At 46.5% G+C, this 56,140-nt stretch carries 66 protein-coding genes, 1 pseudogene and 1 riboswitch (1 of these 68 cut by a window edge); of the genes and pseudogenes, 58 read left to right on the top strand and 9 right to left on the bottom strand.

What is annotated here, in order from left to right:
* Positions 1–135: 135 nt before the first annotated feature.
* The 9 genes and pseudogenes from IEY34_RS25220 to IEY34_RS25260 all read left to right on the top strand — a co-directional run.
* A pseudogene (locus IEY34_RS25220) lies at positions 136–315 on the top strand (beta-galactosidase); the annotation flags it as partial.
* A 684-nt stretch (positions 316–999) separates the two neighbouring features.
* Complete coding sequence (locus IEY34_RS25225; RefSeq protein WP_189016686.1) at positions 1,000–1,638, top strand: transposase; 639 nt, start codon at positions 1,000–1,002, stop codon at positions 1,636–1,638.
* 92 nt (positions 1,639–1,730) lie between these two features.
* Positions 1,731–1,979, top strand: a complete 249-nt coding sequence (gene yidD / locus IEY34_RS25230; RefSeq protein WP_189016689.1) for a membrane protein insertion efficiency factor YidD — start codon at positions 1,731–1,733, stop codon at positions 1,977–1,979.
* A gap of 356 nt (positions 1,980–2,335) precedes the next feature.
* Positions 2,336–4,342 (top strand): methionine--tRNA ligase, encoded by a 2,007-nt coding sequence (metG, locus tag IEY34_RS25235; protein WP_189016692.1) that lies wholly within the window; start codon positions 2,336–2,338, stop codon positions 4,340–4,342.
* 114 nt (positions 4,343–4,456) lie between these two features.
* Positions 4,457–4,750 carry a hypothetical protein gene (locus IEY34_RS25240; RefSeq protein WP_189016695.1) on the top strand — a complete coding sequence of 98 codons (294 nt, stop codon included), beginning with the start codon at positions 4,457–4,459 and terminating at the stop codon, positions 4,748–4,750.
* A 143-nt stretch (positions 4,751–4,893) separates the two neighbouring features.
* Complete coding sequence (locus IEY34_RS25245; RefSeq protein WP_189016697.1) at positions 4,894–5,811, top strand: metal ABC transporter substrate-binding protein; 918 nt, start codon at positions 4,894–4,896, stop codon at positions 5,809–5,811.
* A 19-nt stretch (positions 5,812–5,830) separates the two neighbouring features.
* On the top strand, positions 5,831–6,610 hold the full coding sequence (locus IEY34_RS25250) for a metal ABC transporter ATP-binding protein (RefSeq protein WP_189016699.1): 780 nt from the start codon (positions 5,831–5,833) through the stop codon (positions 6,608–6,610).
* 12 nt (positions 6,611–6,622) lie between these two features.
* Positions 6,623–7,423 carry a metal ABC transporter permease gene (locus tag IEY34_RS25255; RefSeq protein ID WP_189016702.1) on the top strand — a complete coding sequence of 267 codons (801 nt, stop codon included), beginning with the start codon at positions 6,623–6,625 and terminating at the stop codon, positions 7,421–7,423.
* 1 nt (position 7,424) lies between these two features.
* Positions 7,425–8,138, top strand: a complete 714-nt coding sequence (locus IEY34_RS25260) for a cytochrome c biogenesis CcdA family protein (protein WP_189016705.1) — start codon at positions 7,425–7,427, stop codon at positions 8,136–8,138.
* Between the two features lie 15 nt (positions 8,139–8,153).
* Here IEY34_RS25260 and splB read toward each other — a convergent pair whose 3' ends face one another.
* Positions 8,154–9,215, bottom strand: a complete 1,062-nt coding sequence (gene splB / locus IEY34_RS25265) for a spore photoproduct lyase (protein WP_189016708.1) — start codon at positions 9,213–9,215, stop codon at positions 8,154–8,156.
* 165 nt (positions 9,216–9,380) lie between these two features.
* Here splB and mntR point away from each other — a divergent pair, with 165 nt between their 5' ends.
* Both mntR and IEY34_RS25275 read left to right on the top strand, forming a co-directional pair.
* A complete protein-coding gene (gene mntR, locus IEY34_RS25270; RefSeq protein ID WP_189016711.1) occupies positions 9,381–9,806 on the top strand; it encodes a transcriptional regulator MntR in 426 nt (141 codons plus the stop codon).
* Between the two features lie 111 nt (positions 9,807–9,917).
* Positions 9,918–10,877: a patatin-like phospholipase family protein gene (locus IEY34_RS25275; protein WP_189016715.1), complete on the top strand. Its 960-nt coding sequence runs from the start codon at positions 9,918–9,920 to the stop codon at positions 10,875–10,877.
* A 21-nt stretch (positions 10,878–10,898) separates the two neighbouring features.
* On the opposite strand, the gene IEY34_RS25280 is transcribed toward IEY34_RS25275, so the two are convergent.
* Positions 10,899–11,156, bottom strand: coding sequence for a hypothetical protein (locus IEY34_RS25280; protein WP_189016718.1), 258 nt, complete (start codon positions 11,154–11,156; stop codon positions 10,899–10,901).
* On the bottom strand, positions 11,153–12,097 hold the full coding sequence (locus IEY34_RS25285; protein WP_189016721.1) for a DUF1385 domain-containing protein: 945 nt from the start codon (positions 12,095–12,097) through the stop codon (positions 11,153–11,155). The genes IEY34_RS25280 and IEY34_RS25285 overlap by 4 nt, the downstream gene beginning before the upstream one ends.
* Before the next feature lie 152 nt (positions 12,098–12,249).
* On the opposite strand from IEY34_RS25285, the gene IEY34_RS25290 reads away from it, so the two are divergent.
* The 5 genes from IEY34_RS25290 to IEY34_RS25310 all read left to right on the top strand — a co-directional run bounded on the left by IEY34_RS25290 (position 12,250) and on the right by IEY34_RS25310 (position 16,318).
* Entirely contained in the window at positions 12,250–12,738 is a 489-nt protein-coding gene (locus tag IEY34_RS25290) for a YqhR family membrane protein (protein WP_189016724.1), read from the top strand.
* 78 nt (positions 12,739–12,816) lie between these two features.
* Complete coding sequence (gene aroQ / locus IEY34_RS25295) at positions 12,817–13,248, top strand: type II 3-dehydroquinate dehydratase (protein ID WP_189016726.1); 432 nt, start codon at positions 12,817–12,819, stop codon at positions 13,246–13,248.
* An 18-nt stretch (positions 13,249–13,266) separates the two neighbouring features.
* On the top strand, positions 13,267–14,340 hold the full coding sequence (locus tag IEY34_RS25300) for a M24 family metallopeptidase (RefSeq protein WP_189016729.1): 1,074 nt from the start codon (positions 13,267–13,269) through the stop codon (positions 14,338–14,340).
* 15 nt (positions 14,341–14,355) lie between these two features.
* Complete coding sequence (gene efp / locus IEY34_RS25305) at positions 14,356–14,919, top strand: elongation factor P (protein WP_189016732.1); 564 nt, start codon at positions 14,356–14,358, stop codon at positions 14,917–14,919.
* 136 nt (positions 14,920–15,055) lie between these two features.
* Positions 15,056–16,318 carry an aspartate kinase gene (locus IEY34_RS25310; RefSeq protein ID WP_189016735.1) on the top strand — a complete coding sequence of 421 codons (1,263 nt, stop codon included), beginning with the start codon at positions 15,056–15,058 and terminating at the stop codon, positions 16,316–16,318.
* Positions 16,319–16,325: 7 nt separating this feature from the next.
* On the opposite strand, the gene IEY34_RS25315 is transcribed toward IEY34_RS25310, so the two are convergent.
* The 3 genes from IEY34_RS25315 to comA are packed head-to-tail and all read right to left on the bottom strand — an operon-like array spanning position 16,326 to position 18,393.
* A complete protein-coding gene (locus tag IEY34_RS25315) occupies positions 16,326–16,790 on the bottom strand; it encodes a DUF441 domain-containing protein (protein ID WP_189016739.1) in 465 nt (154 codons plus the stop codon).
* Positions 16,791–16,845: 55 nt separating this feature from the next.
* Complete coding sequence (locus IEY34_RS25320; protein WP_189016743.1) at positions 16,846–17,586, bottom strand: 2-phosphosulfolactate phosphatase; 741 nt, start codon at positions 17,584–17,586, stop codon at positions 16,846–16,848.
* A 3-nt stretch (positions 17,587–17,589) separates the two neighbouring features.
* The gene (gene comA, locus IEY34_RS25325) at positions 17,590–18,393 is read right to left on the bottom strand and encodes a phosphosulfolactate synthase (protein WP_189016746.1); all 804 of its coding nucleotides are present in this window, start codon (positions 18,391–18,393) and stop codon (positions 17,590–17,592) included.
* A 213-nt stretch (positions 18,394–18,606) separates the two neighbouring features.
* On the opposite strand from comA, the gene IEY34_RS25330 reads away from it, so the two are divergent.
* The 27 genes from IEY34_RS25330 to IEY34_RS25460 all read left to right on the top strand — a co-directional run bounded on the left by IEY34_RS25330 (position 18,607) and on the right by IEY34_RS25460 (position 41,800).
* Complete coding sequence (locus tag IEY34_RS25330) at positions 18,607–18,870, top strand: YqhV family protein (protein WP_189016748.1); 264 nt, start codon at positions 18,607–18,609, stop codon at positions 18,868–18,870.
* Positions 18,871–18,942: 72 nt separating this feature from the next.
* Positions 18,943–19,926, top strand: a complete 984-nt coding sequence (gene spoIIIAA / locus IEY34_RS25335) for a stage III sporulation protein AA (RefSeq protein ID WP_189016751.1) — start codon at positions 18,943–18,945, stop codon at positions 19,924–19,926.
* A 6-nt stretch (positions 19,927–19,932) separates the two neighbouring features.
* Complete coding sequence (gene spoIIIAB, locus IEY34_RS25340) at positions 19,933–20,451, top strand: stage III sporulation protein SpoIIIAB (RefSeq protein WP_189016753.1); 519 nt, start codon at positions 19,933–19,935, stop codon at positions 20,449–20,451.
* A 62-nt stretch (positions 20,452–20,513) separates the two neighbouring features.
* The gene (gene spoIIIAC / locus IEY34_RS25345; protein WP_029197158.1) at positions 20,514–20,717 is read left to right on the top strand and encodes a stage III sporulation protein AC; all 204 of its coding nucleotides are present in this window, start codon (positions 20,514–20,516) and stop codon (positions 20,715–20,717) included.
* Between the two features lie 10 nt (positions 20,718–20,727).
* Positions 20,728–21,117: a stage III sporulation protein AD gene (gene spoIIIAD / locus IEY34_RS25350; protein ID WP_090822608.1), complete on the top strand. Its 390-nt coding sequence runs from the start codon at positions 20,728–20,730 to the stop codon at positions 21,115–21,117.
* A gap of 66 nt (positions 21,118–21,183) precedes the next feature.
* Positions 21,184–22,341, top strand: coding sequence for a stage III sporulation protein AE (spoIIIAE, locus tag IEY34_RS25355; RefSeq protein WP_268240177.1), 1,158 nt, complete (start codon positions 21,184–21,186; stop codon positions 22,339–22,341).
* Between the two features lie 13 nt (positions 22,342–22,354).
* On the top strand, positions 22,355–23,101 hold the full coding sequence (spoIIIAF, locus tag IEY34_RS25360) for a stage III sporulation protein AF (RefSeq protein WP_189016759.1): 747 nt from the start codon (positions 22,355–22,357) through the stop codon (positions 23,099–23,101).
* A gap of 4 nt (positions 23,102–23,105) precedes the next feature.
* Entirely contained in the window at positions 23,106–23,744 is a 639-nt protein-coding gene (gene spoIIIAG, locus IEY34_RS25365) for a stage III sporulation protein AG (protein WP_189016762.1), read from the top strand.
* A gap of 38 nt (positions 23,745–23,782) precedes the next feature.
* Positions 23,783–24,592, top strand: a complete 810-nt coding sequence (locus tag IEY34_RS25370) for a SpoIIIAH-like family protein (RefSeq protein ID WP_189016765.1) — start codon at positions 23,783–23,785, stop codon at positions 24,590–24,592.
* A 157-nt stretch (positions 24,593–24,749) separates the two neighbouring features.
* A complete protein-coding gene (accB, locus tag IEY34_RS25375) occupies positions 24,750–25,244 on the top strand; it encodes an acetyl-CoA carboxylase biotin carboxyl carrier protein (RefSeq protein WP_189016768.1) in 495 nt (164 codons plus the stop codon).
* 65 nt (positions 25,245–25,309) lie between these two features.
* A complete protein-coding gene (accC, locus tag IEY34_RS25380; protein ID WP_189016771.1) occupies positions 25,310–26,668 on the top strand; it encodes an acetyl-CoA carboxylase biotin carboxylase subunit in 1,359 nt (452 codons plus the stop codon).
* A 145-nt stretch (positions 26,669–26,813) separates the two neighbouring features.
* Positions 26,814–27,227 (top strand): Asp23/Gls24 family envelope stress response protein, encoded by a 414-nt coding sequence (locus IEY34_RS25385; protein ID WP_189016774.1) that lies wholly within the window; start codon positions 26,814–26,816, stop codon positions 27,225–27,227.
* A gap of 87 nt (positions 27,228–27,314) precedes the next feature.
* Positions 27,315–27,875 carry an alkaline shock response membrane anchor protein AmaP gene (amaP, locus tag IEY34_RS25390; RefSeq protein WP_189016777.1) on the top strand — a complete coding sequence of 187 codons (561 nt, stop codon included), beginning with the start codon at positions 27,315–27,317 and terminating at the stop codon, positions 27,873–27,875.
* 14 nt (positions 27,876–27,889) lie between these two features.
* Positions 27,890–28,117 (top strand): DUF2273 domain-containing protein, encoded by a 228-nt coding sequence (locus IEY34_RS25395; RefSeq protein ID WP_189016780.1) that lies wholly within the window; start codon positions 27,890–27,892, stop codon positions 28,115–28,117.
* A gap of 128 nt (positions 28,118–28,245) precedes the next feature.
* Entirely contained in the window at positions 28,246–28,704 is a 459-nt protein-coding gene (gene nusB, locus IEY34_RS25400) for a transcription antitermination factor NusB (RefSeq protein WP_189016783.1), read from the top strand.
* 103 nt (positions 28,705–28,807) lie between these two features.
* Positions 28,808–29,674, top strand: a complete 867-nt coding sequence (gene folD / locus IEY34_RS25405; RefSeq protein ID WP_189016787.1) for a bifunctional methylenetetrahydrofolate dehydrogenase/methenyltetrahydrofolate cyclohydrolase FolD — start codon at positions 28,808–28,810, stop codon at positions 29,672–29,674.
* Positions 29,675–29,682: 8 nt separating this feature from the next.
* Positions 29,683–31,053, top strand: coding sequence for an exodeoxyribonuclease VII large subunit (gene xseA, locus IEY34_RS25410; protein WP_189016790.1), 1,371 nt, complete (start codon positions 29,683–29,685; stop codon positions 31,051–31,053).
* On the top strand, positions 31,040–31,294 hold the full coding sequence (gene xseB, locus IEY34_RS25415; protein WP_189016793.1) for an exodeoxyribonuclease VII small subunit: 255 nt from the start codon (positions 31,040–31,042) through the stop codon (positions 31,292–31,294). Before xseA ends, xseB begins: the two co-directional genes overlap by 14 nt.
* A gap of 49 nt (positions 31,295–31,343) precedes the next feature.
* Positions 31,344–32,201: a polyprenyl synthetase family protein gene (locus tag IEY34_RS25420; protein WP_189016962.1), complete on the top strand. Its 858-nt coding sequence runs from the start codon at positions 31,344–31,346 to the stop codon at positions 32,199–32,201.
* A gap of 109 nt (positions 32,202–32,310) precedes the next feature.
* A complete protein-coding gene (dxs, locus tag IEY34_RS25425) occupies positions 32,311–34,197 on the top strand; it encodes a 1-deoxy-D-xylulose-5-phosphate synthase (RefSeq protein WP_189016796.1) in 1,887 nt (628 codons plus the stop codon).
* Positions 34,198–34,234: 37 nt separating this feature from the next.
* On the top strand, positions 34,235–35,071 hold the full coding sequence (locus tag IEY34_RS25430) for a TlyA family RNA methyltransferase (RefSeq protein ID WP_189016799.1): 837 nt from the start codon (positions 34,235–34,237) through the stop codon (positions 35,069–35,071).
* Between the two features lie 141 nt (positions 35,072–35,212).
* Complete coding sequence (gene ahrC / locus IEY34_RS25435) at positions 35,213–35,662, top strand: transcriptional regulator AhrC/ArgR (RefSeq protein ID WP_189016802.1); 450 nt, start codon at positions 35,213–35,215, stop codon at positions 35,660–35,662.
* Between the two features lie 15 nt (positions 35,663–35,677).
* Positions 35,678–37,408, top strand: coding sequence for a DNA repair protein RecN (gene recN, locus IEY34_RS25440; RefSeq protein WP_189016805.1), 1,731 nt, complete (start codon positions 35,678–35,680; stop codon positions 37,406–37,408).
* Between the two features lie 118 nt (positions 37,409–37,526).
* Entirely contained in the window at positions 37,527–38,867 is a 1,341-nt protein-coding gene (gene spoIVB / locus IEY34_RS25445; protein ID WP_189016966.1) for a SpoIVB peptidase, read from the top strand.
* 233 nt (positions 38,868–39,100) lie between these two features.
* Positions 39,101–39,895, top strand: a complete 795-nt coding sequence (gene spo0A, locus IEY34_RS25450; RefSeq protein WP_189016808.1) for a sporulation transcription factor Spo0A — start codon at positions 39,101–39,103, stop codon at positions 39,893–39,895.
* A gap of 600 nt (positions 39,896–40,495) precedes the next feature.
* Positions 40,496–40,951, top strand: coding sequence for a DinB family protein (locus IEY34_RS25455; RefSeq protein ID WP_189016811.1), 456 nt, complete (start codon positions 40,496–40,498; stop codon positions 40,949–40,951).
* Between the two features lie 333 nt (positions 40,952–41,284).
* A complete protein-coding gene (locus IEY34_RS25460) occupies positions 41,285–41,800 on the top strand; it encodes a DUF402 domain-containing protein (RefSeq protein WP_189016814.1) in 516 nt (171 codons plus the stop codon).
* 75 nt (positions 41,801–41,875) lie between these two features.
* Here the strand turns inward: IEY34_RS25460 and IEY34_RS25465 are convergent, their stop codons facing one another.
* Positions 41,876–41,989, bottom strand: coding sequence for a YjcZ family sporulation protein (locus IEY34_RS25465; protein ID WP_189016832.1), 114 nt, complete (start codon positions 41,987–41,989; stop codon positions 41,876–41,878).
* A 341-nt stretch (positions 41,990–42,330) separates the two neighbouring features.
* On the opposite strand from IEY34_RS25465, the gene IEY34_RS25470 reads away from it, so the two are divergent.
* On the top strand, positions 42,331–42,537 hold the full coding sequence (locus IEY34_RS25470) for an XRE family transcriptional regulator (protein ID WP_189016835.1): 207 nt from the start codon (positions 42,331–42,333) through the stop codon (positions 42,535–42,537).
* A 122-nt stretch (positions 42,538–42,659) separates the two neighbouring features.
* Here IEY34_RS25470 and IEY34_RS25475 read toward each other — a convergent pair whose 3' ends face one another.
* On the bottom strand, positions 42,660–42,752 hold the full coding sequence (locus tag IEY34_RS25475) for a YjcZ family sporulation protein (protein WP_145655433.1): 93 nt from the start codon (positions 42,750–42,752) through the stop codon (positions 42,660–42,662).
* Between the two features lie 361 nt (positions 42,753–43,113).
* Here IEY34_RS25475 and IEY34_RS25480 point away from each other — a divergent pair, with 361 nt between their 5' ends.
* The 3 genes from IEY34_RS25480 to IEY34_RS25490 all read left to right on the top strand — a co-directional run bounded on the left by IEY34_RS25480 (position 43,114) and on the right by IEY34_RS25490 (position 45,050).
* Positions 43,114–44,070 carry an MBL fold metallo-hydrolase gene (locus IEY34_RS25480; protein ID WP_373291337.1) on the top strand — a complete coding sequence of 319 codons (957 nt, stop codon included), beginning with the start codon at positions 43,114–43,116 and terminating at the stop codon, positions 44,068–44,070.
* A 7-nt stretch (positions 44,071–44,077) separates the two neighbouring features.
* A complete protein-coding gene (locus IEY34_RS25485; RefSeq protein ID WP_189016838.1) occupies positions 44,078–44,545 on the top strand; it encodes an SRPBCC family protein in 468 nt (155 codons plus the stop codon).
* 79 nt (positions 44,546–44,624) lie between these two features.
* The gene (locus IEY34_RS25490) at positions 44,625–45,050 is read left to right on the top strand and encodes a hypothetical protein (RefSeq protein ID WP_189016841.1); all 426 of its coding nucleotides are present in this window, start codon (positions 44,625–44,627) and stop codon (positions 45,048–45,050) included.
* Positions 45,051–45,102: 52 nt separating this feature from the next.
* Here IEY34_RS25490 and IEY34_RS25495 read toward each other — a convergent pair whose 3' ends face one another.
* The gene (locus IEY34_RS25495) at positions 45,103–45,678 is read right to left on the bottom strand and encodes a guanylate kinase (protein ID WP_189016844.1); all 576 of its coding nucleotides are present in this window, start codon (positions 45,676–45,678) and stop codon (positions 45,103–45,105) included.
* Between the two features lie 169 nt (positions 45,679–45,847).
* On the opposite strand from IEY34_RS25495, the gene IEY34_RS25500 reads away from it, so the two are divergent.
* The 11 genes from IEY34_RS25500 to IEY34_RS25550 all read left to right on the top strand — a co-directional run.
* Positions 45,848–46,078: a hypothetical protein gene (locus IEY34_RS25500; RefSeq protein WP_189016848.1), complete on the top strand. Its 231-nt coding sequence runs from the start codon at positions 45,848–45,850 to the stop codon at positions 46,076–46,078.
* A 48-nt stretch (positions 46,079–46,126) separates the two neighbouring features.
* Positions 46,127–46,333: riboswitch (cobalamin riboswitch) on the top strand.
* Between the two features lie 142 nt (positions 46,334–46,475).
* The gene (gene cobJ, locus IEY34_RS25505) at positions 46,476–48,176 is read left to right on the top strand and encodes a precorrin-3B C(17)-methyltransferase (protein ID WP_189016851.1); all 1,701 of its coding nucleotides are present in this window, start codon (positions 46,476–46,478) and stop codon (positions 48,174–48,176) included.
* Positions 48,177–48,195: 19 nt separating this feature from the next.
* Positions 48,196–49,155, top strand: coding sequence for a sirohydrochlorin chelatase (locus IEY34_RS25510; protein ID WP_189016854.1), 960 nt, complete (start codon positions 48,196–48,198; stop codon positions 49,153–49,155).
* A complete protein-coding gene (gene cobK, locus IEY34_RS25515; protein WP_189016972.1) occupies positions 49,155–49,937 on the top strand; it encodes a precorrin-6A reductase in 783 nt (260 codons plus the stop codon). Before IEY34_RS25510 ends, cobK begins: the two co-directional genes overlap by 1 nt.
* Positions 49,938–49,940: 3 nt before the next feature.
* Positions 49,941–50,591, top strand: coding sequence for a precorrin-8X methylmutase (locus tag IEY34_RS25520; protein WP_189016857.1), 651 nt, complete (start codon positions 49,941–49,943; stop codon positions 50,589–50,591).
* Positions 50,592–50,596: 5 nt separating this feature from the next.
* Positions 50,597–51,727 (top strand): cobalt-precorrin-5B (C(1))-methyltransferase, encoded by a 1,131-nt coding sequence (locus tag IEY34_RS25525; protein WP_189016859.1) that lies wholly within the window; start codon positions 50,597–50,599, stop codon positions 51,725–51,727.
* On the top strand, positions 51,724–52,959 hold the full coding sequence (gene cbiE, locus IEY34_RS25530) for a precorrin-6y C5,15-methyltransferase (decarboxylating) subunit CbiE (protein ID WP_189016862.1): 1,236 nt from the start codon (positions 51,724–51,726) through the stop codon (positions 52,957–52,959). The genes IEY34_RS25525 and cbiE overlap by 4 nt, the downstream gene beginning before the upstream one ends.
* Entirely contained in the window at positions 52,952–53,662 is a 711-nt protein-coding gene (gene cobI / locus IEY34_RS25535; RefSeq protein ID WP_189016865.1) for a precorrin-2 C(20)-methyltransferase, read from the top strand. The genes cbiE and cobI overlap by 8 nt, the downstream gene beginning before the upstream one ends.
* Positions 53,663–54,439, top strand: a complete 777-nt coding sequence (gene cobM / locus IEY34_RS25540; protein ID WP_189016868.1) for a precorrin-4 C(11)-methyltransferase — start codon at positions 53,663–53,665, stop codon at positions 54,437–54,439. It abuts the gene before it with no gap.
* On the top strand, positions 54,436–55,590 hold the full coding sequence (locus IEY34_RS25545; RefSeq protein WP_189016870.1) for a cobalt-precorrin 5A hydrolase: 1,155 nt from the start codon (positions 54,436–54,438) through the stop codon (positions 55,588–55,590). Before cobM ends, IEY34_RS25545 begins: the two co-directional genes overlap by 4 nt.
* On the top strand, positions 55,590–56,140 hold the beginning of the coding sequence (locus IEY34_RS25550) for a cobyrinic acid a,c-diamide synthase CobB (RefSeq protein ID WP_189016873.1). Its footprint extends 847 nt past the window's final position; only the first 551 of its 1,398 coding nucleotides appear in the window; its start codon is at positions 55,590–55,592; its stop codon lies off the right edge, out of view. The genes IEY34_RS25545 and IEY34_RS25550 overlap by 1 nt, the downstream gene beginning before the upstream one ends.

A 56,140-nucleotide genomic window follows, 5' to 3' on the forward strand; every position in this document is an offset into this window, starting at 1 on the left:
AGTAGCCACACAGGCAAGTAAAAAGCTCTCAAAATTGATTAAAAGTCAACTCCAACAATGGATCGCCGGTTTGCCCAGTTATCTTAAGGCTTACTTGCCCATTTCAAGCTGCGAAGTTTGAGTTATAAAGAACTAGACTATTATCCATCTTTCGACACGCCAGTTAGCTTAACAGCGATGACTCACGATCTGATGCGCGGTTTGAAAGGCGGTCAGCCCTTCATGTTTATGGATCAAACGCCAAGTCAACAAGATTGGCAACCGTATAACTCACTTAATCGTCCGGGAGTTATGAAACTCTGGAGTTATCAAGCGGACCCAACGTTGCCATCAACCAGAACAACGAAGGACAATCATTCCTTTCTGTTTATCCTAAAATATAATGACCACCCGACTAGCATCGAACTTGGTTCCTTCAAGGGCACCGATTTAATATCAGGCCTGCCAGTAGAAATCACCACCACACTGCCCCCAAAAGCAGTAATGATCCTAGAAAGTTAACCCGCCCCTCTGCCAAATCGGCAGAGGCTTTTTTCAGTATTACGCTTCGCGGTTCAACCAAACCCCCAACACCCGCGACTTCGGACTGCACCCCCAACACCCTCGGCGCTTAGTATTATCTAGATCAAATGCCAACTCCAGACTGGGTATATAATGGTGATTTTTGAATTCCGACTTCAAAATTAGGTGTTTGATAGTGAGATGTTTCTAATTCCGACTTGATAACTGGGTATTTCATGGTGAGGTGTTCCTACTCTTCAAACACCCTTTTCTGTGATATATACAAAATAGCAGGGCGATTCGTCTAAGGCATAGATTCTATTAAATGCGTGTGGTTTGGTTAAGGTTGAATTGAATCGTTACTCTTTTTGTATATATCACAGAATAATAGATTTGAAGTAGTATAGGGGGAGGAGGAAGAAAAAAATACTTCACAAAATTAACAAAATTTGCTATAATAAAATAAGAACAAACGTTCCGATTCGAAGGGGTGATACCATGGATAGCATGATTTCGAGGTTAGAATTGCATTCCTTTGATACGGAAAAGCAGTGCGAGGATTTCTTGTTGAAGTTTCGCTGGGCCCAGGGTTTCAGCTGCCCCCGTTGTGATCATCATCAAGCTTTTTATATTCGGACTCGTCGTTTGTTGGAATGCAAAGACTGTAGAATGCAAGTTTCTTTAACGGCAGGGACAATCATGCATAAATCAAAACTATCGTTACTTCATTGGTTTCAAGCGATTCAATTGCTAATTCAAAAGGATAGGATTTATACAGCGAGCTCACTTTCACAAATACTTAAAATTAATTATAGAAGCGCACAATTACTGTTGAAGAAAATAAACTTTGCCTTTGTTACGGAAGAAAATTGGTTGTTAGCTTTTGGCAAATCTTGCGTTCATGTCACTGATATGCAAGATAAAAGTTCAAGTAGTTTAGATCAAGCTTTGAGTTTAAGCTCTTTTTTGGAATCTAAGTTGTTGAGAATGAATGCTAAACTTACGTTTCGAAGCATGACAGCGTCGCTTTGTACGGGTAGCGCTGGTCAGCGACCTTTTTTTGGCAAATGGGTTAAGTTATTTATTTCCATACATTTATATCGGAGTTTTTTTAAGTGTTACCAAATAGCGGGCTAAGGATGGTTCTGAATTGACCGTATCGCTTTTTTCAGGCATGATGGAGAGATAGTATTTTCTGATTACTTTGAACTAAGGGAGAAACGGTCCTAATGAAAAAGACTCTACAAGTCCCTATTCATTTCTATCGAAAGTTTATTTCACCTTTGAAGCCACCGACTTGCCGTTTCTACCCAACGTGCTCTCAATATGCGCTGGAGGCTATTGAGGTTCACGGAGCGCTGAAGGGTTCGTGGCTATCTGTCAAAAGGATATGCAAATGTCACCCTTTTCATCCGGGCGGGGTGGATCATGTGCCGGCAAGAGCGGAAAAATTAACTCATAATGATCAGTCTGCTTGACATGGTGCGCTTCTTTTCGATATATTTGGCTAAAGATGTTATTATATGGTTTCGATGAACGGATAAGTACAGACGGATGCCTATGAACAGAGAGCCGGGTTAGGTGAAAGCCGGTATAGGAGCAGGTTTGGAAGATGGTCCGGGAGAATAAGCCTTCGAGCTGCCTAGTGCTTGTGAAGACATAGGAGTAAGTTGGCTTCGTGTCCCAGCGTTAATGGGCAAGTCGTCATAGACTTACTGAGCCCCGAGCTTGTGAAAGGCGGGGAAACCTGGGTGGTACCGCGTGAGTTCAACTCTCGTCCCAAGATGGATGAGGGTTTTTTGTGTTTTTTACTATTTGTTAGGAGGAACGATTGATGTCGACACAATCCAAAGCGTTTTATATCACGACGCCTATTTATTATCCAAGTGATAAGCTGCATATTGGGCATGCCTACTCCACGGTAGCTGGCGATGCTATGGCCCGTTACAAGCGTTTGCGCGGCTTTGATGTTAGATACTTAACGGGCACAGATGAGCATGGTCAAAAGATTGAGCGCAAAGCACAAGAAAACGGTACTACACCTCAGTTATTTGTAGATGGCATTGTTGCTGGGATCAAAGAGTTATGGGGAAAACTCGATATTTCTTATGATGATTTCATTCGGACTACAGAAGAACGCCATAAAGATGCTGTTGGCAAGATTTTTCAACGTTTGCTTGATCAAGATGATATTTATCTGGGAGAATATGAAGGTTGGTATTGTATTCCGGATGAGTCTTTTTTTCCAGAGAGCAAGCTAGTTGACGGTAAATGTCCAGATTGCGGGCGTCCGGTTGAGAAGATGAAGGAACAGACTTACTTTTTCCGGATGAGCAAATACGTGGATCGTTTGGTGCAGTATTATGAAGAGAACCCCGAATTCATACAGCCAGAGTCGCGTAAAAATGAGATGCTGAATAATTTCATAAAGCCAGGTCTGGAAGATTTGGCTGTTTCTCGTACGACTTTTGATTGGGGGGTTAAAGTTCCCGGAGATCCTAAGCATGTCATCTATGTGTGGATTGATGCTTTGTCGAACTATATTACAGCACTTGGATATGGATCGGACGATACAAGTAAGTTAGAAAAATATTGGCCGGCTGACGTGCATTTAATGAGTAAGGAAATTGTTCGTTTCCACACTATTTACTGGCCAATTATGTTGATGGCTCTTGACTTGCCATTGCCCAAAAAGGTATTTGCACATGGCTGGCTTCTCATGAAAGATGGGAAAATGTCCAAGTCCAAAGGGAATGTGGTCGATCCCGTTACGTTGATCGACAGGTACGGTTTGGATGCTTTGCGCTATTATCTAATGCGCGAAGTGCCTTTCGGTGCTGACGGTACGTTCACGCCGGAAAGTTTTGTTGAGCGAGTCAACCATGACCTCGCGAATGATTTGGGGAATCTGCTGAATCGTACGATCGTGATGATCGATAAGTATTTTGATGGACAGATTCCAGCTTATATTGCTGGGGCTACCGAGTTTGACGAAAGTCTCTTGGAGACTGTTCGTTCTACGGTAGCGAAGTACGAGGAAGCGATGGAGAAGATGGAATTCTCCATTGCGCTGTCTGCTGTGTGGCAGCTGATCAGCCGCACGAATAAATACATCGACGAGACGCAGCCTTGGTCGATGGTGAAGGATGAGGCCAAGCGCGAAACTCTTGGCTCAGTTATGTATGTGCTGGCTGAATCTCAGCGCATTTCATCTGTCTTGCTGCGTCCTTTCTTGACGAAGACGCCGCAATTGATCTGGCAGCAGCTTGGACTTGCTGATGAAGATCTGCCGCGCTTGACGGCGTGGGAAAGCGTGCAATCTTTCGGACATCTCCCGACGGGCACCAAGGTGCAAAAGGGAGATCCGATGTTCCCGAGACTAGACGTTGAGGCGGAAGTCGCTTTCATCGTCGAGGCTATGGGCGGCGGAGCTGAGGTGCCTGCTGCGCCCGCTGCGGCTACTGTTGGTGCTACTTCTGCAGCGCCTGCCGCACAAGTGCCCGCGCCGGAGTCCAAAGACGAAATCGGGATCGACGATTTCGCCAAGGTGGAGCTGCGCGTAGCCCAGGTAATATCCGCTGAGCCCGTGAAGGGCGCGGATAAACTTCTCAAGCTGCAGCTCGATCTAGGATACGAGCAGCGTCAAGTGGTATCGGGCATCGCGAAGTTTTACTCGCCCGAAGAGTTAGCGGGACGCAAGGTCATCTGCGTCACGAATTTGAAGCCGGTCAAGCTGCGCGGCGAGTTGTCGCAAGGGATGATTCTCGCCGCTTCACATGGCGATCAATTGACACTTGCGACCGTACCTGACTCTATGCCCAATGGAGCAATCGTGAAATAGCTCAGCTTATTAGGAGCCTCTATCTCCCCAGATCAGGGAGATGGAGGTTCTTTCTATGGATGGAAGCCGGGGAGCCCGGGTATCCTAAGGGAAACTGATAACGGAGTGAGACAGATGAGAATTCGATTGGTTTTGAAAATCATTGGAGTTTCCAACATGATTGTTCTGCTAACTGCGTGTACGTTATTCGGTGGGGATTCGGAAAAAAAGAAGGATACCAATAAGCAAAAAGATACGAAATCCAAAGCTCAGAGTACCAAGAAGCAGGATAGTGTGATTGATCAAGAATTGAAAAAGCAATATCAAATGTATAATGAAATTATTGAATATAAAGTTAAGCAAGATCAAAAATTGATTAAGCAATCGGAAGAACATTTCAAAAAGCTGAAAGAAGAAAGTGATAAATAAAAGTAGGGCCATGCTGTGAACTTATGCGGCAGGCTCTTTTATTTTGCCTGTGAATGTATTGACTTAGGGGGGCAGGTACTCGTATAATCAATTCGTTAATAAAAATGATTACGATTTAGAGGGTGAGCGGAGTGGTATTTTTGATGCGAAAAAAGAGCGTTTTTAACATAGTTCTACTAGCCGTCTTCGTGTTGGCGATGGTAGGATGCGGAGGGGTTTCTAGTTCAAAAGCGAAGCTAGTAGAAGGTAAAGTGAATGTGGTTACAAGTTTCTATCCACTATATGAGTTTACGCGCGCTATCGGTGGTGAGTATGTCAATGCGATCAATCTTGTGCCAGCGGGGGTAGAACCACATGATTGGTCGCCAAAAAGCAGGGATATTAAAAACATGACACAAGCTCAAATTTTCGTCTATCAAGGAGCGGGGTTCGAAGGTTGGGTCAAGGATTTCATTGGAAGTCTGCCTGCTGAATCGAATTTGAAAGTTGTGGAAGCAAGCAAAGGGGCAGATTTGATCAAAACTTCGGAAAATAAAGACGAATTTGATCCTCATGCGTGGCTGAGCCCGTTAAATGCGATAAAAATGGCTAATAATATTAAAATAGCTTTAGTTGGTGCAGACCCTGCACACAAAGAAGTTTTTGAGAAAAATTATGCCAGCTATGAGGCCAAATTATTAGATTTGGATGCTCGTTATAAGAAAGAGCTTGCCCAAACGAAGAAAAAAGAGATTGCCGTTTCACACTATGCTTTTGCTTATCTCTGCAGAGATTATGGCTTAACCCAAATGTCGATTATGGGATTATCTCCTGATGCTGAGCCGACTGCGCAGGATTTGAAAAAAATGAATGCATACATGAAAGAACATGATTTGAAATATATATTTTTTGAAGAGCTTGTATCTGATAAATTAGCCAAGACGCTGGCGAAGGATGCCAAGGTTGACACCATGGTTCTCAATCCGTTAGAAGGGTTAACGGATGCGCAGATGAAGGCAGGCGAGGATTATATTTCGATCATGGATAAAAATTTGAAAAATTTAGTCATTGCCTTACAATAACGAAGTCAGGGGTTACTAGATGGAAAATAACGATAAAGAGTTTTGTCACCGCAGCATCGTCTCGATAGATGATCTTTCATTTTCTTATGAAAATAAAAAAGTGATAGACAAACTGCGCTTTGAGGTGCTTGAACGGGATTTCGTCGGTGTTATTGGTTCTAACGGCGCGGGGAAAACGACGCTGCTCAAAATGCTTGTTGGTTTATTGAAACCAACAGCAGGTGAGATCAGGATGTTTGACCGACCCTTGAGTCAATTCAAGGATTGGGAACGCATTGGCTATGTGCCGCAGAAAAATGCTTTTAATCCCCTCTTTCCAGCGACGGTCAGGGAGATCGTGCAGTCGGGGATGTACAGCAACAAGCGGGTGTATCGCCGTCTTACGAAGGCAGACCTGCAAAAGGCGGAAGACGCTATGCTGGCCATGCGTATTGAAGACTTAGCTGACCGCCGTATTGGTCAACTGTCCGGTGGACAGCAGCAGCGCGCTTTCCTCGCGCGCGCGATCGTGAACAACCCGGAGCTGCTCATCTTGGATGAGCCGACGGTTGGAATTGATGCCGAGACGCAAGTCGGATTCTTCCGAATGATCCGACATATGCATCAGCATCATCATATGACTTTCATCATGGTCTCACACGATATGGACATGATGCAGTCATACCTAGGAACTGAGCCGCAGAAAGTAAGCGGCGGCATTAAATTTTATGTTAAGCATACCCATGATCCCGAGGATTGCCGTGAGACGAATTTGACTCATTCCATCGGCCAGATTCGCGAGATGATCGGAGTTCAGTAAGGAGCGGGAAATTTGGATATTTTCACGGAGTATTTTTTTCAACGGGCGTTAATCGGTGGGATATTGATCGGGCTTATGGCGCCTCTCATGGGCGTTTTTCTTGTCCTACGGCGGCTTTCCATGATCGGGGATACTCTCGCGCATGTGTCTATCGCGGGGGTTGCGCTGGGCTTTCTAATCAACGTCTATCCGTTAGGGGTAGGACTTGTGTTTGCGCTTCTCGCGTCTTTTGCGATAGAGAAGCTGCGTAAGGCATATAAAACGTATGCCGAGCTTTCCATCGCTATTATTATGTCAGGCGGCGTGGCGCTGGCTACGCTTCTTTTTACCCTTGGCAAAGGCTTTAATATGAATGTGATGAGTTATCTGTTTGGTAGTATATATACGTTAGACACAACTGATTTGTGGGTGGTTTTTGGCGTCTCCGTGCTTGTCATTGGCGTTATAGTCGCACATTTCAAGGAGTTTTTCCTAATGTTCTTCGATGAGGATGCAGCGAGTGTAAGTGGACTTCCACTTAAATATTATAATATGATGATAACGATGCTAACCGCATTGGTGATTTCTGTCGCAATCAAGATTGTGGGCGCTTTGCTTGTTTCATCGTTATTAACTATTCCTGTCGCATGCAGTTTATTAATTGCTCGCAGCTTTAAGCATTCGGTCTTTTTGGCCATTTTATTTTCAGAGATAGCTGTGATCATCGGATTGGTCGTAGCAGGAGTCTGGGACTTGGCGCCAGGGGGGACGGTTGTTCTGACTCTAATTGCAATGTTGATCGGGATCATTCTAAAAAGAGGATTGAGGATTTAACATGGAATCAGTTAATTTATGGATCGCTTTATGGGCGGGGATAGCTTCATTCATTTCACCTTGCTGTTTGCCCTTGTATCCTTCTTATCTTTCCTACATAACCGGTATATCGGTCAGTGAGTTGAAATCGGGTGAAACAACGTCACGTGTCCGTCGCCAAACGATGCTTCATACGCTAAGCTTTATCGTTGGATTTTCAATCATTTTTTATACGCTGGGTTTGACGGCAGGCTTTCTGGGAAATTTCTTTTTTGACTATCGTGATTTGTTGAGACAAATTGCCGCACTGTTAATTTTTATTATGGGATTGTTTTTATTAGGGATTTTCCAACCGCAATGGTTAATGAAAGAACGGAAGTTAAAGATCAGTTTTCGTCCTGCGGGATACCTTGGTTCTGTTCTCGTGGGAATGGGATTTGCAGCAGGTTGGTCGCCGTGTGTTGGCCCCATCCTCTCCGCGATTCTCGCGCTGGCTACAACGGAACCTGGGACATGGTTTCAACTCACAACAGCTTACTCGCTAGGGTTTGCGATTCCGTTTTTCGTTCTTTCGTTTTTCATAGGGTCGACCAAATGGATTCTGAAATATTCTAATCTCATTATGAAAATAGGCGGGGGCCTGATGGTCGTGATTGCCGTTTTACTCTACACCGGTAAAATGACGCAAATCACGCTATGGTTGAACACCATAACCCCCGATTGGTTGAAGTTTTAATTTGTAAGTCGTGTGTTAAGTGAAATATTCAATTTTGGCTTGGGGGAATTTATCGAAGATTTGTTCGGTGATAAATTCCCTTAATGCGTTGGCTTGTTCATCTTTGTACACATATTTCCCTTTTCCATATTTGCCCCATTTGTATTTGCGTTTTTCTTCGTCCATTTCCAGTTTGGTTTTGGGGTATCGTTTCTCGATAATATTTTTGGCGGTGCGTGTGAAGCGATGCTGGATCATTTCAAAGGTTAAATCGCTGGCAGCATCCGCTGGCAATTCCTTGTGAAGTCGCTCTAGCAGTGTCGCATATCCTTCTTCCCAGCCTTCATGCCAAATAATCGGCGCAATGATAAATCCTAGGGGATAGCCTGCGTGGGCAACTTTGCCGGCAGCTTCAATGCGTTCATGAAATTTGGATGTGCCGGGTTCGAAATTTTTGATAACGTAATCGGCATTGACGCTAAAACGGAACCGGGTATGTTTGTTATGTTTGGCATCAAGCAAGGAATCGACATGATGGTATTTGGTCACAAAGCGAAGACGGCCATGTTCCTGCTGACCCATGAATTCAATAAGCTCTTTCAGGGAGCCAGAGATATGCTCCAGACCGACAGGGTCGGATGTGCAGGCTGCTTCAAAACGCGTGATCTCTGGTTCACGCTCTTCGATATATTGTTTGGCAGCTCCTAAGATATCGTCCATATTCACATAAACACGTATATAGGGCTTCGCGCCCATCGTTGTTTGGAGATAACAGTAATGACAATGCCCCATGCAGCCGGTCGCAATTGGAATGGCATATTCCGCTGAGGGTTTGGAAGTTTCGAATTTAAGCGTTTTGCGCAATCCGACGACAAGTGTACGTTTGGCAATTTTATATTTTTCCAGTTCAGAGTCACCAGGCAAGTCGCGAATCTGATTATGAGAGGTCGTCATATGAATCTCCAGGCCTTGCTGCTTGGCCCATTCATAAATGCGTTGACCTTTGGGATAATTCATGGCGTCGGGTTCAAAGTAAACAAGCTCAGGGACAAAAACAGACGTAGTCGGCACAGGTCTATTGAGTAATTCCGTTGACATGGAAGACTCCTTTCATCGTAAAGCTAGCAAGATTAGGTTGTGTCCCTTAGTGTGCCTTGGTATGGACATTGTGAATCATGGGATATTTGACCGCATCTGGGTAGATGCATTATGATAAGTAAGCAATAGACAGGAAATAAAGGATAAGCAGGGGGAAATAAAGCAATGGCTACGCCAAGTATGGAAGATTATCTGGAGAGAATTTACAAGCTTATTGACGAGAAAGGCTACGCTCGTGTCTCCGACATTGCTGAAGGACTTGAGGTACACCCCTCTTCCGTAACCAAAATGATTCAAAAATTGGACAAGGATCATTATTTGATCTATGAGAAATATCGCGGACTTATGTTGACGCCCAAAGGCAAAAAGATGGGGAAGCGTCTTGTTGACCGCCATCTGTTGCTTGAAAATTTCCTAACGGTTATTGGTGTCCAAGAGGACAATATATATAAGGATGTTGAAGGAATCGAACATCATTTGAGTTGGGATTCCATCACTTGTATTGAAACGCTGCTCGAATATTTTCGCAGGGACCCGAACCGTTTGGAAGACCTCGTGAATATTCGCAAAGAATTAGAGGTTGAAAATTAGACAGAGACCGTCTTTACGGTGCTCTGTCTTTTTTTGTGGGTATAGAAACAAACTGCCCCCGCATACATAACAAAGTAAGCTCTACGCTTAGGGGACGGGGAGTGATGTGATGTGATTATCAATGGCGTGTTTGAAGGCGGTGGCGTCAAAGGGATCGCGCTGGCTGGTGGCGTCAGTGCGGCTATGAAACAGGGACTGGTCTTCAATCAAGTGGCGGGTACAAGCTCTGGGTCCATTGTAGCGGCCTTGCTGGCTGCTGGTTATACCGGAGAAGAGATGAAGGAACTGATCCTCAGAGCGCCCTTTAAATCGTTTATGCAGCGTTCACCAATTTTCAATGCAAGAATTATTGGGCCGGCCGCGCGGCTGTTGATTAAAAAAGGGCTCTATGCCGGAGAAGCACTTGAATATTGGGTTCAACAGCAACTGGCCGCCAAGGGTATCCGTACTTTCGGAGATTTGAAGCCCAATCAACTACGGATTATTGCTTCGGATATTACGCAAGGAAAACTGTTGATTCTGCCTGACGACATCGCACAATATGGAATCGACCCTAAGCGGTTTTCGATTGCCAAGGCGGTGCGAATGAGCACTAGCATTCCTTATTTTTTTGACCCCGTGATGATTCGGCGCAAAATAAAAAGCTCTGGGAAGGCTACGCCGTTCACAGAGCAATTTTATTATATTGTGGATGGAGGTCTCCTGAGCAATTACCCGCTCTGGGTTTTCGATCAAGAAACCGATCGTGAGGAAATGATCCCCGTTATCGGATTCCAACTCGTCGGTAAAAGCGATACGCATACCAGAAAAATTAAAGGGCCCATCACCATGTTGGAAGCTCTCTTTGGTACGATGCTGAGCGCTCATGATGAGCGCTACATTGAACAAAAGAATCGATTTAGAACGGTGAAAATTCCGACGCTAGGTGTTGGGAATACGCAATTTAATTTATCCAAAGAATTGAGTATGGCTTTGTACGAATCGGGTTTTCAAGCTTCCAATGATTACTTCGACAAGTGGTCTGCGCAAATATACGAAGAAAATTATGATAAATATGTTTTGCGCAAATAAGAACTGGTAAATAGCAATGAACTAGTGGTACTTAGGGAAATCATCGGGTTCTGAATCTTTGGTTCCGTTAATAACACGAAATTTGGCGTTTTTCCTCTTGACCTTGGCGGAGCCGCGGCTGGAGGTGAACATTTTCCAACGGGATGGCGGGAATTTGTAAAGGAGAAAGATGATCCCTAACACGAGAACGGGAATGAATAAAGTTCGTAAACTTACCAACAAACCAATCGCAATCAAAATCGCAATGGCGATCTCAATGGGGGAAAATTTTCTTCTCATGCCCGTCCCTCCGAAATTCGTTGTTCCGCTTCACGCATGCGGTTGAAAGAAGCAATGGAAACCTCGACTTGATGATCTTCAGGCTCTTTGGTTGTCAAGAGCTGCAGCCATAATCCCGGATAGCCCAAGTAACGAAGGACTGGTACTTCGCGAAGCGAGTTCGTGAATCTTAGCACTTCATAAGAAACGCCGATCACAACAGGAAGCAGCAGCAATCTTTGTAGGATGCGCTCGACATATCCGTCGTAATGAAGGAATGAGTAAATGACAACACCAATTAATACGGTGAAAACGATGAATGAGCTGCCGCAGCGATAATGCAGGGTATTGAACTTCTGTACATTGCTGACGGTAAGCTCGACACCGGCTTCATAAGCGCTTATGACTTTGTGTTCCGCGCCATGGTACTGAAATAGTCGGCGAATCATAGGTGTTAGGGATATGAAGTAAATATATCCAACCAATAAAATGATTTTGATAACACCTTCTATAAGATTATGAAGAATTTGATTGCTAAATACATTTTGAAATAAAAACTGTTCAATAACAGCAGGCACTAGCGTAAAAACGAATTTTCCAAATAAAAATGAAATGACACCCACCACAGCTACGCCAAGAACCATTGAAATATTCGAAAAGAAGCCGGGTTTCTCTTCTTTCTTAGTTCCTTTGTCTTCCTCGCCTTCTTGTTCTGCGAAGGATTCAGCTGAAAAGTTTAGATGTTGGGCGCCTTTGGCGCTGGATTCGATAATGCCCACAATACCGCGAACAAAGGGTATTTTTTTGAGCGATTGAACCCAAGGGATGACTTTCTTAGGTACTTCCAAATAATCAAGCGAACCATCTTTTTTGCGCACGGCGGTTACATGCACATTTTTCCCTGCGAACATGACGCCTTCGATGACGGCTTGTCCTCCGTATATACTGTTTTGTTCTGCCATGAGTTCCACCTTCTTATCCTTCTCGAATTCGGTTAATGTACTTTCTCATTGTAACGGATTCACAGGTTGAATGCTACCGATAACGGTAGAACATACTAATCATACCTGAGGAAAGACAGGCAACTTCTGCTGTGAAAGGAAGAGACCGGAAAATGGGCGCGAAGAATGAAGGGAAAATAAAAACAAATCGGTGGCTTTATACCATTTACATTGGTTTTTTCGCTGGATTGATTTGGGGAGCATTGAAAATTGTTGAACACTATCTGAAATTTACTAAGATCGTTATAGGCTTCCTGATTGAGCCGTTTTTCAAACATGATTTCTTGCTTTCGTGGCAAGGCATCTTGATAGGCTGGGGATTCTTTATGCTCTTTTCCATAGTGGCTGCATTCTTGTATATGGTCACTATGTGGAAGCTGCAAGGTCCCTGGTGGGGACTCGGCTACGGAGCTTTCTGGTGGGCGGCCATTTACTTGCTGATCGGTCCATTGGCAGGCATGACCTATTGGATTAATAAACTGGATATCAATTCGATTATCTCTGACTTTTGTTTATTTCTGTTGTGGGGAATGTTTATCGGGTATTCCATTTCCATTGAATACACAGATATCAGAACGAGACAACCTATACACAAGACATGAAAGTTATGGTAAAATATCAAAGGTCAAATAGGCGGCAAACGCCTGCTTTGGCGAAATATGCCGGGGAGTGATGTCCTGTTGAAAAAGGTTCTGCTCATTAACGGGCCTAATTTAAATATGCTGGGTGTACGAGAACCTGGCGTCTACGGAACGTCTTCACTTTCAGCTATTGTTCAAGGCTTATCAGAATTAGCTGAAGGATTGTCTGTTGAGCTAGAAAGTTTTCAATCGAATCATGAAGGCGAGATTATTGATAAAATTCATGAAGCTTTTGGTACGAAAGATGGTATCTTGATAAATCCAGGAGCATTTACGCATTATAGTTATGCGATTCGCGATGCTTTGGCAGCAGTTCAAGTACCGACTGTCGAGGTTCACCTATCGAACATTCATAAGCGTGAGGAATTCCGACATCATTCCGTGATTGCCCCTGTTGTCATCGGTCAGATTTGTGGTCTTGGCCCACAAGGGTACGAGCTAGGATTACGAGCATTATTATCCCATATGTAAGAAAGATTGGTGATTTGGATGCAGGAGAACCGTATTGAACGTCTTCGCAAGGTTATGGAACAGCAAGATTTGCCGGCACTACTCATCACGAACGCATATAACCGTACATATGTATCTGGTTTCACGGGTTCTTCCGGGTATGTCCTAATAACGTTAGATCGAGCTTTACTGTTAACTGATTTTCGCTATATGACACAAGCTCCTCAACAAGCGAAGCTATTCGATGTTGTTGAGCATAAGCCTAAGGCTATTGAGACTGTGCGTGAGCTTTTGCAGCAGCAGGGGATTACGAAAGTAGGCTTTGAGCAAGCAGATGTCACGTATGGCGATTTCCTTGGTTTCCAGGCAGGCTTAGCAGGAATCGAATTAGTGCCTACTTCGCGTGTTGTTGAATTAATTCGGATCGTCAAAGATGAAGCGGAATTGCAAATTATGCAAGAAGCCGCGGATTTGGCAGATCAAACATTTACGCACATTTTGAATTTCATCAAGCCAGGTGTGCAGGAGAAAGATATTGCCCTTGAAATTGAGATGTTTATCCGCAAAAATGGAGGAACATCGACATCCTTTGAGACGATTGTAGCTTCCGGGGAACGTTCCGCGCTTCCTCATGGTAAAGCGAGCGATCGCGTGCTACAATTAAACGAGTTTGTCAAATTAGATTTTGGAGCGTATTATAAAGGGTATTGCTCTGACATTACTAGAACGGTTATGCTTGGAAAGCCGACAGACAAACATAAAGAAATTTATGAGATTGTGCTTGAGGCTCAATTGAATTGTCTGGCCAACCTGAAACCCGGGATTACTGGCAGAGAAGGCGATGCTTTTGCGCGTGATGTTATTGTGAAGCATGGCTATGGCGATTATTTCGGTCACGGTACCGGACATGGATTAGGTATGGAGGTTCACGAATCTCCGCGCTTGTCGAAAACCGAAGATATGATTTTAACACCTGGTATGGTGGTTACCGTTGAACCCGGCATTTATCTCCCTGACTTTGGTGGAGTTCGAATTGAGGACGATGCAGTAATTACTGACACCGGCATTAAAATACTTACACATTCTACCAAAGATTTTCTTATTATTGACTAGCGGAGGGATTTACAAGTGATATCAGTTAACGATTTCAAAACAGGTCTTACGATTACAGTAGAGCATGATATTTTTACAGTTCTGGATTTCCAACACGTGAAGCCAGGTAAAGGCGCAGCATTCGTGCGCTCCAAGCTTAAAAACCTGCGCAACGGAAATACAGTTGAACGTACGTTCCGCGCTGGCGAGAACGTTGGCCGCGCACACATCGACAACCGTGAGATGCAGTACCTGTATGCAAGCGGCGATGAATTTACGTTCATGGATACAGAAACATTTGATCAGTTCGCTCTTTCCCGCGAGCAACTGAAATGGGAACTGAACTTCCTGCTCGAAAACATGAACATCAAAATTTTGAGCTACCAAGGTGAAATCCTCGGGATTAACTTGCCGAAAAGCGTTGACTTGAAAGTTGTTGAAACAGAGCCGAGCATCAAAGGCAACACGGCACAAGGCGCTCTCAAAAGTGCAAAAGTGGAAACGGGACTTTCCGTTCAAGTGCCGCTTTTCATCAACGAAGGCGACGTTCTTACTGTAGATACCGAAGATGGCAGATACATCTCTCGTGCTCAGTCTTAATTAGGACAAGCCTCTCTGACTCTGATGAGTTGGGGAGGCTTTTTTGATACAGCAAGTATTTCTTACCACAGATGTGCAATTTTATGCTATAATATTGAATTGTTATGCACTAGTATGCGTTAGGAGTGGGTCAGCTTTGTCTCTAATCGTGATGAAATTTGGCGGTAGCTCTGTCGGTGATGCGGAGCGAATGAAACGTGTTGCAAAAAGGATTGTAGAACGAAAGCAAGCAGGACATAGCTGTGTTGTTGTCGTTTCGGCAATGGGAGATACAACAGATGATTTGATCGACCTGTCTAAGCAAATTTACGATGGAGCCCCACCGGCTCGTGAAATGGATATGCTGTTAACGACCGGGGAGCAAGTCTCTGTCGCATTATTATCGATGGCGATACATAATCTTGGCGAACAAGCCGTGTCTTACACGGGTTGGCAAAGTGGGATTTACACGGAAGCTGTTCATGGAAAAGCAAGGATTTCCGATATTCAGCCGCAGCGTGTCTTGAACGCGATTGAGCAAGGCAATGTGGTCATCGTTGCCGGATTCCAGGGGATGACCGAGGCTGGTGAGATTACAACACTGGGTCGCGGCGGATCGGACACAACAGCTGTCGCGCTGGCTGCAGCTATCAAAGCAGACCTATGCGAAATTTACACGGATGTGGATGGGATTTATTCAACAGACCCGCGCATCGTGAAAGTAGCAAGAAAGCTGAATGAAATTTCTTATGATGAAATGCTGGAGCTGGCTAATTTGGGAGCTGCTGTTCTTCATCCTAGGGCTGTTGAATATGCCAAAAATTACAACGTTACCCTCGTGGTGCGTTCAAGCTTTACTTACAATGAAGGTACCAACGTGAAGGAGGAAGCAGTGATGGAACAAGGAATCGTTGTTCGTGGCATCGCGTATGACAAGAATGTAGCAAGAATTAGTATTCTGGGTGTTCCTGAGAAACCGGGGCAATTGGCTAAAGTGTTCATTTCACTTGCTGAAGTGCAAATTGACGTTGATATTATTGTGCAAAGCGGTGTGATCAACGGTTCCGCTGACTTCTCTTTCACGACGACCCTTGCTGATCGCGAGCGGGCCTTAGCGGTTATCGAACAAATTCGTGAAGAGATTGGTTACCGCGAAGTCACTTCCGAAGTAAACCTCGTGAAAGTATCCATCGTTGGAGCCGGTATGGTAAGTACGCCTGGCGTCGCAGCTACCATGTTCAAAGTGATTTCCGACTTGGGCATTTCTATCTCGCTGGTTAGCACATCCGAGATCAAAATGTCCTGTGTCATTGATAACTCCAATTCCAACTTAACCGAAGTGATAAGTGCTCTGCACACAGCTTATGGCTTGGACACTACGGAGCAAGCCTTCGTTGGCGGGCCGGAAGATCGCCGCTAAGCGAGACTCATCTTATTTTATCGGCAATAAAGTAGGCTAATTTCAATAAAAAGGCCGTTATGCCGGCAGCCATCAAAGGGCCGACCGGAATACCGCGCATAAAGACAATGCCAAAGATAGAACCGATGACAAGACCCACAATTAATTGTGGGTCTATTTTCAGTAGTTCCAGCCCTTTGCCATTCATATAAGTAGCAATGGCTCCGCCAAGGAGCGCGATGATGCCAGGCCACGTTGTGAAAACAGAAATGATATCCTTCATGGAGATTCGCTCGCTCGCAAAGGGGACGAGCACCCCGACAGTCAGGAATAACAAGCCGAGCTCCAAACCTCTTCGCTCCATAGTCGGAAAGAAACGATCCAGACCAATCAGCTTCACCGCGAGCAAGAGGCAGGCCGCTGTCGTGATGATCGGCGAACGGCCGACCAGTCCGATGATAATCAAAACAACTAAGAGTATATCGCCATTCATCTACTTATCCCCTCACGCTTTAACTTCCATCCTAGTTTATGAGGGGGGCTTGTATTTAGAACGTTGAGCGTGCAAGGCTTCGCGGCAGCAGAATCATTTGATCATGTTCCCAAATCGGGACTTGATCCATGATATTCGACTTGGCACAGAGTATCAGATCATCATGGAAGCCGGATCTACTCATTTTCTTGCCATTGGCACAGGAAACAAGCGTTTCAAATAAGCGATCCTTGCTGTGCAGGTAACTGCCTCTCATCGCTAGACCAAAATCATTGATGAGGACGTTTTTCTCGCCTAGCGTATAGGTGAGCTCTTCCAAGATAAGCCCTGCGCAGATCCCGTCTTCGAATGAAAAAACATCCTGTGTACCCGCACATAGAATGACCGTATCTTTTTTGAGAGCAATGGCAGCTTGAGCGCAGGCTCGACCGTTGAGCAAGGCCCCTGCTAGGATGTGGTCGGCTTTCATCGACTTCTGAATGCCTCTGGTTCCATTCGTCGTCGTAAGGATGATCCGTTTGCCTTGCACGGCTTCCCTAGTATATTCGAGGGGCGAATTGCCAAAATCAAAGCCGGGGATTTTTTTGCAATAACGTTCCCCACCCAGGAGATCGCCCTCTTGAACTTGTTCCTTGGCCTTCATAACGGTTTCGACAGGAACAATCGCTTTGCAACCGTTAGCGAGTGCGGTGATGATCGTGCTAGTAGCACGTAAAACATCAACGACAATGACGGTCTTATGAAGCAAATCGTCACTTCTTGCTTCGCCGATGTTGGCGACTACCTCGATATGCATCTTCTAATCCTTTCTGGTACCCAAAGACAACGTATCCGAACGAAGTCCTCTGCGCAATGCTTCCAGTGCGATCAGTTCATCTGGCGAAATATTTCCCAAATGAATATCAGGCCCGAGCATGCTGATCAAATGCACCTGTTGACTTTTGAGCGGCGCTTCCCATAGCAGCAGCTGCCCATTAACGGAGGATAGCACTTTCTGCAGTTCCTCATCCTTGCATTTACCTGCCTGGTCGAAAATACCCACACCCATCCCTGATTCCCGCGCTTCAATCGTCACCAGTTTGGCCCCATGTTCGGTGTCAATCATGACAGTATCAATGAGCTCCTCCAATTCGATGGTCGAACCCCACCCTTTTTTGCCGTATTCCGTGATGACCTCCAAGCCCTCTTCCATACCGCGAAGGATTAATTCATTTCTGAGTTTGCGATCTATATCAATCGTTCCGTTGGAAATTTCAACCCCGTTAAAGCCGAGTGCGATGATCATATCAAAAAAGGAGTCTACAGCATGCTGTGTAATGGCCACTTCCAAAAAAGTGCCTCCGGGATAGACGCAAATCCCCCTTTCCTTGGCCAAATTGATTTTACTTTTCAATAGGTCTTGGGGATAGAGCGGCGACGTGCCGAAGCCAAGTTTAATCATGTCCAGGTGACTGCTGGAGGTGTTCAATAAATCCTGGAAAGCATACATGCCCAAGCCTTTATCCATAACCATCGTTTGACCCAGCGTTCTAGGTTTGGCCTGCCTTTGTCCTGTGGGGTCGGCCAGAACGGGGTTCCATTGTAAAAAAGAGGTCACTTCCATGGTATTACTCCTCACTGTCCTTCGAAGGATCAATTATGTGAACAGCATATGCACCCGGATAAATGGTGGTGCCCAGCATGCCTAAAATCAGACGAGCCCGCATAAGGTAGGGTAAAAAGCTTAAACCCTACCTTATGCAAGAAGTTCGAGCTAACTCTCACTCCGCAATCATGCAAGGAGTTCTAAATCTTTTAAAGGAGGTAGTAAAAAGAAATGAATAAAATTGTTCTAACGATGGCGTCGCTGAGGATGATGTCGGGGAGTATTGAAATCATCGCGGCTATTGTGATGTTGCGGCTGGCAACGGTGGAGAAGGCTTTGCTCGTGAATGCTGGTTTGGCTCTAGTAGGCCCTCTAGTACTACTAGCTACGACTACCATTGGTTTGGTAGGAATCGCAGAGAAGCTCTCATATGGCAAGATGCTTTGGGTGATTGCGGGTGTGAGCTGTTTGTTTATTGGCATTTTAAAAAAGTAATCGGTCATATTTCTTTCTATTAAGCATAGAAATGAATATAGAAGACTGGACAACTTGGAGGGATGTCAGGCCATGCTCACAACGATTATGCATTTGTTCCCCCAGTCGCTCCGGCTTCTGTTAACCGAACTGTCGCCAGAAGTACAAGCTAGCGTTGAAGAGATCCGGATAAGAGAGTCGCGCCCTTTCGAGATTAGCTGGGGTGATCGGTATGCCTTTCTGGATGAGCGGGGCCAACTTGTTGCGCAGGAAGCCAAGGCCTATAAACCGAATCGTCAGGATTGTCTGACCCTGCTGGAGATGTTGACGAATCATTCCTTGTACACCTTCGAAGAAGAGCTTAGGCGTGGCTACATCACCATTGTCGGCGGCCATCGAGTAGGACTAGCAGGACGTACTGTGCTGGAACAAGGCCATGTCAGACAAATTCGTGATGTCAGTTCCTTCAATATCCGGATTGCTCGTGAACTGCAAGGGGTAGGCCAAGCCGTGCTGCCGCACTTGTATGATCCCGTGATGAGAAGTATCCATCATACGCTCATCATTTCGCCGCCGCAGCAAGGGAAAACAACGCTCCTGCGCGATATCGCGAGATTAGTCAGTCGAGGAGAGTGGGGGCCGGACAGTCTAGCGAATGCCGGCAAGAAGGTCGGGGTCATTGATGAACGCTCCGAGTTGGCTGCTTGTGTGAAAGGAGTGCCTAGATTCGATCTTGGGCCGCGCACAGATGTCCTTGACGGTTGTCCCAAGGCGGAAGGCATGATGATGATGATACGGTCTTTATCACCTGATGTGCTGATCGTCGATGAAATTGGACGCCCAGAAGATGCCCAAGCTATTCATGAAGCGGTTCATACCGGAATTCGGGTAGTCGCCACAGCTCACGGTGCCGACTACGATGACGTACGCATGCGGCCTGTACTCAAGCAACTGCTGGAAGAAGGTGTATTTACGAGATATGTCATCTTGCAGCGTCGCAGGGGGGCACCAGCTGCCTATCGCATCATGGATCGTTACGGCAAACCCCTTGAATCCATTCCAGTAAGGAAAGGATGAGGTAAGATGCTTAAATTCGTCGGCGGGGTACTGATCATTGGCGCAGCGACTTTGTTTGGATTTTTGAAGGCAACGCACTACATTAGGCGTCCCAAACAAATTAGAGCGCTCATCAGCGCTTTAGGACGAATGGAGACGGAAATCACCTATGCCCTCACACCGCTGCCTGAAGCTTTCATCTCTCTCAGTAAACAAGTGCCTGACCCCTTGTCATCTCTATTTCGTATAACGGCTGAACGTTTATTGAGCAGTGATGGACTATCCACGCGGGAGATATGGCGCATGAGTGTTCAGGATGTCTGGACACGCACCTCCATGAAACAAGCGGAGCAAGAAGTTGTTCTGCAGCTAGGTTCCGTTCTTGGACTGACAGATCGCAGCGACCAGATCAAACATATTCGGCTTGCCATCAGCCAACTGCAAACCGAAGAGACCGAATCGAGGGAAGAACAACGGCGCTACGAGAAAATGTGGAAAAGCCTTGGTGTTCTAATCGGCGCATTAATCGTGATTTTGATGTATTAAGGGTAGCAAGGACATTGCCGCAATCGGCAGTCGTTCCTTGTCAACAGAGTGAGGTGCCTGGAATGAATGTAGATGTGAATGCCATTTTCCAGATCGCCGGCATCGGCATCATCATCGCGATGATCCATTCGGTGCTCAAGCAGATGGGCAAAGAGGATATGGCTCACTGGGTCACGGTTATCGGCTTTGTGGTCGTGCTCTTCATGGTCGTCAGTATGCTCGATCATTTATTTAAAGAAATCAAAACCATTTTCCTATTCCAATGAGGTGGGCCAAATGGAAATCATCCAGATTGTAGGCCTCGGACTCATTGTTACGATATTAACGCTCATCATCAAAGAGCAGAAGCCGATGTTCGCTTTTCTGCTGGCGGCCTTTACAGGCATTATGATCTTCCTGTTTCTGATCGGTAAAATTTCTACGGTCATTCAGGTGCTTGAGGATCTAGCGCAAAAATCCAGCATTAATATGGTTTTCCTCAAAACCATACTCAAAATCATAGGCGTCGCCTACATTGCTGAGTTCGGTGCCCAAATAGTTCGGGATGCCGGCCAGGAATCTATTGCCTCCAAGATAGAGCTGTCAGGCAAGGTGCTCATTATGGTGATGGCGATTCCCATCATTACCGTCATTATCGAAACCGTCGTTAAGCTGCTGCCGGCTTAGATGATTTACTTAGGAGTGACAGGAATGAACCTACTTTATTCGCACCAGAGACTGAATCACCGTTGGATGATTGTATGTATCCTGATTATGGGCTTCTGGCTCGGGATGACGAATTTGTCTCATGCAGCATCTCCAACGGATGCCATTATCAAAGAGCAGGCCAACCATTTGAATACCGAACCTGTCGAGCAATACTGGGATAAGCTCATGAAAGAGTATGGCGGATATTTCCCGGAAAGCAAGCCGCCAACCTTTATGGAGCTGCTGCTGGGGACGAAGGGGATTAGTTTCAAAAGTATTTTCAAAGGACTTCTCAGCTATGTCTTTCATGAAATTATTATCAATGGCAAGCTGCTGGCTTCGATCGTTATCCTCACGATTTTCAGCATGATTCTAGAGACGCTGCAAAGCTCATTCGAACGGAATACCGTGAGCAAGCTAGGCTATTCCATTACCTACATGGTGATGATCATCATTGCTATCAATAGTTTCAGTGTGGCCATCGGCTATGCCAAAGATGCCATCACATCGATGATTCAGTTCATGCTTGCCCTTGTTCCCTTGTTGTTGACTCTGCTGGCTTCTATGGGCAATGTGACTTCTGTTGCCATCTTGCACCCGCTCATCGTCTTCATGATTCACACGGTTGGCACAGCGATTTATGTGTTTGTTTTCCCGCTGCTGTTCTTCTCAGCGGTTCTGCACATCGTTAGTTCGCTGAGCGAGAAGTACAAGGTAACCCAGCTTGCGAACCTGCTTCGCACGATCGCGCTCAGTATGCTTGGTGTATTCGTAACGGTATTCCTTGGCGTTATTTCGATTCAAGGGACAGCAGGGGCGGTCAGAGACGGCGTAGCCATTAGGACGGCCAAGTATATCACCGGTAACTTCGTGCCGGTTGTCGGTCGATTGTTCTCGGATGCGACAGAAACCGTAATCGGGGCTTCCTTGCTAGTGAAGAATGCGATTGGACTTGTCGGGGTTGTCATACTTGTGATGCTTTGCGCCTTTCCAGCTATCAAAATTTTGACGCTTGCCTTCATTTACAACTTATCAGCAGCGATAATGCAGCCCTTGGGAGACAGTCCCATGATCGCTTGTCTGCAAACGATCGGGAAGAGCTTGATTTATGTGTTTGCGGCGCTAGCTGCCGTGAGCCTGATGTTCTTTCTAGCCTTAACCATCATGATTGCTATCAGTAATGTGTCTGTGATGATGCGATGAAAGGAGCCCAACTATGGATTGGTTAGCTGGTTGGTTGAAAACCGTCATCATGGTCATCATGTTGGCCACCTTTGTGGATTTACTGCTTCCAAGCAATACCATGCAGCGCTATGTCAAAACAGTTATGAGCCTATTCATCCTATTGACCCTGTTGTCCCCGGTTCTGCAGTTGTTCCAGAAGGATTGGAACATGGATCAATTGATTGGTCAAGCCGAGCAAAAGCAAAACGAGAAGTCGATGGTTGCGAGCAGCGCTGGAAGCAGCGGAATGAAGTCGTTGGAAGCTATCACGAAGGAAGGTCAAAGGCTGCAGGCGGAAGGGCAGAAGCAGTCTCAACAGATGCTGCAAACGCAGCTAGCTGGCATGATGAAAGAGGATTTGCAGAAGCAAACAGACCTTCTCATTCAGGACGTTCAGGTAGCAGCGCAGATCGACAATAATGGGAAACCCGTGATTATGAAAGTCAGGGTAACCCTTGATGATATAGAAGCAAAGAAGATGACTTCCAAGCAAGGGAATTCCAAAAGCATAGCGGTTATGGAACCTGTGAAACCGATCGACCCGATTCGGGTCGAACCAGGAGTAAAGCTTTCTGATAGCAGTACTAAGGATGTTAAGGCTGCTGCTGCTCCAGGATTACCCTCTGCCTATGAGCAAGAAGCAGAGCGGCTTAGACAAAGCATTGCCCGTAATTGGTTAGTAGAGTCAGCTCAGATTGATATCCAGCTTGCACAAAGGAACGGAAGGATTGCGAGGTGAATCGATGGGAACATTGCTGCAATGGATGGAGCACAAATTCGGCGGAGGTCCGGGAGGGCCCAAACGTAAAAATACGCTGCTATGGGTCATTATGATTGGACTTTTAGGAGCTGCGCTGATGATTATGAATGCCTTTATGACTGTAAAAGATGTCGATCCCATCAATGCGGGCCGAGCTTCCCCGCCACCAAGTAAAGAAACATTTCTAGGCAGCTCACCCAAGGAAAATTCTACCTTTCATGACTACGAGGCAGCTTATCAGTCCCAATTGAAAGAGATCTTACAAAAAATTGTCGGTGTCGGCGATGTAGAAGTGCTCGTTACGATTGAATCAACGGAGGAAATGACCGTCGACAAAAATTATAATGACAATCAACAAATGACGACAGAACGCGACAATGGCGGGGCAACTCGGAATATATCCCAGGTAACGCGGAGTGGTGAAGTGGTGATTTATCAAGTGTCAGGTGACCAAAAACCACTTGTGCTCAAATATATTAAACCTAAGATTAGAGGGGTTATCGTTGTCGCCAAAGGTGCTGAGAATCTTACCGTGAAAAAAATGATTACAGAAGCCGTTGAACGCGGCCTTGGCGTCGAGGCGCACCGCATCTCCATCTTACCCCGCAAAACGGGTGAATAAAAAAGCAAATATCAACCAAATATGAGGAGGAATATTCAATGAACGCAAAAAGACAAACAATTTGGCTCGTATCCATGCTCAGCTTAATGGTGGTGCTTTCAGCTTATTATTTATTCACAGAGGATGTCAACAAACTCGATTTGGCAGCGTCAAGCACGGCGCAAACCGGTCAAGAAGTGAAGATTGATATGAGTCAAGTTGATCCTGCGAATGCCGCTAAAACAGATGTGAAAGCAACAACAGGCAAGGATACAAAAATCGACACGAAAGTTGCAACACCACAAAATGCAACACCGCAAAATGCAACAAAAACCGACGCCAAGACTGAGGTTAAGACGGATGCCAAAACGAACGTGAAAACAGAAGCCAAAACGGACGTGAAAACAGATGCCAAAACAACAACAAGCACTGGCACATCCAAAGTACCGCAATCCAGCACAGCCAAGACAGATGACCAAGTGCTGAAACAAGTGGAAGAGCAAGCAAAAACCACATCAGCAAGCGACTATTTTACCAATGAGCAAATGAAACAGAGCGAATATTTCAGCAAAACATCGTCCGATTTGATGGAAATTATTATAGATGCCAAGAAATCGCCAGATGCGGTTGCGAAGGCGACCAATGATTTATCCAAGCTGACGGATGTTCAAGAAAAAGTAGAAAATCTGCAAGATGTGTTGATGAAAGATTTCCCGCAAGCGATTGTGAATCAAGATGGAAACAAGTGGAAAGTAACGGTTCAAAGTGATAAATTAGAAAAAAGTCAAGGTGTTACCATCGTCGATATGGTCGTTAAAGAGTTAGGTGCAGCACCAGAAAACATCAAGATTCAGTATGTGCGCCCATAAGCAAAAGAGCGAGGTCAACGCACATTGGGATGGCGATGGAAAGGGTCCGGACAAACTGGACTCTTTCCATTTCTTGCGTTTATGGGTATAATACATACGTTGCGGCTATGAAACCGCATTTTTTATTGGTTCACCAACGTCTAAAGGAGTGACATGAATGTTCAAATTGAGTGAAATCAAAGAGTTGATCAAACTCGTCGATCAATCCTCTTTACAAGAACTTGAGATCGAAAATGAAGGCGCCCGCCTTGCTATTCGTAAACCAAGCAAATCAGAGCCTATCTACGTTACGGCTCCCGCACAACACACATATGCACCAATTGGTCAAGCCAGCATTGCGAATACGGCCCCTGTTGCCGCTTTGGATGCAGCGTTGCCTGCGACTGGACATGTTAAGCAAGAGGACTCATCTTTACATAAGATCGTTTCACCGATGGTAGGAACTTTCTATCAGTCTGCTTCTCCAGGTTCTGCTCCTTTTACGGATGTTGGCAACAAAGTAGGAGACAAATCGGTTGTATGTATCATTGAAGCGATGAAATTAATGAACGAAATCGAAGCCGAAATCAAAGGTGAGATCGTGGAAATTCTCGTTGAAAACGGTCAGCTTGTTGAATACGGACAGCCTTTATTCTTGGTGAAACCGGAGTAAGCGCGTTTAAAGCGAAGGCTTACGATGTAAGTTTTCCTAACGGAAAACTTTTAGGAGGAAAAACAATGAACTTTCATAAAATCCTAATAGCGAACCGAGGAGAAATAGCTGTCCGTATTATCCGGGCTTGTCGTGAGCTTGGCATTTACAGCGTGGCTGTTTATTCGGAAGCAGATCGTGATGCTCTGCATGTGCGATTAGCCGATGAAGCCTATTGTATTGGACCGACTGCCTCCAAGGACAGCTATTTGAACTTTACGAACCTGATGAGCGTGGCTACGTTGACAGAATGTGATGCCATTCATCCGGGGTATGGGTTTCTAGCAGAAAATGCGGACTTCGCAGAAATTTGCGAAAGCTGCAATATCACGTTTATTGGACCTTCACCCGATGCGATTAGTCGCATGGGCGATAAGGCGGTTGCCAAGCAAACGATGAAAGAAGCCAAAGTGCCGATCATTCCAGGTTCTGATGGTTTGGTCGACAATGTCGACGACGCGATTGTTATTGCGCGGGATATCGGATATCCGATTATTATCAAAGCAACAGCAGGCGGCGGCGGCAAAGGTATTCGTATTGCCGAGAATGAGGATACGCTCGTTCAACAAATCACGGCTGCGCAGCAAGAAGCTCAGAATGCTTTCGGTAATGCCGGCATTTATTTGGAGAAATATTTGACGGGGATGAAGCATGTTGAGATTCAAATTCTAGCCGATAAGCACGGAAATGTAGTTCACTTAGGTGAACGCGATTGCTCCGTGCAGCGACGCAGACAGAAGCTCGTAGAAGAAGCACCTTGTCCGATTCTGACGGAGGAAACGCGTACAGCGATGGGGCAAGCAGCCGTTCGCGCTGCCAAAGCGGTGAATTACTCCGGAGCGGGTACGTTAGAGTTCCTGCTGGGTCCTGACGGCAATTACTATTTCATGGAAATGAATACACGAATTCAAGTGGAACATCCCGTAACCGAGATGATAACGGGTATCGATATCATTCAAGAGATGATTCGCGTTGCTGAAGGCAACCCGCTTTCGTTCAAACAAGAAGATGTGCGCATCAATGGCTGGGCTATCGAATGCCGTGTCAATGCGGAAGATCCGAATCGCAACTTCATGCCTTCGGCTGGTCAAGTGAAGTTTTACCTGCCTCCCGGTGGCTTCGGCGTTCGTGTAGACAGCGCAGTCTATCCAGGGTACACGATTCCTCCGCACTACGATTCCATGATCGCGAAGTTGATTGTATGGGGGAGTACGCGTGATGAAGCGATTGCCCGCATGAAACGAGCACTTAATGAGTTCGCTGTTGATGGCGTGAATACGACGATCCCCTTCCATTTGAAACTTCTCGAGCATAAGAAATTTATCAAGGGTGACCATGATATTAAGTTCTTGGAAGAGCATGATGTGAACGATGCGGATTCGTAAATTCTAAGAGAATCATTTGTCATATTTTTGGCCAAATGGTATAGTAATAAATTAAGATAGCTTATCCATTCCTTGGATCAAGCTCTAGGAAAAAGTTCATTTTACGAAGCGTAGTTGCTTCACAAAAATCTAAGGAGGTGCCCCAATGAGCACAATCGCTCCGGATTACGTCAAAACAGATATAGGCAGCATCCAGATTGCCCCCGAGGTTATTGAAATCATTGCCGGTTTGGCAACGGTAGAAGTCCAAGGTGTAGCGGGGATGAGTGGCGGATTAGCTGGCGGTATTGCTGAATTGCTTGGACGCAAAAATTTGTCCAAAGGCGTAAAGGTAGAAGTCGGACAACGTGAAGCGGCCATTGACGTCTCCATCATCATTGAATATGGAAACCGAATTCCAGAAGTTGCAAGTGACATTCAAAACAATGTGAAGAATGCCATTGAATCAATGACAGGCTTAAACGTTGTTGAGGTTAATGTTCATATTCATGATGTGCATTTTAAACAGGCAGAGAAACCGGTTGAAGAAGAAACAGCAGCTGCCCATCGTGTGAAATAGGCGGAATTGCTGCATCCATATGGATCAATTGAAACCCCCTACAGGTTGCAGGGGGTTTCCTCTAACTTAGGAAGGGGACAAGCTTACGTGGGTAAAATTGTGGACAGGCTCTTGCTTCTTCTTTATAGTCTAATTATTTTAGTTGCTTCTATCGTTGTATTGTTCACAGCTTCAAGCTGGATCCCGTTAGAACAAGCAGGTCAAACATTGAGTAATTTCTATTTTGACAAAAACTATGCCTACCCAGCTATTACAATCAGCTTGATCATGCTGCTTATCTCGGTTCGCTTTCTCATCCTGACTCTCCGTCGCGGCCGCGCTCAAGCGCCGTCTATCGATCAAAGAACAGATTTTGGGGATATCCGCATTTCGATTGAGACCGTGGAGAATCTTTCGTTGAAAGCTGCGGGACGTACCAAAGGGGCCAAAGATCTTAGAGCGCGCGTAAGAGTGAACCAATCCGGCCTAGAAATTACGATTAGAACGATTGTTGATGGAGAAAGTTCGATTCCAGAATTAACGGAAGAGATGCAAAATACTGTGAAAAGTTACATAGAAGACATTACCGGCATTCCAGTTGCTTCCGTAACCGTATTCGTTGCGAACATCGTGCAATCAGCTCCAACTTTTAAAAGCCGAGTCGAATAGAGGTGAACCCACTCATGTGGAATGAGCTTTGGGCGTCCCATAGGGGCAAAGTGTGCGGAGTGGCAGCAGGCGTTTTTTTTGGCTTCATTTATTTATTTTTTGGATTTTGGGACATGTTGATCTTTGGTTTCATCGTTTTGCTCGGATATTATATCGGCAACAAGCTGGATCGCAAGGAAAGTTTCGTCATGCTGGAAGACATTTGGCGCTATCTCACGCAAAAATGGAGAATGTTTCGCTAAAATCCCTGGTTCATCCATGGATTTTTTTGTTTGGATTCATTCCAATATGACGTATACTAGTAAAAAGAGTTTTAAGGACGAAGAACAGAAGTCAGTTTTGCCAGAGCAAAACGTCTAGGAGGACCATAATGAAACGCAGAGTGGCACGAGAAATTGCTGTACAAAGTCTTTATCAAATTCAGATGAACGAGGCAACCCCTCAGGAAGCTGTGCAAGTCGCGATTCATGAAGCAGAGAATGACAATGAGACAGGTCTGGATTTCAAAGGGGAGAAAATAGATCCGGTCTATATTGTAGAATTAGTTGAAGGAACCTATAGTCATAAAGTTAGCATCGACGAGCTGCTGGAAGAGTACCTCAAAGGCTGGGCTATGGACAGGCTCTCACGTGTGGATCGTGAAGTGCTGCGTTTGGCTGTCTACGAAATGTTATATAGAGACGATGTTCCACCAAAAGTTGTCGTGAATGAAGCGATTGATCTGTCGAAGCATTATGGGACAGACGAGTCTGGCAAGTTCGTGAATGGCGTTCTGGGTAAAATGATTAAGGAAGTCGACGACCTCAAAAGCAAAGTATCGCCGTCATAATTTAATTTGATAATACGAACCATTTCTATATAGCAAGCGATGTATTCGTAAGTACTACCTTACGATGTTAGCTTATCCACGAAAATTCTGAGGGGGAAATAGCGTGTCTGGACAAGTTATTAACGGAAAAGAATTGGTAAGTTCCATTCGTGAGGAGATCAGGAGAGATGCAGCGGCACTAACAGCTGGCGGCAATCAACCTGGTCTTGTTGTTGTTATTGTGGGGGAAGATGCTGCTTCACAGGTTTACGTTAGAAATAAGGCAAAAGCATGTGATGATGTAGGGGTATATTCGGAAGTCCATAGCCTGCCTGAGCAAACGACACAACAAGAATTAATTGATCTGATTCACCGATTTAATAGCGATAGCCGAATTAACGGAATTCTCGTTCAATCCCCACTGCCAAAGCATATCAATGAAGAAGCCGTTGTGGATGAAATTGACCCGTTGAAAGATGTGGATTGCTTCCATCCAGTGAACGTCGGCAATTTGATGATTGGCAAAGACGGCATGAAGCCTTGTACCCCACATGGGGTTATCGAAATTCTGAAACGTACGGGCGTTGACATTGCAGGCAAGCATGCTGTAGTTGTCGGGAGAAGCAATATTGTCGGTAAACCGATGGCTATGCTGCTTTTGCGTGAGCACGCTACCGTATCGGTCGTTCATTCCCGCACTCCGAATATGGAGGAAATTACGAAGCAAGCCGACATTCTCGTTGTAGCTGTAGGGAAGGCTCATTTGATCAAAGCACATCATGTGAAACCAGGCGCAGTTGTTATCGATGTAGGGATGAATCGTCCAGCTGACGGGAAGTTGACAGGAGACGTTGACTTCGAAGCGGTAAAAGAAATTGCCAGTGCAATCACACCTGTACCAGGTTGTGTGGGACCGATGACAATCACCATGCTGCTGCGCAATACGGTTGATGCCGCAGCACGTGCAGCCAAATCGAATGTGAGTGTTTAATCGGGCTTATGGCGAGAAACGACACGAAGATCTTATCGGTCAAGGAATTAAATCGATATATTAAACTGTTGCTTGAAGGCGATTCCCGTCTTCAAGATGTCTGGGTGCGCGGTGAAATCTCCAATTTCACCCATCATTCCAGTGGGCATATGTATTTCACGATCAAAGATGCCGAAGGCAGATTGAAAAGCATTATGTTTGCTTCTCATAACCAGAAGCTCGGATTTATTCCCAAAGAGGGAACGAAAGTGATCGCTCGCGGCAATATCTCCGTATATGAAAGAGACGGAGCTTATCAGTTCTATGTCACCGCGATGCAGCCGGATGGCATCGGCAGTCTGTATCTGGCCTTCGAGCAGCTGAAGAAGAAGCTCGAAGTCGAGGGGCTGTTCGCCGCGGAGCGCAAGAGACCGATTCCTCGGTTTCCGCGCGCGATCGGCGTAATCACGTCGCCAACTGGAGCCGCGGTGCGTGATGTTATCATCACGCTGCAGCGCCGCTACCCGTCGGTTCAGATTCTTCTGTACCCTGTGCTGGTACAGGGCGCGCAAGCGGGGCCTTCGATCGTTAAGGCGATCGAAGCCATGAATAGACTCGGGGAAGCCGATGTGCTCATCGTAGGCCGCGGAGGCGGCTCCTTGGAGGAGCTGTGGGCGTTCAACGAGGAGATCGTCGCGCGGGCCATCGCCGCCTCCGCTATTCCCGTCATCTCGGCCGTCGGCCATGAGACGGACTTCACGATCGCGGACTTCGTCGCCGATCTGAGAGCGCCGACGCCTACGGCGGCGGCTGAGCTCGCGGTGCCGAACCACCTCGAGCTGAAGCAACAGCTGGCGCAGCAGTCGCAGCGGCTGCACTACGGGCTGCTTCAGCAGCTGCGCCGCAAGCAGGAACGGCTGGAGCGCGCGAAGCGCTCCGCGTTCCTGACGAACCCCCGCAGGCAGCTGCTCATGCAGCCTGCCGAGCGGCTCGACCGGCTGGCGGAGCAGCTCGGTTACCGCATGCGCCAGCGCGTCGCCAAGCTGACGGAGCGCCACATGAAGCTGGAGCGCAGCTTATCCAGCTTCAACCCCAAAGAGCAGGCCGTGTTCGCGAAGAGCCGCCTGGATACAGCGGGGCGGCAGATGCTCACGGCCATGCAGACCCTCCTGCGCTCGAAGAAGCAGGAGTGGCAGTCAGGCGTCCGTCACTTGGACGCCCTCAGCCCGCTGAAGGTCATGCAGCGGGGCTACAGCTTGGCGTATGACGACCAAGAGCAGCAGCTCATTCGTTCCGTTACCCAAGTACAGGTGGGGGATACGGTGAAGATTCGCCTGAAAGATGGCCGATTGAATTGTCAGGTATCGGGGATGGAGGAGAACAAAGATGTCAACGAGTGAAACCGAAGTTAGCTTCGAACAAGCGATTGAGCAGCTGGAGCGCATAGTGGCTCAGTTGGAGAGCGGGGATGTACCGCTGGAGAAAGCGATTGAATTGTATCAGGAAGGCGTTCGACTCTCGCATCTATGCGGGGTGAAGCTTGAACAAGTGGAAAAGAAAATTGAGATGCTGGTTGAAGGGGAAGCAGGCACTGTAAGCAGAAAGCCTTTCCAACCTGCCTTGGAAGATAAGGGGAATTAGGTTGAAGACGACGTCCACCATTCAGGAATATATCGCTTCCCATGTCGACATGGTCGAAGCTGCATTAATACAAGCATTGCCCGCAAAATGGGATGTTCCCAGTTCTCTTAGGGAGTCTATGAACTACTCCTTAATGGCAGGGGGCAAAAGACTGCGCCCAATCATGGTGCTCGCGGCAGCGGAGGCTCTTGGAGGCTCCCAGGCAGCGGCCTTGCCAGTAGCCTTGGCCATCGAAATGGTTCATACCTATTCGCTGGTTCACGATGATCTGCCGGCAATGGACAATGATGATTACCGCCGAGGCAAGCTGACGAACCACAAGGTCTACGGAGAAGCTATGGCTATTCTGGCCGGAGACGCGCTGCTCACTCAAGCGTTCTACAGCGTCACCAGAGCTCACCGAGAGCACGCCATCCCAGCAGAGCGGGTGCTTGCCATTACCGAGGAACTGGCCGTATATGCTGGAGCTCGCGGGATGGTAGGCGGTCAAGCCGCGGATATGCTTGGCGAGCAAGGGCTAACCAAGCTCGAGGAACTGGAATTCATTCACTTGCACAAAACAAGCGATCTCATTGTCTTCTCCTTGCGCGCAGGCGCTCATATCGCTGGGGCCACGGAAGCGCAGCTTAGTGCTTTGACGGACTTCGGCAATGCAATCGGGTTAGCTTTTCAAATTCAGGACGATATTTTGGATATTATCGGCGATGAACAGAAGCTGGGCAAACCGGTCAAAAGCGATGAGAAACAGCAAAAGGTGACGTATCCTTATTTCATCGGACTCGAAGCTTCCGAGAAAAAAGTAAAGGAATTAACGCTTCAAGCCAAAGCGGCGCTCCTTCAAGCCGACCTGGCGAATCCAGAGCGCTTGCTGCAACTGGCGGATTATTTGATGCAGCGAGACCACTAGGTTGGGGGCACCGAACAGTGCTCTCTTAGGTGGACTTACACGATTTACCCAAAACTATGATATAATGGTGGAATCTTAGCATTTTCACATTGAAAGTGAGGAAACAAGCGTGCTGCTCGAACAAATCAATCGGCCTGAGGACTTGAAACGGTTATCCTTGACGGAGCTTGAGACATTGGCAGGTGAAATCCGTCAATTTCTGATTGAAAAGCTGTCCGTTACAGGCGGACACCTTGCCCCGAACTTAGGAGTGGTTGAGCTCACTATTGCTTTACATACCATGTTCCACAGCCCGTATGATAAATTGATTTTTGACGTGGGCCATCAAGCTTACGTTCACAAAATTTTAACCGGTCGCAAAGATAAATTTGATACATTACGCAAATACAAAGGGCTTTGTGGCTTTGTCAAACGTTCCGAAAGCGAACATGACGTCTGGGAGGCAGGACACAGCTCAACTTCTCTCTCCGCCGCTATGGGGATGGCGATGGCTCGCGATTTAAAAGGTGAACACAACAAAGTTGTTGCCATTATTGGTGATGGCGCAATAACTGGTGGCATGGCGCTGGAAGCCATGAATCATATTGGTCACGAAAAGAAAAATATTATGGTCATTCTGAATGACAACGAAATGTCCATTGCGCCTAACGTAGGTGCTATTCATAATTATTTAAGCAAAATTCGTTCGGATCGTCATTATTTGAAAGCCAAAGAAGAAGTCGAACATTTACTGAAGAAAATTCCTGCCATCGGCGGCACGCTAGCCAAAACAGCGGAAAAGCTGAAGGACAGTCTGAAATATTTTGTTCTCAATGGCGTTTGGTTCGAAGAGCTTGGTTTCACCTATATTGGTCCTATCGATGGACACAATTTGCATGTACTATTCGAAACACTTAAGCAAGCAGAAAAAGTAAACGGTCCTGTGCTGGTACATGTCGTTACAACCAAAGGAAAAGGCTATACACCTGCGGAAAAGGATTCGCATACATGGCATGGCCTGGGACCTTACAAGATCGAATCAGGCCAAGTGCTTAAATCCGTAGGTCCCCCTATGTATACAGAAATTTTTGGCAATACATTAATCGAACAGGCTGAGAAGGATTCACGTATTGTTGCTGTGACACCTGCCATGCCTGGCGGTTCCGGACTGCTGAAATTTGCGAAGCATTTCCCTGATCGGATGATTGATGTTGGGATTGCGGAGCAGCATGCGGCTACTTTGTGCGCGGGTCTGGCTAGTGAAGGGTTGAAGCCTGTTTTTGCCGTATATTCAACGTTCCTTCAGAGAGCATATGACCAAGTCGTGCATGATATTTGCCGCCCTAAGCTGAATGTTACATTCGCAATTGACCGTGCCGGTTTCGTTGGACCTGATGGGGAAACGCATCAAGGGGTATACGATATTTCCTTTTTGCGGACATTGCCGAATATGGTTTTGATGATGCCTAAGGATGAGAAGGAACTTCGTGACATGATGCAAACGGCACTTGAATACGAGGATGGTCCGATTGCCTATCGTTACCCACGCATCAATGGGATCGGAGTTAGTATAGACGAAGAGCCAACAGCGATTCCGATTGGGAAGTGGGAAACACTTCGTGAAGGCGACTATGCCGCAGTGTTGGCTGTCGGTCCAATGGTTCAACTAGCTTTGGATGCTGCGGAGCAGTTGTCCAAAGAAGGCATTCATCTGCGTGTTGTGAATGCACGATTCATCAAACCGCTCGACGAAGCTTACTTGCTGCAGCTTGCCAGCGACTCCATTCCAGTCATTACAATGGAAGAGGGGACAATCCAAGGTGGTTTCGGAAGTGCGGTGTTGGAATTTTATGCAGGTCACAATGTCGTTGGCATGCATGTGAACGTGATGGGAATTCCGGATTACTTTGTGGAGCATGGCTCCGTGAAGGAACAGCGTGAAGAAGTCGGTCTTACAACGACTAATTTAATTGCAGAAGTTAAGAAGCTAGTACCACGTAAACGACAACGGGCCTAGGCCTCGTAACGATACGAATAGGAGTTACACAAACACAATGTCAGCATCGGATAAAGAACGAGTAGATATATTGCTTCTTGAACAAGGCTATTTCGAAAGCAGAGAAAAAGCAAAGGCCGCCATTATGGCAGGCCTTGTTTTTGCTGATGAAGAACCTGCAGACAAAGCCGGCATGAAGATTAGCCGGAAAGCTGTATTGAGAGTAAAGGGCGCGCTGCATCCTTACGTCAGTAGAGGCGGACTTAAGTTGGAGAAAGCGCTCCAACAATTCAGCATTGAGCTGAACGGGGCCGTTATGTTGGATATTGGAGCTTCAACAGGAGGCTTCACCGACTGCGCGCTGCAAAATGGGGCGTCATCCGTATATGCGGTTGATGTCGGTTATAACCAATTGGACTGGTCGCTGCGAAACGATGAGCGGGTTCACGTGATGGAGAGAACGAATTTCCGTTATACGAAAGCCGAAGATCTGAACGGGCCGCGACCAACGTTTGCAAGTATTGACGTTTCCTTCATCTCGTTGCGCATCATTCTGCCGCCGCTCAAGGAGATCTTATTGGATCAAGGGCATGTTGTTGCTTTAATCAAACCGCAATTCGAAGCTGGCCGTGAAAAAGTCGGCAAGTCCGGGGTCGTTCGCGATCCGGCTGTTCATGCGGAAGTTCTTCATACAGTGCTTACGTTTGCTGAAGAGCTTGGATTTCGATTAAAAGGTTTGACGTATTCTCCCATTACTGGCGGCGAAGGGAACATTGAATTCCTGGCTTATTGGTCAAGTAATTCCCAAGGTGAAGCTTCTTATGTTGACGCCGCGTCTCTGAAAGGGTTTATTGCCGAGACGGTCAAAGAAGCCCAGAAATTGCATGGCAAATAAACTCATCTTTGCGAACGCCTTTTGCGGCCCAGAGATGGGTTTTTTCACTTCATAAAAAGGTTTTCCAAGTAAATCCGCGAATTATGAGGATAGGTCGTCGAACAAAAATCAGAAAATTACTTTTCACATAGAGGTGTAAGTATGAAAGGTCAAAGGCATGTAAAAATCAGAGAAATCATAACGAACAATGAGATCGAAACACAGGATGAATTGGTGGAATCTCTGCGAGCCGCCGGTTTCCATGTCACGCAAGCAACCGTATCCCGCGATATCAAAGAGCTGCACTTGATCAAGATTCCTTTGGATGATGGGCGTTATAAATACTCCGTGCCTGCTGATCAACGCTTCAATCCGATGCAAAGGCTGCGAAGAGCGTTAAGCGATCATTTTGTCAGCATTGATTCTACCGACAATCTGGTTGTAATGAAATGTTTGCCGGGGACTGCGAATACGATCTGTGCACTTATTGATAATTTGGAGTGGCATGGTGTCATGGGAACGATCTGTGGCGATGATACCATTCTCGTTATTTGCCGCGGCAAGGAGAACAGTGGTACGTTTGTTAATGAAGTAATGTCCTTACTATCTTAATGCCAGGAGGCGCAGATGCTTACAGAACTTTCGATACGTAATTTGGCCGTAATTGAACATGTACATATTCGTTTCAAAGCAGGTTTTCATGTCCTGACAGGGGAAACCGGAGCCGGTAAGTCCATCATTATTGATGCGCTTACGCTTATTGTAGGGGGCAGAGGGTCGTCAGACCTGGTCCGGTATGGCGCTGACAAAGCGGAGATTGAAGCGATGTTTGAATTGCCGCCATCTCATCCGGTTTGGCATACGCTTACAGAAATCGGCATCCAGGCGGATTCCAGCGAACATTTGCTGATACGGCGTGAGATTACGGCTACTGGCAAAAGTTCAAGCCGGATTAACGGCCAACTTGTTAATTTGACGATGCTGCGCAAAACGGGTGAATGGCTGGTTAATATTCACGGGCAGCATGAACATCAATCTTTATTAAATGTCGAAGAGCATTTGCACTCACTTGATTTATTCGGAGATTCGGACATTCAGGCGGCTAAAAAAAGCTATCAAGCAGCTTATGATGAATATATGAAACTTCAAAAGGATCTGCGCGATATTCAAGAAACGAGCAAACAAGCGCTGCAAATGCTAGATCTTTATCGTTTCCAGATTGATGAGATTTCAGCAGCGAAGTTGAAAATTGGTGAGGATGAAACGCTCGCGGAAGAGAAACGCAAGCTCGCCAATGCGGAGAAATTGTATCAGAGCAGTTCGGAGGCGTATGACTTTCTCTATGCGACCAATCGCGGATTAGATGCTGCCGGCAAAGCCGTTTCTCGTATTCAAGATATTGTTCAGCTTGATCCTACGAAACTGGCTCCACTCTTGGAGCAAGCACAATCGGCCTACTATCAACTCGAAGACGCAGCTTATCAACTGCGAGATTACCGGGATGGCATTGAATTCAATTCTTCGCGATTGGATTTTATTGAACAAAGATTGGATACAATTACGTCTCTTCGCCGAAAATATGGAGAGAATATAAAAGAGATCCTCACCTATTTGGAAAAAATCAAAACCGAAGTGGACACCATTGAAAATAAAGACGAGCATATCCGAAAAATAGAAGAAAAACTGCTCGTCTTGGAAAAACAGCTCAGCGTTGCTGCGTTGGATCTGTCCAATCTGCGCAAAGGGATCGCTCAACAGCTAGGTGTTCAGATCGAACATGAGCTGCGTGATCTCCAAATGGAGCGGACCCAATTCCGTGTTCAGGTGGAACAGGCGGTCGATGAACGAGGCGGTATCGAAGTTGAGGGCAAGAAAGTTCGCTATTCGCGTCACGGCATTGATCAAATCGAATTCCTGATGGCTCCGAACCCTGGTGAACCCTTACGTGGCTTGAGCAAAATTGCTTCTGGCGGGGAGCTTTCACGGATCATGCTCGCGATGAAGACTATTTTTGCAAGGATCGATCAAATTCCTGTTCTTGTCTTTGATGAAGTGGATACTGGTGTCAGCGGTCGCGCGGCGCAAGCTATCGCTGAGAAAATGTCCGTGCTGTCGACAACATGCCAAGTATTCTCAATTACTCATTTGCCTCAAGTTGCCAGCTTCGCCGATGTTCATTTCTATATCCGTAAAGAAGTGGATCAAGAGAGAACGTTCACTCGTGTGCAAGACATGCCGGATGCGGGGCGCATTGAGGAATTAGCCCGCATGCTCGGGGGCGTGGAAGTGACGGAAACGACGCTGCATCATGCAGGGGAAATGCTTGCCATGGCAAGAAATAAGAAATCAAGGGTATAAAAGTATAGATAGTCATCATTTTCAGTTATAAAACAGGGGGACTGGGGTTAACTTATAGGTACGCATTTGACGACGATGTTCGTCAGGGCCCTAGGATGTGTGAAGGAGCGTGAAGATATTGCAATCCAGCAAAAGAAAAAGATTGTTCGGACTCCTGCTCGTCTTCTTCGTTTGTATGGTAAGTTTGTCTCCGCCTTTTCAAAGCTTTGCCTCCTTTCCTCAAGAACTTCGCTTATTCAGCGGCCAAGGGAAGCAGTTACAATTAACGATGCCGGTGAGCGCCCAAGTGACGGTCAAGGATACGGACATTGTAAAAGTAAATGGCAATGCCCAGCACTCATTTCAAGTTAATCTGAACGAACCCATCTCTTTGCAATCTGATCATTCTGGGCAGACCGTAATGAAGCTCAAACTGTTCGGAGCCATCCCCATCAAGACGGTTAAAGTGAACGTCGTGCCAGATTTGAAAGTGATTCCTGGCGGTCAAACAATCGGCGTGAAAATTAAGTCGGCCGGTATTTTGGTTGTAGGCCATCACTTGGTAACCGTTGCCCAAGACCAAAAAGTTTCGCCAGGGGAAGAAGCCAAGATTCAAGTTGGCGATCTCATTACGAAGATTAACGGCAAGGATTCCAGGGATGTAAGCAAGATTGCCGATCTGGTTGCCAAATCGGGAGAGAGCAAATCGCCGCTTGATCTGAAAATTCTTCGCAACAATGAAGAAATTTCTGTGAAGCTGCAGCCTGTTTACGACATCGTGGACAAGTCTTATCGCTTAGGATTGTATATTCGAGATTCCGCAGCTGGTGTTGGTACCTTAACCTTCTATGCACCTGATCAGGGCGTCTACGGAGCTCTGGGGCACGTTATTACCGACATGGATACCCAAACACCTATTATTGTAGGTGATGGCGATATCGTTTACTCGAACGTTACATCCATCTCCAAGAGCCACAATGGAGATCCAGGAGAGAAACATGCTACGCTGTATAAAGACAGTAAAGTAATCGGCAATATCGAGAGAAATACCGCCTTCGGTATTTTTGGCAAAATGTATGCAGCTCCTGACCACAGCTTGGACAAAGAAGCCATTCCAGTTGCTTTTGCCGAAGAAGTGAAGGAAGGTCCAGCCCAGATCTATACCGTTGTAGAAGGTCAAAAGGTTGAGAAGTTTGACATTCAGGTCGTTCATGTGTCCAAACAAGATTTTCCGGGAACGAAAGGTATGGTTATCAAAATTACAGATCCTCGCTTGCTGGATAAAACGGGCGGTATCGTGCAAGGCATGAGCGGCAGTCCCATTATTCAAAATGGCAAACTAATCGGTGCTGTGACTCATGTATTCGTAAACGATCCAACAAGCGGCTACGGCTGTTTCATTGAATGGATGCTTCAGGACTCAGGAATTATCCTCAGACCTTCATCAGCTAGTCCCGACAAAGAATCAAAGGCGAGTTAGTGGCCTTTGATTCTTTATTCTATTTTAACCTCATTCTACATCTGTATATGCATTTTGAAGTGTTAATGTCGAAAAATGTAATATGAAGAAGATAAATATACTATTATATAAGAAAGTGAAATAAAAGAAAAGAAAAATAATATTCGACAGAAGGAATTTATGTTGGGGTGTCGAATACCTTTACACAAGAGAGAATTAACTAACTGTTTAATAGCCTAAAGGAGGATTTAAAGTTGCAAAAAATTCAAGTATTACTAGCTGATGATAATCGTGAGTTTACCCATTTGTTGTCTGAGTTCATTGGTGAACAAGAAGACATGGAAATTGTAGGTGTAGCGTACAACGGCAATGAAGTTCTTCGCTTTCTTGAACAACAACGAGAGCTGCCGGATGTGCTCATTTTAGATATCATCATGCCGCATTTGGATGGTCTGGGCGTACTTGAAAAGATGCGTGAAATGAATCTTCCGTCCCAACCGAAAATCATCATGCTTACTGCATTTGGCCAAGAAAACATTACTCAAAAAGCAGTGCAGCTTGGAGCTTCTTACTACATACTTAAGCCATTTGATATGGAAACGTTAACGAACCGGATTCGTCAACTTGTAGGCAACAATCAAGCAACAGCTACAACATCAACTTCACGAGCCAATGTTGTACATATGCCAAAAGGCAAAAACTTGGATGCCAACATCACGAGCATCATACATGAAATTGGCGTTCCTGCACATATTAAAGGATATCAATATCTGCGCGAAGCGATCACGATGGTCTACAACAACATCGAAATTCTCGGTGCGATTACGAAAACCTTGTACCCGGCAATTGCCGAGAAGTACAAAACAACGCCTAGCCGCGTTGAGCGCGCGATTCGCCATGCGATTGAAGTCGCTTGGACCCGCGGCAACATCGACAGCATTTCGTTTATCTTCGGATACACGATCAACATTTCCAAATCGAAACCGACAAATAGCGAATTTATCGCGATGGTCGCTGATAAGCTTCGCATTGAGCATAAGGTTTCTTGAGAGCGTTAGGGGTATTGAATAGGAAGTGAATTGAGGAAGAACAAAAAAGAATCACCTGATTATAGGTGATTCTTTTTTTTGCGCTCCTACACTAAACAAACTAGCATATTTCAGCTACCTTATTCTCAGCGTATCGAACCACGCCATCATGACGGGGCGTCCAAAGCGATGACGAACCCAATACCCTTTATTTAACCTAAATGAGGTATTTGTAAAATCTAATGAATTCCCAGAACGTTATCTCGAGCAAACGGTCATCATTCCGCTTATCTGCTGCTCGATAACGCCTATTGAGTTCATTATGATCGCCAAAGTAGCCAATTTCTCGTGTATAAGCATCATACAGTTCATTAGAGCGATAGATTGATTGCGCGGGGATCGGGCGGGTAGTGCGCGAAGAGGCAGGGGCGCGGGCAATGAATCGGCGAGCATGCGGCGATTAAACTCCCTCGGGCAGGATAATCTAACCAATTCCTTGGAAGTGTTACTGCAACAAGGAATTCCACAAAAAAGGTTGTTTTAGTTCATTCAAATGATTAAACTAACGGATAATAACAGTAGCGTTCAAGTAATTGATGAGATGAAGAGGGGGAAACCGAAATGAAGACGATCAAGTGCATGATGAACCACCTGTACTGGGCGGACGGACGCATCTTGGATGCGCTCGAGGAGAGTGAGAAGAAGAACAAGGACCTTCTGAAGCTGGTTCGGCACGTCGCGGTCGCGGAACGAGTCTGGTTGTCCCGATTACAGGGCAAGGGCACCACGCAGTATTCGTTGTGGGAGGAAGCGGAAGAGCTGGCGGGGATTCGGACGATGTTCGAAGATAACGCCGAGCAATATCGCGTCTATATCGAAGGGCTCGAGGAATCCGAGTTGGACGAGATGATCGACTATGCGAACCAGAGCGGGGTTCCGTTCCGAACGTCCGTCCGGGATATCCTGTTGCAGGTCCTCTTACATGGGCAATATCACCGGGGACAGATCAACCGGGCACTTCGGATCGAATCGGCAGAGCCTGCCCAAGTCGATTACATCACGTTCGCGAGGCTCTAACAGGGTTTTATAATCACCGTTACTCGTAATGGGATTGGCATAGAGAAGCCAGCAAACCCTTGAGTTTGCTGGCTTTTTGCACTTCAAACTTATTTGTAACCCAACACTTTCGGTCGTTTGCGCAAAATCTTACCGTGACTTGCTCTTCCTATGGTGAAAGACCAGCCAAGCGATAGCAATCGTGCCGAGGACGAGCGGAATGCCGAGGGCAAGCGTGTAACCTAAGTGAAAGAGACTCATTTTCAAAATTACCTCCTCATAAAAACACCTAATCTTAGCATGGAAAAAAGAGGAAGATATTATGTAATGAATGTCTAGAAAGGTCTGGAAAACATGAGTAATCAAATCACAATTAAAGCGCTAAAATACGGGAATCACAAGCACTATGAATGGACCTCAACTGTCTTGGAAAGAACGGACACCTACATCATTGTTTTAAGTGAATACGGAAGAAAACTGCATCATCACACGAAGCAAACGGTGTTTACTGTTAATAATTGGAGCATTGAGTTTTTTTCATTTGACTCCTGGTTTACGGTGAGTGCCGATATTATGGATGGGCGTATCCATCAGTTCTATTGCAATATTAATGAGCCGGCAAAAAGCAGTCCATATGAGGTTACTTTTGTTGATTTGGATCTGGACTATGTCCGGCGGCAGGGGGAATGGCTGGTTGTGGACGAAGACGAATTCTTGGTGAATGCAGTAAAGTATGCATATCCTGATTCGTTAATCCAGCAAGCAAGAAATGAACTGGAGCACCTAAGGCAGCGCATTCAAGACAATACATTTCCATTTGATGGGACGATCGAACGCTTCATTTCTTGCATTCCTGAGCAATGGGTATGATACTCATTTACATAGTAAACATGCAAAAGCTACCTGTTTTCACAGGCAGCTTTTGTTTATTTGTTAGAAATCAGATTACCAAACAAATGCGCTAGTGATGATAACGAGCAAGATGAAAAGAACCAAAATTGCTGCAGAATTATTGTAGCCTACACCAGTTCCACAACCTACGCCACCTACGTATGACATTTAAAATCACCCTTTCGTAAGGAATTCGTGTGTCTTACAGAATTAATGTATGACAAATGCGTATGGATGTTTGGGCAAAGGGAAGGAATGTGCTAATGCCCCTATTGGACATCCTGCCGGAAATTTAATCTAATATTCAGGTAAGGCGGCTGACAAAGGAGTAGAATAAGGTTATTCACAATTTGGACAAAATAGATAGGAGTGATGGTTGTGAAAATGTTCAAAAATTTTCTACAAGGTTTCTTTTTCGCTTTTGTCTCCATTGGTGCGCTTCCTTTTTTACTTGTCAAAAGCTTTTTTGAAAACTATTTCTAAGGGACGGATGGAGGCTGCGCTGCACAATGAAATATGAGCTCGGGCGCTGCTTGCTGAATGTTCGGCTTCATGAGTCCGGCATGACCGTTCAGGAACTTGCGCAGACACTGCAAACGAAGCCAGAGAAGCTGGTTGATTTTATGGACAACAAAAGAATCATGCCGTTGAAATCGGCTATCCAAATTGCGGCAACCTTACGGTGTGAGGTTACTCAGTTATATGAATTGATCTAAATCCGGATGGATTGATATAGGCAATAGCAAGAGCACTCTGATCTTCAGAGCGCTCTTTTCTTGTTTTTGAATGTGAAAAAGCCGCCTATTAGAATAGGCAGCTCTCTCTGTACAGTTTGGAATTACCAAACAAATGCACTAGTGATGATAACTAATAAGATGAAAAGTACCAAAATAGCTGCTGAAGAATTATAACCGCCAGTTCCACAACTCATCCGAATCAACCTCCAAGTTTGAAGTGGTTTGTGTTTCGAGATAGCTTATGACTATTTTGATGGAATGCTTGGGCGCGATGATGGATTGTGCTATTGCCCCGATAACCGAAGAATTTTGGAACCTTACGATGAAAATTTACGTTATTACATCTAGTCAATTTTTTTTTGTATATCGGCATAGGAAAACTAAAAGACTGATTCACAAAAGATCAGCTTGGAGGCCGCGAAGGTGTTATTGACTTGGATTGTTATTGTTGCAGTAGTTGTGATTTCAGTCATTATTTTTATGAATGTGTACCCGCAGTTTGGGCGAAAACCCTCAAAGGTGAAAATCCAGGAGTTAGCGGGTTCCCCGCAGTATATCAACGGGAAATTCCAAAATCCTGTGCCTACGATGATGGACACGAGCCTGAAGACATCATTAAGCATTTTGCGTGATTTTTCGAAAAGCAGCCCGAATCGGCGCCCTGCGAGTCCGCCTGGTATGGATGTTCCTTCTTTCGAGTTGGATAGGGAAACGAAGGTCACCTGGTTTGGCCACTCGGCATCGCTTCTAACCATTGACGGGAAAACGCTGCTCTTGGATCCGATGTTCGGCCGGGCTCCTTCGCCATTTCCTTGGTTTGGCAAAGGCAGATATAGCGGCGGATTGCCTTTTGAAATTGCTGAATTACCGGAGATTGATGCTGTTCTGCTATCGCATGATCATTATGATCATTTGGATTATGGATCGATTATGAAATTAAAGCATAAGGTGAAACAATTTCTAGTTCCGCTGGGTGTTGGCGGCCATTTGATTCGTTGGGGCATCAAAGCTGAATCAATTGCGGAGTATGACTGGTGGGATGAGTTGACTTTCGAAGGTCTTAAGCTGGCTTGCACACCGGCAACCCACTTCTCGGGTAGAAGCTTAACAGACCGCGGTGCTACGTTGTGGTGTTCGTGGGTGATTCAAGGTCAGAAGTCGAAAGTATTCTTCAGTGGCGATAGTGGGTATGCACCACATTTTAAAGAGATAGGTAACAAATATGGTCCGTTCGATCTGACATTAATGGAATGCGGTCAATATGATGAACGTTGGTCGGATATTCATATGATGCCGGAAGAAACCGTTCAAGCGCATCTGGATGTGAAAGGGAAGCTGCTGATTCCGATACACTGGGGAGCTTTCACGCTGGCGATTCACGACTGGAACGATTCGGTGTCACGCGCCGTCAGAGCAGCGCATGAGAGCGATGTTGCGATTGCAACTCCCAGAATAGGTCAAACCATTCATGTACAAGCTGCAGAGTATCCGCAGGCTCCTTGGTGGAGATAAGTATCGTATGCCATTAATCAGGCAAGAATTACTGATCCATGCGCCGATTGATGTGGTCTTTGATTTAACGCGGAGCATCGATATCCATGAGGCGTCGACCTCCCAAACGAAGGAGAAAGCGATAGCAGGCAGGACCAGTGGTTTCATTGAACTCGGCGAGACAGTCACTTGGGAAGCCGTTCATTTGGGCGTCAAACAGCAGTTGACGGTTCAAATAACGGAAATGGACAAACCAACGTATTTTGTCGATGAAATGGTGCGGGGAGCCTTCCGAAGGTTCCGGCATTCCCACCACTTTTATACGGAGGAGCAAGGAACACGTATCGTCGATACGTTTGATTATACCTCACCTTATGGCGTATTGGGAAAGTTGGCTGATTGGTTGTTCCTGGAGCGATATATGGCTAATTTCCTGAGCAAACGCAACCAGTTTATCAAGGGCCAAGCGGAGGATTTAGCGAAGTCAACTCGTTGAGAACTGGATACTCAGTCAGTCACATGGTATTATGGATTAGGTTGGGAGTTCGAAATGAATCAGGAGCGAAGAAAAATCTATGGCTGAACAGAAAAGTGAAAGAAAATTTCATTTCATGGGTGTACTGCTTGGAGTAGCCGTTGATAACTTAGGAACTTATATATCGACTGCATTATTTGGTAGTATATATTTTGCGGGACGCCCTGTGAATGAAGAAGCGATAAAAGCGATCTATTCGAATATTGGATTATTGTTTATCTTAATGGTCATGGGTCTGTTTTGGTCATTTTTCGGAGGGTTCATCGCGGCAAAGGTAGCAAAACGAGCCGAATATTTCAATGCAGCTATCATCGGTGTTATCGGGGCAGCAATTGGCTTTGATTCGATGCTGACGGATCATGGGGTTCCCCTGTGGTTCGAATTGATTGGCTTTGTTGTGATTATTCCAATTTCCTTGTTAGGCGGCTATGTAGCCTTGAAAAGAAAAAAGGCACCATTAAAGTAAAAAAAAAGAGACTCGGGATTGATTCCGGGTCTCTTGTCATTATATCGCTGAATCAGCTTGTTGTCGTAGGTATGTGGGCAAGCATCGTTGCTTTCACTTTGTTGATCGTTTCTTGCAGATCCATGTTTTCAAAGACATGCTCGCAGTCTTTGCGATAGGAGACTTCCTCTATGTAATGATTCATATAGTGATCGATGACGTCTGTTGAGGTATTGTGGGCGAGAAGGCGTTCCATGATGGTTTGTTTGTTCACATAGATGAATAAGCGCACCGCACGTTCTCCATAAATGTATTTGAAACGGTTGGCGGCGTAACGATTTACAATGACATAAATCATTCCGTTTTTGCGCAGGGATTCATCGATGTCAGCTTTCTTAATGCCGTAGAAATTCCCGTCAATTTCGGCGGTTTGAAAAAACTCACCAGCAATATCACTTTCAATAAAAGCGTTCCGCGTGGTGAAGTTGTAGTCCTTGCCGTTGATTTCTTTCGGTCTTGGTGTGCGGGTCGTATACGAAACAACGGACGAGAAGCCAAGTTCTTGGGCAATGCGGTGGGCAATGGTTTTGCGACCCGAACCGCTTGTACCGGTAAACACAAACACCAACCCATTGTCATGACTACTCATATCAATTCCTCCTTCATGATTAATATGAAAGCGATATCTTGATAGTTTTATTATAGTATGAAAATTCAGAAAATTAAAGCAATACTTTTGAAAAAGAAAAGAATGTTTAGCAGTGTCTTATCGTATACTAAATAGGAATAGATTGTTTCATAGAAAGGAAAATTAAAGAATGCCCAAATATGCGAATGCAAGTGCGGAAGCTACGGCTTTTTTGAGCGAGCGAACAGGCAGCAGCCAGTTAGAGTGTTTCACTTATATTGATCCGGAACAAGCGGACAACAGCTTTTTTATCGTAAAAACAAGCAATAAAGTTATTCATGTCTCGTTCGCGGAAATTAACTTTGATCCGACAAATTATCGGAGTTTACTAGAGGGTTTGTATCGTGCAATCTATGAATAAGTAAATTACGTGACAAAGCCTATCAATAGATGATAGGATGATTCTAATTGCATATCAAAGGATTTAGGTGCTGTATGTCTCCATGCGCATATAGTTTAAAAGGGAAGACCGGTGAAAAACCGGCACGGACCCGCCACTGTAATAATCAAGCCGTGCAATAACGGCAGCTCCTTGCAGCAAGTCACTGGGTATATACCTGGGAAGACGCAAGCAGTTGATTAAAGTCAGGAAACCTGCCTAAATCAACAACACAATAACCCTACGAGGACTTAGGCCGTGTTAGAGAGCGGTTACTCCTGGTTCATTGACTTGTAGTAATTTACCAAGCATTTCTAACATGTCTCATGTTTGAAATGCTTTTTTTGTTAGCTTAAATAGGGAGAAAGGGTGATCCGAAATGGCAGGAAAATTGCTCATTATTGGCTTTGGCCCAGGGAGCTTTGAACATATTACCAAACGCGCAAGGGAAGCCATACAAGAGAGTGAAATCATCATTGGATATAACACCTATGTTGATTTGATTGCCGGCTTATTGTCGGAACAGCAAGTTGTCCGGACGGGGATGACGGAAGAAGTTAGTCGTGCTCAGGAAGCTGTCAGACAAGCTAAACTAGGCAAGAAAGTAGCTGTCATCTCGAGTGGAGACGCCGGCGTATACGGGATGGCAGGGCTAGTGTATGAAGTGCTGATGGAGCAAGGGTGGAAACGTGAAGGCGGCGTAGAGGTTGAAGTTATACCGGGGATTTCGGCAGTGCACTCTTCCGGTTCGCTGCTCGGAGCCCCTATTATGCATGATTCTTGTACAATCAGTTTAAGTGATCATCTGACACCATGGGAGTTAATAGCGAAGCGGGTAGAAGCCGCGGGAATGGCCGATTTCGTGATTGCGCTGTATAACCCTCGGAGTGGCAGAAGAACTAGGCAAATTGTGGAGACGCAGCGAATTTTGTTGAAATACCGTTCCCCGCTTACACCGGTTGGCATTGTGAAAAGCGCGTATCGGGATCGCCAGCATACGGTTGTGACAACTCTCGAAGACATGCTGAATCATGATATCGGCATGCTGACTACGATTATTATCGGGAATTCCGCGACCAAGTTATATGAAGGTCTTATGATTACACCCCGCGGTTATCAGCGGAAATATACCTTAAGCGCAGAAACGCAGCCTCTGAAACCTCATCAAAGATTGAAGTCGGAAGCAGAGCCATGGGCACTGGAGCAATTGGAAGCGGAAGCGGATTTCGATGAGTCCTTTGAAGCTTATGATGAAGAAGGCGAGCTTATTGAAGATGATGAGTCTGAAGAAATTGCTGAGCCAGCGCTGCTCAAGTCATCCCCACAAGCGCAATCCAGCAATTCCTTGCAATTGGCGATGGAAGCATTGCAGTTGGTCTCCCAAGGGAAGGATAGTCCGGCTTTGGCGTTCGACTCTAAGTTGATTGCGACACAAGCGATTTTTGAGTTTGCTGTCAGTCCTGGCGTCGCGAATAAAAAAATGTCAGCTGCGCAGTTGTGCGCTCTTGGAGAGATTGTCGGAGACCGTGGGGATATTGAATATTCCCCTCATCATCAGTTGATCGTTCGCGTACAAACCGATGATCCGAATCGAATTACTTCAGAGCTTAGCGCGCTTGGCTTGCTGTTGTCGCCCATCGGTGATGTTGCGCAAATAAAAGCATGTGATTTTTGCAATTTGGAAAAAGGCGACTCCATCCCTTATGCGGAAGCCATTCATAACCGAATCGGCAATTTGGAAGTACCCAAAGAATTGAAGATCGGTTTCAACGGCTGTGGGATGGCGTGTTATGGTGCTGTTCAGCAAGATATCGGCATTGTTTATCGCAAGGAGAAGTTCGATTTATTTCTTGGAGGTAAAACCGTTGGCAGGAATGCCCATGCTGCTCAGCCCGTAGCTGAAGGCATTGAGCCAAATGAACTGGTGGATTTGGTGACGCGAATTGTCGAGCGGTATAAGAAAGAAGGACATCCGAACGAGCGCTTTCATAAATTTTTCAAACGTGTCAAAGAGATTGAGGGATATCGCCATCAAGAAGCTGTAGGCTTCGTCATTGAAAATGCGCTTTGCGGCGATTAGGAATGGGAGGAAATAAGAAATGAATGCTGTTCTATTTGTGGGGCATGGCAGCCGGGAAGAAGGCGGCAATGAAGAGGTTCGTCTGTTCGTTTCGGAAATTGCGAGCAAGATGAAAGAACAAATTGTGGAAACTTGTTTTCTGGAATTTGTACAACCTACCATCATGCAAGGAATTGATCGTTGTATAGAATTGGGTGCCACACACGTTGTTGTCATACCGATTATTTTGTTTTCGGCCGGGCACGCCAAGATTCATATCCCTGCAGCAATCGATGAGGCCAAGACGAAATATCCGTTGGCGAAATTTACATATGGCAGACCGATTGGTGTGCATGAACAAATTCTCGACATTTTAACCTCCAGATTGGAAAATCTAGGTGTTCGCACTGAGGATGAGTTGGAAGAAACAGCTCTGCTGATTGTAGGACGTGGCAGCTCCGATGCGGATGCGAACAGCGATCTTTTCAAAATTTCCCGTTTATTCTGGGAGAAACTCAAAGTGCAGTGGGTTGAAACAGCATTCATCGGGGTAACAGCTCCGCTTATGGATGCAGGCATTGAACGCTGTCTGCGGCTTGGTGCGAAGAAAGTGATTATATTACCTTACTTCTTGTTTACTGGCGTGTTGATTCAACGTATGGAGCAAATGGTTCAAGGGTATCGTGCGACATATCCGGAGCAGGAATTCGAATTGGCACCTTACTTTGGATTCCATCCGCTGCTGCAGGATATTCTGATTGGCCGAGCACAAGAAGCTCTCCAAGATGAAGTGAAGATGAATTGCGACATGTGCCAATATCGTTTGGAAGCAATGAAGCATATCGACCATCACCATCATCATGATCACGACGACCACCATCATCATGACCATGACCATCACGACCATGATCATCATAATCACGATCACGACCATCACGATCATGACCATGATCACCATGATCATAAACACGACCATGCGCACACAGGAGGCACCAAATGATCATTCTCGTGCTTGCAGGTACTAGTGACGCCCGCGAACTGGCTCTGAGAATTCGCGCAGCAGGATATGAAGTGCTGACGACGGTCGTAACGGAAAGCGCTGCGAAGAGCATGGAAGCCGAAGGCCTGCCCGTTCTCACAGGCCGCTTAACCGCAGAAGACATGAACCAGTTGATACGGGATAAGGGGATTCCCCTTGTCGTTGATGCAACGCACCCGTTTGCGGAAGAAGCTTCAAAGAATGCGATGAGCGCTGCCAAACTGGCTGAGGTTCCTTATGTTCGCTTTGAGCGTCAGAGCCTCACGATCGAACAAGGCGCGTTAATTACGACCGTCGACGATTATAAGCAAGCTGCTGAGCTTGCAGCCGATAAACGAGGCAATATTATGCTCACAACCGGCAGCAAAACGTTGAAAATCTTTGCGGATAGATTGGTGGGACTGCCGGACACAAGACTGATTGCGCGCATGCTGCCACGTCAGGATAATATGGAGAAATGCGAAGAGCTAGGTATTGAGCAAAAAAATATTATCGCGATGCAGGGCCCATTCTCCAAAGAACTAAACAAAGCCCTGTACGATCACTATAAAGTCACTTTGATGATTACCAAAGAGAGCGGAAAAGTCGGTGCTGTGGATGAGAAGCTTGAAGCAGCGCTGGAAATGGGCATACCAAGTATTGTCATTGGCAGGCCTGAGCTGGAATATGGAACACTATATTCCGAGTTCGAAGGGGTTATTCAGTTCATAAATGATAGTATCCAGATCCACAAGGAGGCGTAATCAATGGATTTTCATACAGAATTTAAACCATTAACCGTGCAACCACAGGAAATCGAGGAGAAAAGCTTTGAGATGATTACCGAGGAACTTGGTGAGCACCCTTATACTGCGGAGCAATATCCAGTCGTTCAGCGGGTCATTCATGCATCTGCGGATTTTGAACTTGGACGCAGCCTCGTCTTCCACCCGCGAGCGATCGAAGCCGGAATTGCGGCTATCCGGGCAGGTAAAATCGTTGTTGCCGATGTGCAAATGGTCCAAGTCGGAATAAGCAAACCTCGTATTGAACAATTCGGTGGAGATGTGCGAGTTTACATCTCCGATAAGGATGTTATGGAGGAAGCGAAGCGATTAAATACGACACGGGCGATTATTTCTATTCGCAAAGCGATCAAAGAAGCAGACGGCGGCATCTATGCGATTGGGAATGCACCGACAGCGTTGCTCGAATTGATTCGACTCGTTAAAGAGGGGATCGCAAAGCCAGGACTTATCGTAGGTGTGCCGGTTGGATTCGTATCCGCAGCGGAGTCCAAGGATGAGTTAGCGAAGCTGGATATTCCATTCATCACGAATATAGGCCGTAAGGGCGGCAGCCCGGTTGCCGTGGCAGCCGTCAACGCGCTGTCGATTATGGCGGCGCGCAAGGAGTAGCGCCGATGCAGGATGTGCCGGACAAGCCGCTGCGTCACGGCTATACGACCGGCTCCTGCGCAACGGCAGGAGCCAAAGCAGCTCTTGTGGCGCTGATTGAGCAAGCGCCGCAAGAGCTCGTGCAAATCCGTATCCCCATCGGGGAGACGGTTGAATTTGCCCTAACCAGCTGCACCTTTACGCAGCAGTGGGGCGAAGCCACCGTCATCAAGGACGGTGGCGATGATCCTGACGCGACGCACGGTGCGGAAATCATCGTGCGCGTGAGCTTCCGTGCCGAGCCAGGCGTCGGCATCGATGGCGGCGTTGGCGTCGGGCGGGTAACCAAGCCCGGCCTGCCGGTTGAGGTCGGTCAAGCGGCCATCAACCCGGTCCCGCGGAAAATGATCCGCGAAACCGTGCAGGGTGTGCTTGACCATTATGAGATCGAGCACGGAGTTGACGTGCTCGTTTCTGTTCCCGCCGGCGAAGAGATCGCCAAGAAGACGCTGAATGGGCGTCTTGGCATTCTCGGCGGGATCTCGATCCTCGGCACCCGCGGAACGGTGGTGCCGTTCTCGACCGCGGCCTACAAGGCTAGCGTCGCGCAGGCGATTCGCGTCGCTGTGAAATGCGGCTGCGATCAGCTTGTGCTTTCGACGGGGGGCCGGACCGAGATCTTCGGGATCAATATGTATCCCGAGCTTCCGGAGGAAGCCTTCATCGAGATGGGGGACTTCGTTGGGTTTGCTTTGACCCAAGCGCAGCGCCAAGGCATCCGCAAAATTACCCTTGTAGGCATGATGGGGAAATTCTCGAAAGTGGCACAGGGCGTAATGATGGTGCATTCGAAGTCGGCTGCGGTGGATTTCGATTTTCTTGCCCAGGTGGCGATAGAATCGGAGGCATCAGATGAGCTGGTGGCCGAAATTAGGGGTGCGAATACGGCCTCACAGGTTGGAGATATGATGGCCGCACAAGGCTATTTGCGATATTTTGAGCGATTATGTGAACGTTGTAATTTGGCCGGACTTGAAGAGGTAGGTCGCGATGGGTTCGATCGCATTGAAACCGTCATTATTTCCATGAAAGCCGAGCTATTAGGTAAATCGGCCATGGTGAAGCACGGGCAGAATGGAGAGATGGGATACGAATGAGCAAGCAAGTGAAATTAATCGGAATCGGTGATAACGGTCAAGGGAGTCTCCTCCCTATATACAAGAAATGGATTGACGAGAGTGAAGTGCTGGTTGGCGGTGAGCGCATTCTGGCATTTTTTCCTGACTTTCAAGGGGAGAAAATCGTGATTAAGAGCAGCTTGCCTGAGCTGATTCAAAAACTTCAGACGGAGGAGCGCTCGGTTGTGATTTTGGCATCGGGCGATCCTTTATTTTATGGCATCGGGGGTTACCTCGCCAAAAAGCTGGAAGGGGTTGCGTTTTATCCAGCGCTCAGCTCCATTCAGTTGGCTTTTGCCCGGATGGGAGAAAGTTGGCACGATGCTTATATTACGAGTGTGCATGGCCGCAGTATCAAGGGCTTAGCGCAGCGAATTGATGGCAAAGAGAAAGTCGCGCTGCTGACCGACGAAACGAATTCACCGAGCGCCATTGCGGCTTATTTGCTGTCTTTTGGCATGACCGAATATCGGGCTTTCGTAGCTGAGAACTTGGAGGGGGAAGACGAACGAGTTGGTTGGTACGATTTGGATCAACTAGTAAACGCTTCGTTTTCACCGTTGAATGTCGTTGTTTTGAAAAGACAAACGGCTGGCCCCGCCTGGCCGCTGGGAATTGAAGATGACCAATTTGCCCAACGGAAACCCGATAAAGGGCTAATTACCAAAAAAGAGGTGCGCGTACTAAGCATCAGCCAATTAGGGCTGCGCTCAGACAGTGTGGTTTGGGATATCGGCACATGTACAGGCTCTGTGGCCATCGAAGCTGCGCGCATTGCTCGTGAAGGTGCCGTATTTGCGATTGAGAAAAATGAAGATGATCTTCGCAATTGTTTGGACAACAGCGCCAAATTTCGCGTTGATCTAACGGCTGTCCATGGCAGAGCACCTAAGGGACTGGAGAATTTCGCTGATCCTGATGCGATTTTTATTGGTGGAAGCGGCGGCGAAATGCAAGAACTGCTGGAGATCTGCGCAGCCAGATTAAAGCCGAACGGTCGGATTGTTCTGAATGCCGCGACGATTGAGACGCTGTATGAAGCAGACAAAACCTTTACAAAGGTTGGGTTTACCACACAGATTTCACTCGTGCAAGTATCGCGCAGCAAGCCGATTTTACATATGAAACGATTTGATGCATTGAATCCGATTTATATCATCACAGCACAGCGCAAGCAAGGTGACGACGAGGGAGGAAGCGGCGATGAGTAATCTTGGAACTCTGTATGGATTAGGGGTAGGCCCTGGGGACCCGGAATTAATTACAGTGAAAGCTTTCAGGCTGCTGAAAGAATGCCCGGTTATCGCCTACCCAAGAAAGAAGCGCGGCGCCAAAAGTTATGCGCTGGCGATCACGGAACTGTACGTAAACACAGAGCAAAAAGAGATGATGGGACTCACATTTCCAATGACAAGGGATAAAGAAGCTTTGGAAATGCAGTGGACGAAGACGGTAGAGAGTGTCTGGGAACATTTGGTGCAAGGGAAGGATGTTGCTTTCGTAACCGAAGGTGATCCGATGATTTATAGCACGTACATTCACTTGATGCGGCTCATGAACGAACGTCATCCTGAAGTGAAAGCTATCTCGATTCCCGGTATTTCATCCATCAATGCTTCCGCTTCTCGGCTCGGTATCCCTTTGGCTGACGGGGATGAGCAGATCGCAATTGTTCCGGCAATGGACGATTATGACAAGATGCGTAAAGCCATCGAAGAGCATGACTGCATTGTTTTCATTAAAGTAGCCAAAGTGATCGATTTAATGCTTACTGTGCTGCGCGATTTAGGGCTTGTGAACAAAGCCTCCGTGCTCACCAAGGTGACTTCTTCGGAAGAGGAGATTTGGCGCAATGTGGAAGAGCTGCAGGGCCGTGAACTGGAATATTTAACCTTAATGGTGGTGAGAAAATAGATGAAACTTTATATTATTGGCGCAGGCCCCGGAGATCCGGATTTGATCACTGTAAAAGGCTTAAAGCTGCTTCAGCAAGCAGATGTCGTGATGTATACGGATTCTCTTGTCAATGAAGAACTGATTGCCAAAGCAAAACCGGAAGCGGAAGTGCTGAAAAGCTCGGGAATGGATTTGGCCGAAATGGTAGGCATTATCGTTGATCGCTTAAAAGAAGGAAAAATGGTCGTGCGCGTCCATACCGGCGATCCGGCTATGTTCGGTGCAACGATGGAACAAATCGCGCTGCTGCGCAAAGAGAATATCGGGTACGAGATTGTACCTGGGGTAAGCTCTGTTTTCGCTTCTGCGGCAGCGGTTGGTGCAGAACTGACGATTCCAGATCTTACCCAAACGGTTATTTTGACACGCGCAGAAGGGCGTACACCGGTGCCGGAACTTGAGAAATTGCGCGATCTTGCTGCGCATCACTGCACGATTGCTTTATTTCTGAGCGCAACCTTGATTAAGAAAGTGGTCAGCGAGTTTGTAGAAGCAGGTTGGAGTGAAGAGACGCCTGTAGCTGTCGTGCAGCGGGCGACTTGGCCGGATCAGCTTATTGTGCGTACAACGGTAGGTCAGTTGGAAGAAGATATGCGCAAACATGGCATTCGTTCTCATGCGATGATTTTGGCAGGCTGGGCGCTTGATCCTGAGATTCATGGCAAGGAGGAATATCGTTCGAAACTATATGATAAATCCTTCACCCACCGGTTTCGCAGAGGGGTAAAGCCATGATCAGTTTGCAAGAGGGGATAATCCCGGAAATTCGGCAAAAGAATGATTTTGCTGTTGTTGCGATTACGAAACATGGTGTGGAAATCGCTCGTAAACTGAATGAGCAGATGAGTGGTACAGATGTTTATTACATGAGCAAATTCGTTAAGGGCGATGAAGAGCAGCGCTCGATTCAACTGTTTGAGGGCAGTGTGAGAATGCTGTTTCCGGCCTTGTTTCCCGCCTATCAAGGACTTATCATTATTATTTCGCTCGGTGCGGTAGTACGTATGATCGCTCCGCTGTTAAAAGATAAAAAGCAAGATCCCGGTGTCGTCGTGATCGATGATAATGGGGACAATGTGATTAGTGTTCTATCCGGCCATTTGGGCGGAGCCAATGAATTAACGCACGAAGTTGCGGCGGCTATCGGGGCTAGAGCCATCATTACGACAGCGTCGGATGTGCAAAAAACAATTCCAGTCGATCTCTTCGGCCGCCGGTTTGGTTGGGTTTGGGATTCTGCGGATAAATTGACGCCGGTGAGCGCGGCGGTCGTGAATGAAGAGAAGATTGCCGTGATTCAGGAATCCGGCGAACCTAATTGGTGGACGCATGAGCGGCCGATCCCTCCGAACATCGTGCGATTTGCCACGATTGCCGAGGGGCGCGCAAGCGAACCGAATGCGGTCCTGCTGATCACCCACCGGATGCTGAAACCGGAAGAGCAAAGTATTCTGTCGAACGGCGTGCTGTATCGGCCTAAGGTTATTGTTCTGGGCATTGGATGCAATCGCGGAACGGCATCTGAGGAAATTGAACAAGTCATTGCGGAAACGCTGGAAGAGCTGTCTTTTTCAATCCGCAGTGTGAAAGCCGTGTGTACGATTGATTTAAAGAAGGACGAAGAAGGGCTGCTTGAGGTGACCCGCAAACACGGATGGGAGTTTAATTACTTTACACCGGAACAGTTGAACACGGTTCATGTAGAAGCGCCTTCGGAGACGGTATTTAAATTCACAGGCGCTTATGCTGTGAGTGAGCCAGCCGTTAAGTTGTATATCGGGCAAGACAAGCTGACGCTGATTAAGAAGAAATCCGGCAACGTCACGATTTCTGTGGGCTTGCTTGAGTTTGAGACATCGGCTGAGCCTGGGCAAGGTGACAAGTAATGGCGCGCCGTCTGGTCATTGCCGGAACAGGCAGCGGTGTAGGGAAAACGACAATAACGATCGGGATTATGGCGGCGCTTCAGAAGCGTGGGCTTGCTGTTCAGGGTTTTAAATGCGGTCCTGATTATATTGATCCCACCTATCATACAGCCGTTACAGGGAGAGCTTCGCGCAATCTGGACTCTTGGATGGTTGGACGCGATGCTGTGAAGGAAATTTTCCAACGCGGCAGCTTGGGCGCGGATATTTCCCTGATCGAAGGTGTGATGGGGATGTTCGATGGCAAAGATCCGCTAACCGATGAGGGAAGCACCGCAGATATCGGGCGTATTCTTGATTCTCCCGTTGTTCTTGTCGTTAATATTGCCAGTATGGCAAGAAGTGTGGCAGCGATTGTGAAAGGATTTCAGCAGTTTGGGCAAGGGGATCGCATCGTAGGCGTGATTGCTAACCGTGCAGGCAGCGAAAGCCATTATAAGATGGTCAAGCAAGCTATTGAGCAGGAATGCGGCATTCCGGTCTTTGGCTATTTGCCCAAAGATGTCGGCAT

Origin of the sequence: Paenibacillus marchantiophytorum (genome assembly GCF_014640555.1) — a bacterium.
GTDB classification, from domain to species: Bacteria; Bacillota; Bacilli; order Paenibacillales; family NBRC-103111; genus Paenibacillus_E; species Paenibacillus_E marchantiophytorum.

Excerpts from the sequence above, each read along its gene's own strand:
- IEY34_RS25430 (WP_189016799.1), top strand. The coding sequence starts at position 34,235 with ATGTCAGCATCGGATAAAGAACGAGTAGATATATTGCTTCTTGAACAA.
- IEY34_RS25330 (WP_189016748.1), top strand. The coding sequence starts at position 18,607 with ATGAATAAAATTGTTCTAACGATGGCGTCGCTGAGGATGATGTCGGGG.
- spoIIIAE (WP_268240177.1), top strand. The coding sequence starts at position 21,184 with ATGATTGTATGTATCCTGATTATGGGCTTCTGGCTCGGGATGACGAAT.
- cobI (WP_189016865.1), top strand. The coding sequence starts at position 52,952 with ATGAGTAATCTTGGAACTCTGTATGGATTAGGGGTAGGCCCTGGGGAC.
- IEY34_RS25285 (WP_189016721.1), bottom strand. The coding sequence starts at position 12,097 with ATGGCAGAACAAAACAGTATATACGGAGGACAAGCCGTCATCGAAGGC.
- accC (WP_189016771.1), top strand. The coding sequence starts at position 25,310 with ATGAACTTTCATAAAATCCTAATAGCGAACCGAGGAGAAATAGCTGTC.
- IEY34_RS25495 (WP_189016844.1), bottom strand. The coding sequence starts at position 45,678 with ATGAGTAGTCATGACAATGGGTTGGTGTTTGTGTTTACCGGTACAAGC.
- IEY34_RS25465 (WP_189016832.1), bottom strand. The coding sequence starts at position 41,989 with ATGTCATACGTAGGTGGCGTAGGTTGTGGAACTGGTGTAGGCTACAAT.
- spoIIIAF (WP_189016759.1), top strand. The coding sequence starts at position 22,355 with ATGGATTGGTTAGCTGGTTGGTTGAAAACCGTCATCATGGTCATCATG.
- splB (WP_189016708.1), bottom strand. The coding sequence starts at position 9,215 with ATGTCAACGGAATTACTCAATAGACCTGTGCCGACTACGTCTGTTTTT.
- IEY34_RS25475 (WP_145655433.1), bottom strand. The coding sequence starts at position 42,752 with ATGAGTTGTGGAACTGGCGGTTATAATTCTTCAGCAGCTATTTTGGTA.
- IEY34_RS25245 (WP_189016697.1), top strand. The coding sequence starts at position 4,894 with ATGCGAAAAAAGAGCGTTTTTAACATAGTTCTACTAGCCGTCTTCGTG.
- nusB (WP_189016783.1), top strand. The coding sequence starts at position 28,246 with ATGAAACGCAGAGTGGCACGAGAAATTGCTGTACAAAGTCTTTATCAA.
- IEY34_RS25260 (WP_189016705.1), top strand. The coding sequence starts at position 7,425 with ATGGAATCAGTTAATTTATGGATCGCTTTATGGGCGGGGATAGCTTCA.
- IEY34_RS25280 (WP_189016718.1), bottom strand. The coding sequence starts at position 11,156 with ATGAGAAGAAAATTTTCCCCCATTGAGATCGCCATTGCGATTTTGATT.
- IEY34_RS25525 (WP_189016859.1), top strand. The coding sequence starts at position 50,597 with ATGCAGGATGTGCCGGACAAGCCGCTGCGTCACGGCTATACGACCGGC.
- cobJ (WP_189016851.1), top strand. The coding sequence starts at position 46,476 with ATGGCAGGAAAATTGCTCATTATTGGCTTTGGCCCAGGGAGCTTTGAA.
- IEY34_RS25470 (WP_189016835.1), top strand. The coding sequence starts at position 42,331 with ATGAAATATGAGCTCGGGCGCTGCTTGCTGAATGTTCGGCTTCATGAG.
- IEY34_RS25225 (WP_189016686.1), top strand. The coding sequence starts at position 1,000 with ATGGATAGCATGATTTCGAGGTTAGAATTGCATTCCTTTGATACGGAA.
- accB (WP_189016768.1), top strand. The coding sequence starts at position 24,750 with ATGTTCAAATTGAGTGAAATCAAAGAGTTGATCAAACTCGTCGATCAA.
- IEY34_RS25510 (WP_189016854.1), top strand. The coding sequence starts at position 48,196 with ATGAATGCTGTTCTATTTGTGGGGCATGGCAGCCGGGAAGAAGGCGGC.
- comA (WP_189016746.1), bottom strand. The coding sequence starts at position 18,393 with ATGGAAGTGACCTCTTTTTTACAATGGAACCCCGTTCTGGCCGACCCC.
- yidD (WP_189016689.1), top strand. The coding sequence starts at position 1,731 with ATGAAAAAGACTCTACAAGTCCCTATTCATTTCTATCGAAAGTTTATT.
- IEY34_RS25545 (WP_189016870.1), top strand. The coding sequence starts at position 54,436 with ATGATCAGTTTGCAAGAGGGGATAATCCCGGAAATTCGGCAAAAGAAT.
- IEY34_RS25385 (WP_189016774.1), top strand. The coding sequence starts at position 26,814 with ATGAGCACAATCGCTCCGGATTACGTCAAAACAGATATAGGCAGCATC.
- spoIIIAB (WP_189016753.1), top strand. The coding sequence starts at position 19,933 with ATGCTTAAATTCGTCGGCGGGGTACTGATCATTGGCGCAGCGACTTTG.
- recN (WP_189016805.1), top strand. The coding sequence starts at position 35,678 with ATGCTTACAGAACTTTCGATACGTAATTTGGCCGTAATTGAACATGTA.
- IEY34_RS25520 (WP_189016857.1), top strand. The coding sequence starts at position 49,941 with ATGGATTTTCATACAGAATTTAAACCATTAACCGTGCAACCACAGGAA.
- spoIIIAC (WP_029197158.1), top strand. The coding sequence starts at position 20,514 with ATGAATGTAGATGTGAATGCCATTTTCCAGATCGCCGGCATCGGCATC.
- IEY34_RS25370 (WP_189016765.1), top strand. The coding sequence starts at position 23,783 with ATGAACGCAAAAAGACAAACAATTTGGCTCGTATCCATGCTCAGCTTA.
- spoIIIAD (WP_090822608.1), top strand. The coding sequence starts at position 20,728 with ATGGAAATCATCCAGATTGTAGGCCTCGGACTCATTGTTACGATATTA.
- IEY34_RS25455 (WP_189016811.1), top strand. The coding sequence starts at position 40,496 with ATGAAGACGATCAAGTGCATGATGAACCACCTGTACTGGGCGGACGGA.
- IEY34_RS25485 (WP_189016838.1), top strand. The coding sequence starts at position 44,078 with ATGCCATTAATCAGGCAAGAATTACTGATCCATGCGCCGATTGATGTG.
- xseB (WP_189016793.1), top strand. The coding sequence starts at position 31,040 with ATGTCAACGAGTGAAACCGAAGTTAGCTTCGAACAAGCGATTGAGCAG.
- xseA (WP_189016790.1), top strand. The coding sequence starts at position 29,683 with ATGGCGAGAAACGACACGAAGATCTTATCGGTCAAGGAATTAAATCGA.
- IEY34_RS25500 (WP_189016848.1), top strand. The coding sequence starts at position 45,848 with ATGCCCAAATATGCGAATGCAAGTGCGGAAGCTACGGCTTTTTTGAGC.
- ahrC (WP_189016802.1), top strand. The coding sequence starts at position 35,213 with ATGAAAGGTCAAAGGCATGTAAAAATCAGAGAAATCATAACGAACAAT.
- IEY34_RS25250 (WP_189016699.1), top strand. The coding sequence starts at position 5,831 with ATGGAAAATAACGATAAAGAGTTTTGTCACCGCAGCATCGTCTCGATA.
- IEY34_RS25315 (WP_189016739.1), bottom strand. The coding sequence starts at position 16,790 with ATGAATGGCGATATACTCTTAGTTGTTTTGATTATCATCGGACTGGTC.
- spoIIIAG (WP_189016762.1), top strand. The coding sequence starts at position 23,106 with ATGGGAACATTGCTGCAATGGATGGAGCACAAATTCGGCGGAGGTCCG.
- IEY34_RS25240 (WP_189016695.1), top strand. The coding sequence starts at position 4,457 with ATGAGAATTCGATTGGTTTTGAAAATCATTGGAGTTTCCAACATGATT.
- mntR (WP_189016711.1), top strand. The coding sequence starts at position 9,381 with ATGGCTACGCCAAGTATGGAAGATTATCTGGAGAGAATTTACAAGCTT.
- IEY34_RS25290 (WP_189016724.1), top strand. The coding sequence starts at position 12,250 with ATGGGCGCGAAGAATGAAGGGAAAATAAAAACAAATCGGTGGCTTTAT.
- IEY34_RS25300 (WP_189016729.1), top strand. The coding sequence starts at position 13,267 with ATGCAGGAGAACCGTATTGAACGTCTTCGCAAGGTTATGGAACAGCAA.
- IEY34_RS25490 (WP_189016841.1), top strand. The coding sequence starts at position 44,625 with ATGGCTGAACAGAAAAGTGAAAGAAAATTTCATTTCATGGGTGTACTG.
- metG (WP_189016692.1), top strand. The coding sequence starts at position 2,336 with ATGTCGACACAATCCAAAGCGTTTTATATCACGACGCCTATTTATTAT.
- IEY34_RS25420 (WP_189016962.1), top strand. The coding sequence starts at position 31,344 with ATGGTCGAAGCTGCATTAATACAAGCATTGCCCGCAAAATGGGATGTT.
- IEY34_RS25395 (WP_189016780.1), top strand. The coding sequence starts at position 27,890 with ATGTGGAATGAGCTTTGGGCGTCCCATAGGGGCAAAGTGTGCGGAGTG.
- spoIIIAA (WP_189016751.1), top strand. The coding sequence starts at position 18,943 with ATGCTCACAACGATTATGCATTTGTTCCCCCAGTCGCTCCGGCTTCTG.
- cbiE (WP_189016862.1), top strand. The coding sequence starts at position 51,724 with ATGAGCAAGCAAGTGAAATTAATCGGAATCGGTGATAACGGTCAAGGG.
- cobM (WP_189016868.1), top strand. The coding sequence starts at position 53,663 with ATGAAACTTTATATTATTGGCGCAGGCCCCGGAGATCCGGATTTGATC.
- IEY34_RS25460 (WP_189016814.1), top strand. The coding sequence starts at position 41,285 with ATGAGTAATCAAATCACAATTAAAGCGCTAAAATACGGGAATCACAAG.
- IEY34_RS25320 (WP_189016743.1), bottom strand. The coding sequence starts at position 17,586 with ATGCATATCGAGGTAGTCGCCAACATCGGCGAAGCAAGAAGTGACGAT.